46 protein-coding genes and 12 pseudogenes (2 of these 58 running past the window's edge) are annotated in these 57,671 nt (G+C 61.0%); 41 read left to right on the top strand and 17 right to left on the bottom strand.

Features of this window, described 5'->3' with window-relative positions:
* Positions 1-332: the final stretch of an FAD-dependent oxidoreductase gene (locus tag OMP40_RS31500; RefSeq protein WP_277537170.1), read on the top strand. Its footprint begins 1,918 nt before the window's first position; only the last 332 of its 2,250 coding nucleotides appear in the window; its start codon lies beyond the left edge, outside the window; its stop codon occupies positions 330-332.
* 166 nt (positions 333-498) lie between these two features.
* Here OMP40_RS31500 and OMP40_RS40740 read toward each other — a convergent pair whose 3' ends face one another.
* The 4 genes and pseudogenes from OMP40_RS40740 to OMP40_RS31485 all read right to left on the bottom strand — a co-directional run bounded on the left by OMP40_RS40740 (position 499) and on the right by OMP40_RS31485 (position 2,375).
* Positions 499-642, bottom strand: coding sequence for a hypothetical protein (locus OMP40_RS40740; protein ID WP_338131294.1), 144 nt, complete (start codon positions 640-642; stop codon positions 499-501).
* Positions 643-867: 225 nt separating this feature from the next.
* Positions 868-1,155 carry a hypothetical protein gene (locus OMP40_RS40735; protein WP_338131293.1) on the bottom strand — a complete coding sequence of 96 codons (288 nt, stop codon included), beginning with the start codon at positions 1,153-1,155 and terminating at the stop codon, positions 868-870.
* A complete protein-coding gene (locus OMP40_RS40730; RefSeq protein ID WP_338131292.1) occupies positions 1,155-1,526 on the bottom strand; it encodes an ABC-2 transporter permease in 372 nt (123 codons plus the stop codon). The genes OMP40_RS40735 and OMP40_RS40730 overlap by 1 nt, the downstream gene beginning before the upstream one ends.
* Positions 1,508-2,375: pseudogene (locus OMP40_RS31485) on the bottom strand (ABC transporter ATP-binding protein). Before OMP40_RS31485 ends, OMP40_RS40730 begins: the two are co-directional and overlap by 19 nt.
* Before the next feature lie 357 nt (positions 2,376-2,732).
* On the opposite strand from OMP40_RS31485, the gene OMP40_RS31480 reads away from it, so the two are divergent.
* Positions 2,733-4,202 (top strand): S-layer homology domain-containing protein, encoded by a 1,470-nt coding sequence (locus OMP40_RS31480; RefSeq protein ID WP_277537168.1) that lies wholly within the window; start codon positions 2,733-2,735, stop codon positions 4,200-4,202.
* Here OMP40_RS31480 and OMP40_RS31475 read toward each other — a convergent pair whose 3' ends face one another.
* Positions 4,203-4,835: a GntR family transcriptional regulator gene (locus OMP40_RS31475; protein WP_277537165.1), complete on the bottom strand. Its 633-nt coding sequence runs from the start codon at positions 4,833-4,835 to the stop codon at positions 4,203-4,205.
* Positions 4,832-5,635 (bottom strand): sugar phosphate isomerase/epimerase family protein, encoded by an 804-nt coding sequence (locus OMP40_RS31470; protein ID WP_277537163.1) that lies wholly within the window; start codon positions 5,633-5,635, stop codon positions 4,832-4,834. The genes OMP40_RS31475 and OMP40_RS31470 overlap by 4 nt, the downstream gene beginning before the upstream one ends.
* Positions 5,636-5,872: 237 nt before the next feature.
* Here OMP40_RS31470 and OMP40_RS31465 point away from each other — a divergent pair, with 237 nt between their 5' ends.
* The 3 genes from OMP40_RS31465 to OMP40_RS31455 are packed head-to-tail and all read left to right on the top strand — an operon-like array spanning position 5,873 to position 9,846.
* Positions 5,873-6,727 (top strand): phosphogluconate dehydrogenase C-terminal domain-containing protein, encoded by an 855-nt coding sequence (locus tag OMP40_RS31465; RefSeq protein ID WP_277537161.1) that lies wholly within the window; start codon positions 5,873-5,875, stop codon positions 6,725-6,727.
* 12 nt (positions 6,728-6,739) lie between these two features.
* Positions 6,740-8,569 carry an amidohydrolase family protein gene (locus OMP40_RS31460; protein ID WP_277537159.1) on the top strand — a complete coding sequence of 610 codons (1,830 nt, stop codon included), beginning with the start codon at positions 6,740-6,742 and terminating at the stop codon, positions 8,567-8,569.
* On the top strand, positions 8,566-9,846 hold the full coding sequence (locus tag OMP40_RS31455; protein WP_277537157.1) for an apiosidase-like domain-containing protein: 1,281 nt from the start codon (positions 8,566-8,568) through the stop codon (positions 9,844-9,846). The genes OMP40_RS31460 and OMP40_RS31455 overlap by 4 nt, the downstream gene beginning before the upstream one ends.
* Before the next feature lie 78 nt (positions 9,847-9,924).
* Here the strand turns inward: OMP40_RS31455 and OMP40_RS31450 are convergent.
* Positions 9,925-10,860 (bottom strand): annotated as a pseudogene (locus OMP40_RS31450) (TRM11 family SAM-dependent methyltransferase).
* 132 nt (positions 10,861-10,992) lie between these two features.
* Here OMP40_RS31450 and OMP40_RS31445 point away from each other — a divergent pair.
* Positions 10,993-11,742: a GNAT family N-acetyltransferase gene (locus OMP40_RS31445; protein WP_277537154.1), complete on the top strand. Its 750-nt coding sequence runs from the start codon at positions 10,993-10,995 to the stop codon at positions 11,740-11,742.
* 114 nt (positions 11,743-11,856) lie between these two features.
* Here OMP40_RS31445 and OMP40_RS31440 read toward each other — a convergent pair whose 3' ends face one another.
* On the bottom strand, positions 11,857-12,024 hold the full coding sequence (locus OMP40_RS31440; protein WP_277537152.1) for a hypothetical protein: 168 nt from the start codon (positions 12,022-12,024) through the stop codon (positions 11,857-11,859).
* Between the two features lie 257 nt (positions 12,025-12,281).
* On the opposite strand from OMP40_RS31440, the gene OMP40_RS31435 reads away from it, so the two are divergent.
* On the top strand, positions 12,282-14,552 hold the full coding sequence (locus tag OMP40_RS31435) for a fibronectin type III domain-containing protein (protein WP_277537150.1): 2,271 nt from the start codon (positions 12,282-12,284) through the stop codon (positions 14,550-14,552).
* 54 nt (positions 14,553-14,606) lie between these two features.
* Here the strand turns inward: OMP40_RS31435 and OMP40_RS31430 are convergent, their stop codons facing one another.
* Both OMP40_RS31430 and OMP40_RS31425 read right to left on the bottom strand, forming a co-directional pair.
* A complete protein-coding gene (locus tag OMP40_RS31430) occupies positions 14,607-15,341 on the bottom strand; it encodes a hypothetical protein (protein WP_277537148.1) in 735 nt (244 codons plus the stop codon).
* Between the two features lie 368 nt (positions 15,342-15,709).
* Positions 15,710-15,889 (bottom strand): hypothetical protein, encoded by a 180-nt coding sequence (locus OMP40_RS31425; protein WP_277537147.1) that lies wholly within the window; start codon positions 15,887-15,889, stop codon positions 15,710-15,712.
* A 281-nt stretch (positions 15,890-16,170) separates the two neighbouring features.
* Here OMP40_RS31425 and OMP40_RS31420 point away from each other — a divergent pair, with 281 nt between their 5' ends.
* From OMP40_RS31420 to OMP40_RS31400, 5 genes are all read left to right on the top strand, one after another.
* On the top strand, positions 16,171-17,937 hold the full coding sequence (locus tag OMP40_RS31420; protein ID WP_277537145.1) for an MGH1-like glycoside hydrolase domain-containing protein: 1,767 nt from the start codon (positions 16,171-16,173) through the stop codon (positions 17,935-17,937).
* Positions 17,938-18,104: 167 nt separating this feature from the next.
* The gene (locus tag OMP40_RS31415; RefSeq protein WP_277537143.1) at positions 18,105-19,019 is read left to right on the top strand and encodes an ABC transporter permease; all 915 of its coding nucleotides are present in this window, start codon (positions 18,105-18,107) and stop codon (positions 19,017-19,019) included.
* 15 nt (positions 19,020-19,034) lie between these two features.
* Positions 19,035-20,054 (top strand): carbohydrate ABC transporter permease, encoded by a 1,020-nt coding sequence (locus OMP40_RS31410; RefSeq protein ID WP_277537141.1) that lies wholly within the window; start codon positions 19,035-19,037, stop codon positions 20,052-20,054.
* Positions 20,055-20,082: 28 nt separating this feature from the next.
* Complete coding sequence (locus tag OMP40_RS31405) at positions 20,083-20,430, top strand: hypothetical protein (RefSeq protein ID WP_277537139.1); 348 nt, start codon at positions 20,083-20,085, stop codon at positions 20,428-20,430.
* Positions 20,375-21,622 carry an ABC transporter substrate-binding protein gene (locus tag OMP40_RS31400; RefSeq protein ID WP_277537136.1) on the top strand — a complete coding sequence of 416 codons (1,248 nt, stop codon included), beginning with the start codon at positions 20,375-20,377 and terminating at the stop codon, positions 21,620-21,622. The genes OMP40_RS31405 and OMP40_RS31400 overlap by 56 nt, the downstream gene beginning before the upstream one ends.
* 47 nt (positions 21,623-21,669) lie before the next feature.
* Here OMP40_RS31400 and OMP40_RS31395 read toward each other — a convergent pair whose 3' ends face one another.
* Positions 21,670-21,801, bottom strand: a complete 132-nt coding sequence (locus OMP40_RS31395) for a hypothetical protein (protein ID WP_277537135.1) — start codon at positions 21,799-21,801, stop codon at positions 21,670-21,672.
* 2,043 nt (positions 21,802-23,844) lie between these two features.
* Between OMP40_RS31395 and OMP40_RS42565 the strand changes: the two genes are divergently transcribed.
* From OMP40_RS42565 to OMP40_RS42550, 6 genes and pseudogenes are all read left to right on the top strand, one after another.
* Positions 23,845-24,018: a helix-turn-helix domain-containing protein gene (locus OMP40_RS42565; protein WP_420872098.1), complete on the top strand. Its 174-nt coding sequence runs from the start codon at positions 23,845-23,847 to the stop codon at positions 24,016-24,018.
* A gap of 117 nt (positions 24,019-24,135) precedes the next feature.
* Positions 24,136-25,131 carry an alginate lyase family protein gene (locus tag OMP40_RS31385; protein WP_277537131.1) on the top strand — a complete coding sequence of 332 codons (996 nt, stop codon included), beginning with the start codon at positions 24,136-24,138 and terminating at the stop codon, positions 25,129-25,131.
* A 719-nt stretch (positions 25,132-25,850) separates the two neighbouring features.
* Positions 25,851-27,372: pseudogene (locus tag OMP40_RS31380) on the top strand (malate:quinone oxidoreductase).
* A gap of 167 nt (positions 27,373-27,539) precedes the next feature.
* Positions 27,540-27,962, top strand: a pseudogene (locus OMP40_RS42560) (YheC/YheD family protein); the annotation flags it as partial.
* On the top strand, positions 27,958-28,335 hold the full coding sequence (locus OMP40_RS42555; RefSeq protein WP_420872097.1) for a YheC/YheD family protein: 378 nt from the start codon (positions 27,958-27,960) through the stop codon (positions 28,333-28,335). The pseudogene OMP40_RS42560 and the gene OMP40_RS42555, both read left to right, overlap by 5 nt.
* Before the next feature lie 192 nt (positions 28,336-28,527).
* A pseudogene (locus tag OMP40_RS42550) lies at positions 28,528-29,820 on the top strand (FAD-binding protein).
* Between the two features lie 2 nt (positions 29,821-29,822).
* Here OMP40_RS42550 and OMP40_RS31365 read toward each other — a convergent pair.
* The gene (locus tag OMP40_RS31365; RefSeq protein WP_277537127.1) at positions 29,823-30,587 is read right to left on the bottom strand and encodes a helix-turn-helix domain-containing protein; all 765 of its coding nucleotides are present in this window, start codon (positions 30,585-30,587) and stop codon (positions 29,823-29,825) included.
* 248 nt (positions 30,588-30,835) lie between these two features.
* Here OMP40_RS31365 and OMP40_RS31360 point away from each other — a divergent pair, with 248 nt between their 5' ends.
* On the top strand, positions 30,836-32,908 hold the full coding sequence (locus OMP40_RS31360; RefSeq protein ID WP_277537124.1) for a beta-galactosidase: 2,073 nt from the start codon (positions 30,836-30,838) through the stop codon (positions 32,906-32,908).
* Positions 32,909-33,027: 119 nt separating this feature from the next.
* On the opposite strand, the gene OMP40_RS31355 is transcribed toward OMP40_RS31360, so the two are convergent.
* Positions 33,028-33,729 (bottom strand): helix-turn-helix domain-containing protein, encoded by a 702-nt coding sequence (locus tag OMP40_RS31355; RefSeq protein ID WP_277537123.1) that lies wholly within the window; start codon positions 33,727-33,729, stop codon positions 33,028-33,030.
* Positions 33,730-34,033: 304 nt separating this feature from the next.
* Between OMP40_RS31355 and OMP40_RS31350 the strand changes: the two genes are divergently transcribed.
* The 3 genes from OMP40_RS31350 to OMP40_RS31340 are packed head-to-tail and all read left to right on the top strand — an operon-like array spanning position 34,034 to position 37,062.
* Positions 34,034-34,792, top strand: coding sequence for a sugar phosphate isomerase/epimerase family protein (locus tag OMP40_RS31350; RefSeq protein ID WP_277537122.1), 759 nt, complete (start codon positions 34,034-34,036; stop codon positions 34,790-34,792).
* Positions 34,793-34,822: 30 nt separating this feature from the next.
* Positions 34,823-35,986: a Gfo/Idh/MocA family protein gene (locus OMP40_RS31345; RefSeq protein WP_277537120.1), complete on the top strand. Its 1,164-nt coding sequence runs from the start codon at positions 34,823-34,825 to the stop codon at positions 35,984-35,986.
* Positions 35,983-37,062: a Gfo/Idh/MocA family protein gene (locus tag OMP40_RS31340; protein WP_277537119.1), complete on the top strand. Its 1,080-nt coding sequence runs from the start codon at positions 35,983-35,985 to the stop codon at positions 37,060-37,062. Before OMP40_RS31345 ends, OMP40_RS31340 begins: the two co-directional genes overlap by 4 nt.
* Before the next feature lie 68 nt (positions 37,063-37,130).
* Here OMP40_RS31340 and OMP40_RS31335 read toward each other — a convergent pair whose 3' ends face one another.
* Entirely contained in the window at positions 37,131-37,496 is a 366-nt protein-coding gene (locus tag OMP40_RS31335) for a hypothetical protein (protein WP_277537117.1), read from the bottom strand.
* 165 nt (positions 37,497-37,661) lie between these two features.
* Between OMP40_RS31335 and OMP40_RS31330 the strand changes: the two genes are divergently transcribed.
* From OMP40_RS31330 to OMP40_RS31270, 13 genes and pseudogenes are all read left to right on the top strand, one after another.
* Entirely contained in the window at positions 37,662-38,567 is a 906-nt protein-coding gene (locus tag OMP40_RS31330; protein WP_277537116.1) for a LysR family transcriptional regulator, read from the top strand.
* A 188-nt stretch (positions 38,568-38,755) separates the two neighbouring features.
* Positions 38,756-39,653: pseudogene (locus OMP40_RS42545) on the top strand (transporter substrate-binding domain-containing protein).
* 21 nt (positions 39,654-39,674) lie between these two features.
* On the top strand, positions 39,675-40,457 hold the full coding sequence (locus tag OMP40_RS31320; RefSeq protein ID WP_277537114.1) for an amino acid ABC transporter permease: 783 nt from the start codon (positions 39,675-39,677) through the stop codon (positions 40,455-40,457).
* Positions 40,454-41,155: pseudogene (locus OMP40_RS31315) on the top strand (amino acid ABC transporter permease); the annotation flags it as partial. The gene OMP40_RS31320 and the pseudogene OMP40_RS31315, both read left to right, overlap by 4 nt.
* 6 nt (positions 41,156-41,161) lie before the next feature.
* A pseudogene (locus tag OMP40_RS31310) lies at positions 41,162-41,915 on the top strand (amino acid ABC transporter ATP-binding protein).
* Between the two features lie 20 nt (positions 41,916-41,935).
* Positions 41,936-42,955: an LLM class flavin-dependent oxidoreductase gene (locus OMP40_RS31305; RefSeq protein WP_277537112.1), complete on the top strand. Its 1,020-nt coding sequence runs from the start codon at positions 41,936-41,938 to the stop codon at positions 42,953-42,955.
* Between the two features lie 70 nt (positions 42,956-43,025).
* Entirely contained in the window at positions 43,026-44,273 is a 1,248-nt protein-coding gene (locus OMP40_RS31300) for an amidohydrolase (protein WP_277537111.1), read from the top strand.
* Entirely contained in the window at positions 44,270-45,445 is a 1,176-nt protein-coding gene (gene solA, locus OMP40_RS31295) for an N-methyl-L-tryptophan oxidase (RefSeq protein ID WP_338131287.1), read from the top strand. The genes OMP40_RS31300 and solA overlap by 4 nt, the downstream gene beginning before the upstream one ends.
* A complete protein-coding gene (locus OMP40_RS31290) occupies positions 45,446-45,958 on the top strand; it encodes a DinB family protein (protein ID WP_277537110.1) in 513 nt (170 codons plus the stop codon). It begins immediately after the preceding gene.
* A 3-nt stretch (positions 45,959-45,961) separates the two neighbouring features.
* Positions 45,962-46,492 (top strand): GNAT family N-acetyltransferase, encoded by a 531-nt coding sequence (locus OMP40_RS31285; protein ID WP_277537108.1) that lies wholly within the window; start codon positions 45,962-45,964, stop codon positions 46,490-46,492.
* Between the two features lie 30 nt (positions 46,493-46,522).
* Positions 46,523-47,858, top strand: a pseudogene (locus OMP40_RS31280) (LLM class flavin-dependent oxidoreductase).
* 581 nt (positions 47,859-48,439) lie between these two features.
* Positions 48,440-49,492, top strand: a complete 1,053-nt coding sequence (locus tag OMP40_RS31275) for an FUSC family protein (RefSeq protein WP_277537107.1) — start codon at positions 48,440-48,442, stop codon at positions 49,490-49,492.
* 109 nt (positions 49,493-49,601) lie between these two features.
* The gene (locus OMP40_RS31270; protein WP_277537106.1) at positions 49,602-49,979 is read left to right on the top strand and encodes an IDEAL domain-containing protein; all 378 of its coding nucleotides are present in this window, start codon (positions 49,602-49,604) and stop codon (positions 49,977-49,979) included.
* A gap of 104 nt (positions 49,980-50,083) precedes the next feature.
* Here OMP40_RS31270 and OMP40_RS31265 read toward each other — a convergent pair.
* Together OMP40_RS31265 and OMP40_RS31260 are read right to left on the bottom strand one after the other, a co-directional pair.
* Positions 50,084-50,999 (bottom strand): annotated as a pseudogene (locus tag OMP40_RS31265) (L-lactate dehydrogenase).
* 24 nt (positions 51,000-51,023) lie between these two features.
* Positions 51,024-51,822 (bottom strand): annotated as a pseudogene (locus OMP40_RS31260) (formate/nitrite transporter family protein).
* Positions 51,823-52,046: 224 nt separating this feature from the next.
* On the opposite strand from OMP40_RS31260, the gene OMP40_RS31255 reads away from it, so the two are divergent.
* Positions 52,047-52,550, top strand: a complete 504-nt coding sequence (locus tag OMP40_RS31255) for a ferritin (RefSeq protein ID WP_277538150.1) — start codon at positions 52,047-52,049, stop codon at positions 52,548-52,550.
* Between the two features lie 106 nt (positions 52,551-52,656).
* Here the strand turns inward: OMP40_RS31255 and OMP40_RS31250 are convergent, their stop codons facing one another.
* Positions 52,657-53,544, bottom strand: a complete 888-nt coding sequence (locus OMP40_RS31250) for a metallophosphoesterase (protein ID WP_277537105.1) — start codon at positions 53,542-53,544, stop codon at positions 52,657-52,659.
* Positions 53,545-53,770: 226 nt separating this feature from the next.
* On the opposite strand from OMP40_RS31250, the pseudogene OMP40_RS31245 reads away from it, so the two are divergent.
* From OMP40_RS31245 to OMP40_RS40700, 5 genes and pseudogenes are all read left to right on the top strand, one after another.
* Positions 53,771-54,984: pseudogene (locus OMP40_RS31245) on the top strand (MFS transporter).
* A 106-nt stretch (positions 54,985-55,090) separates the two neighbouring features.
* Complete coding sequence (fabI, locus tag OMP40_RS31240) at positions 55,091-55,867, top strand: enoyl-ACP reductase FabI (protein WP_277537104.1); 777 nt, start codon at positions 55,091-55,093, stop codon at positions 55,865-55,867.
* Positions 55,868-56,021: 154 nt separating this feature from the next.
* On the top strand, positions 56,022-56,462 hold the full coding sequence (locus OMP40_RS31235) for a MarR family winged helix-turn-helix transcriptional regulator (protein ID WP_277537103.1): 441 nt from the start codon (positions 56,022-56,024) through the stop codon (positions 56,460-56,462).
* A gap of 162 nt (positions 56,463-56,624) precedes the next feature.
* Entirely contained in the window at positions 56,625-57,161 is a 537-nt protein-coding gene (locus tag OMP40_RS40705) for an MFS transporter (RefSeq protein ID WP_338131342.1), read from the top strand.
* 100 nt (positions 57,162-57,261) lie between these two features.
* On the top strand, positions 57,262-57,671 hold the 5' portion of the coding sequence (locus OMP40_RS40700) for an MFS transporter (RefSeq protein ID WP_338131286.1). The gene runs 133 nt beyond the window's last position; only the first 410 of its 543 coding nucleotides appear in the window; its start codon is at positions 57,262-57,264; its stop codon lies off the right edge, out of view.

Here is a 57,671-nt window from a genome sequence, read left to right as displayed (position 1 = left end):
GCCGCTCCGAATGGCTGGAGCTCGCATGGAACGAGCCGGCCCCGATTCGCGAGCTGCACCTCGTCTTCAACGACGACGTCAACGACGACTTGATCAATTTGCACCATCATATGACGCCGTACGAGGCGATGCCGACGCTCGTCAAGGACTACCGCGTCGAGGCCCTTAAGCACGACGAGTGGGTGACGGTCGCCGAAGGACGCGGCAATTACAAGCGCAAAAACGTCCATCGCCTCGAGGCGCCGTTGCAGTCCGATCGGCTGCGCATCGTCGTCGAAGCGACCAACGGCGCCGCGTATGCGGAGATCGTCGAAGTGCGCGTGTACGCCTAAATCGGTCTCTTCGAGCAGGGAGCCTCGCCTGCTAAACGCAAAGACGCGATACCGCTTCGCGAAGTTGGCGCTGCGGATCGCGTCTTTGCTTTATTTTCCCGGCTTACAGCAACTCGTTATTGCTTGTTCTCTTAAAAGAGGAATAAAATGGGGGGGAGCATGACGTTCATTCATAAACGTCCTTCATCAAAGCTACCACTTCCTCGAAGGCCAGGCCGAACGACTTGTAGTAGGCAACGTCGATCGCCATCTGCTTCGATACCATGTCGTTGCGCAGGCGGCGCATGTCCCCGGGCGTGAATTCGGCCACAAAACACCCTTTTCCCGTGACGGTATGAATCAAGCGGGAGCGTTCGAGCGCCTCCCAGGCTTTTTTTGACGGTGATGACGCTGATTTGCAATTCCAGCGCCGCCTGCCGTATCGGCGGCAAGCAATAGCCGCTCGGAAGCTCGCCTTTCAATATTTGAGCGCTGATCTGATCGAACAGCTGCTGGTAAATCGGTTTTTCGGATGCGCTCGAGATCGCTATGTTCATCATAGCTCCACTTTCCGGAAATGTCGGACCGATAATCGATAGGCCAGCGCCGTTAAAGCGGCGAAAATCGCGATCCCCGCGACCAAAATGAACGATTGCGCCGCGAGATGGCCGGTGCCGGTGTCGTTGATTACGCCAGACACGTCGGCGCTTGCGATTCCCGCCCATTGCGCGACTGCGGCAAAAAGCATCGCGGCCGCGATCGAAGCGATCGCCGCATTCCCGTGTTTGTACGCCGTTTTATAATAAATCGGAAAAAACAGGACATTAAAGATCGCCATCATCATCAGGCACAATCCCAAAAAAACCGATCGTCGGCGCGTAAAAGTAATAAATGAAATCGGGATACAAAAAAGCGATGAATGACGCCGAAAATGACCGCGAACGCGATATGGAGCAGCTCCAGACAGACGATGACGAGCATTCTCGCTTTGACCATATCCTTTTTGGCGACGGGCATCATGGACGTGAACAACAAATCGTTCTGCGCGCGAAAGCCGGCAAACATGTTGGGAATCGTAATCCAGCAAAAGTACAGCAGGACGAGGAAATAAATCCAGCCGGGAACGAGCATCAAAGCGCCTGTCAGCACGGGCATCGCCAAATACCACGGATTTACGCCCAGTTTGAAGTCCTTGATCAGCAGGTTATACAACATGCGCTTCCTCCTTTTTTGGCGTAATACACCATGATTTCCTCCAGGCTCGGCAAGGCGGACCGGATGCCCGTGTCGGGGTCGAAGTCGTCGGCGCGAATCAAGCCGGTAAAGCCGAAGGAAGTGATTCTGCAGGAGATGAGCTTGCTTCTGACTTGCTCGAGCTCGCTTTCCTTCCCGTTAAGCAAACGATAGGATGCCTTGAACGCCTCTTTGTCGGCGCTGTCGATAATTTGCCCGTCGTCGATGTACGTAATGAAGTCCGCGCACTTCTCCAGATCCGAGGTAATATGCGTGGAGAAAAGGATGCTGATCTCGCCGTCCGCCACGAGCGACTGGAAAATATCCAGCAGGTCGTCCCGCGCGACCGGATCGAGACCGCTGGTCGGTTCGTCGAGAATGAGCAGCTTCGCGCCATGCGAGAGTGCGAGGGCCAAGCTGTACTTCACCTTCATGCCGGTCGACAATTCGGCGATTTTTTTTGTTTTCGTCCAGTTTGAATCGTTTTAAGTAGGCATTGTAAGTCTTGTCGTCCCAGTTTTTGTAAAACTTCTTGAAGACGTCCGTCAACTTGCTTAACTTGCTCCGCGTGTAAAAATCGATGTCGCCGAACGCGCACCCGATGTCCTGCTTCAGCTCGAGCTCGTGATCCGCCATGCGCTTGCCAAAAATGCGCACGTCGCCGCTGTCCAGCCGGGCCAAGTTCAGGATCGATTTGATGGTCGTCGTTTTTCCGGCGCCGTTCGCGCCGATAAATCCCATGATATAGCCCTTTTCAAGCTGAAACGAGACATTCTTCAACTGAAAGCGGTCATATTTCTTATTTACGTTCCGGACATCCAACGCCAGCATAACAAGCCTCCCAGCTAAAATTGTGTATATCGTGTATGCACAATATATCATCCGCAAAACGCGCCGTCAAACGATAGCGCGCAAGGCTGACGCCGCTGCCATTATTTGAGGATAGGTAACCGATTGCCGATTGATTACGATAGAGACGGAAGTCTATCGACGATCGGAGCGCGTGATTCGTAATGTTGTGTAAAATAGTCGCTTCAGTCCGCAAAAAAGACTGCTGTCGCGGCGCTCGCCGCCGCGCTGGCAGGAGGGCCGGGCGCGCCCTGGTTAACGGCGTCCGCGGACGCCGCTTCGAGCACGCTCCCGTTTGACGACGTGCGCGACAATTTCGCCGCCCGGGCGATTGTGAACATGGCGGCGTTACATATTCTGACCGGCACGGGAGAGCGCCGCTTCGAGCCAGACAAGCCGGTAACCCGCGCGGAATTCATGACGATGCTGGACCGGCTGCTGCGCATCGAGCCCGTCGAGAGCGCGATTCCTTCTTTTTCGGACGTGCCGAAGTCGGCATGGTTTTATCGGTGGGTGCAGCCTGCGATTCAGTTAGGAATGGCCAAGGGGATGTCCGGCGCGTCGTTCGCGCCGTATCGCCCGGTGACGCGCGAAGAAGCGGCGGTCCTGATCGCGCGCGCTTTGAAACAGCCGGCGAACGCTGTACCGTCCGCGCAAATCTATCGGGATCAGACGCGAATCCGGGCCTGGTCGCTTGCGGCGGTGTACCGTCTGCGGCAGCTTGGCGTGATGGAGGGTGACGCCGACGGCACTTTTCGTCCCGGGGCTTCCATGACGAGGCAGGAGGCGGCCGTTCTGCTGGATCGGATATGGTCGTACCCGGGCTGGGCGGCGAAGATTGAGGCTACGCCCGACACGCCGATTCTGCTCGGCTGGCAATACGGGCAGTCGACCGCGCAGTATGAAAAGGAGGTGCTCGCTTCCGGCATCAATACGTTGTCGCCGCGTTCCTTTTTTCTCGACAAAACGGGCGGCGTCGCCGACAACGCGGACGCTTCGCTCGTCGCATGGGCGCACGGAAAAGGCAAGCGGGTGTGGGCGATGGTCGGCAACCGGTTCGACCAAGACGCGACTCATGCGATGCTGTCGGACGCGACGCGCCGAAGCGCGTTCGCACGGCAATTAGCCGCTTCGGTGCGGCGATACGGACTCGACGGGCTTAACGTCGACTTCGAAAACGTGGCGCCGGTCGATCGGAATTCTTTTACCGCATTCCTGACTGAATTGAACGACGAACTGGACAAGATTCCCGCCGTTCTGTCCGTCAACGTCTCGCCCGACTTCGGCACCGATTGGACGGAAGCGTTCGATTATGCCGCGCTGGGCAGAACGGCCGACTATGTCGTGCTGATGGGCTACGACGAGCACTGGGCCGGCGGCGAAGCGGGCTCGGTATCTTCGCTGCCTTGGCTGCGGCTAGGCTTGACCGCGCTGCTCGCGCAGGTGCCCGCAGGCAGGGTGGTGCTCGCGCTGCCGCTTTACAGCCGGGATTGGCGCACCGAAGCGGGCGCGTCCGGCTCCGAGGAGATCAGTCTGCTTCAGCAGAACGAACGGATGGCGGTTAAGCGCGCCAAGGTTAGCTGGGAGGAGAAGACCGGCCAATATTTCGCCTCTTACGGGGCGGCCGCGTCTTGGCATCGGATCTGGGCGGAGGACGGACGGTCGCTGTCGCTTAAAGCCGGACTCGGCCAATCGTACGGCATAGCCGGCTACGGCTTCTGGTATATGGGCGGGGGAGAGCCCGGACGTCTGGGCGAGCATGGCCAACGCCAGGCGGTTCGAATCGTATGCTTTTTAACCAACCATTGATTAATGGATCAGAATCCGCTTGCCGTATTCCAGATGGTCGGTCATGGCGGCTGCGGCTTCGTCGGGGCGTCCGGCGACGATCAGCTCGAAGATGCGGACGTGATCCTCGTAGGAAAAGCGGATGCGCGTCGTGTCCTTGCGCAGGACGCGAATCGCGATCCGGTACAGCTTGTCCTGCAAATTTTCCATCGATTGAATGATCTCGACGTTTTCGTGGCATTTCGCGAGCTGAAGGTGGAAGGCCGAATCGGCCGCCGTGAAGCCGGCATTGTCGTTCTGTTCCATGAAGGCCTTTTGCCGCGCAAGGTTGTCTCTGAACCATGCGCGTTCGTCCTCGCTCCAGGCGCGCGCGGACAGCTTGCGGACGACATGCGTCTCCAGCGCGACGCGGATGTCGTAGAAGTCGACCGCGCGCTGCACGGAAAAGTCGGCGACGAACAGCCCCTTGTTCGGGGTGTAGCGGACAAGCCCTTCGCTCTCCAGCCGCTCCAGCGCCGAACGGATCGGCGTCCGGCTCATCGAAAGCTTCTCTTCGAGCATGCGTTCGGTCATATAATCTCCGGGCTCGAATTCGCTGCCCAGGATCAGGTTTTTCAGCTCGGCATAGGCTTTTTCTTTAAGCGTCGTTTTCATGCTTTCCATTCTCCTCGAACAAAAGTTACGCTGGCTTCGAACCATTCCCGCTCCAGCTCGATCGTCCGTTCGACGCTGCCCGCGAACGGCGTCCATAGTTCAATGATCCAATTCGGCCGCCGGCGGCTTTTCTGCAGTTCCTCGCGCAGCAGGCTCCAATTCAGACGGCCTTGTCCGGTCGGCGTGCCCAGCACCGTGAAGCCCATCTGATGGTCGACTCTTTGAATGTCGAAGTCTTTGACATGCAGGCTTGCCGTATAGGGCGCCAGCGCGCGGATGACCGCATCCGGACTCTCGAGCGCGCCGAACGAATTGACGGTATCGAGGCAGCAGCCGAGGGAGGGCGAGTCGAAATGCGCGAACAGCGCGGCCAGCTGATCCGTCGTATGCAGCCCGTGATTTTCGATCGCGAGGACGATTCCCTTCGATTCATATATAGGCAGCGTAGCCTCGAGATCCCGGTAGGCCGACCGAATATCCGGTTCGGTAATCAAGGTGCGCACGAGCGGCGAACCGATCCGGAGCGCGAGGTCCGCATACAGCGTTAGCGACGCTGGCGCGGTGCCGCGAAGGCCGACCTCGAGCGCGATGCCCAACGCGCGCGCGCGCCGCACGAGCTCGTCAAGCTCCGCTTCGGGCAGCTCGTGCAGCGGCAGGTTGTCGGCGTATTGAACGACGCCGGCGCCTGCGTCTTTGGCTGCGGCCAGCAGTTCCCGTGCCGTAAGCGGACGCTTCGGCGGTTCGTATCCCGGCACGCCGATCGCCCAAGCGAGCGAATAACTGCCGATTCCCCATCCCATGCGCGATTCCTCCCCTTAGCTGCTGCAATAAAACTTCCAAATTCTTCGCGATTTGCTTTCAATTCATTGCGATCAATTTTCAGTTCTTTAGAAGTGTAACATGCCGGTTCGGCCCCTACAATACTTTCGGTATTTTTTTTGGTATACCAATTGTATTCAATGGTAAGGCGTGTTAATCTTAGCTTGAAATTGAAGCGGAAACTCGTCAATCGATCCGCGAACCGGGAGGGGTATCCAGTGACCAACATCGTCGCACTGATCGGCGCAGGCGGCAAAATGGGCTGCCGCATCACCGATAATTTAAAGGATTCGCTTTACGACATGAGGTATGTGGAAACGGGCGAGCGCGGCATCGCGCAGCTGGCGCAGCGGGGACTTGCGCCTTCGGCGCAGGAGGAAGCGGTGCCCGAAGCGGATATCGTCATTATGGCCGTGCCGGATGTCCGGATCGGAGCGGTGTCGGCGAACGTCGTGCCGCTTATGAAAAGCGGGGCGATGATGATTCTGCTGGACCCTGCCGCGGCGTATTTGAAGCAGCTGCCCGAGCGCGGCGATATCGTCTACTTCGTCTCTCACCCATGCCACCCGCCCGTGTTCAACGACGAGACGTCGCCGGAGGCGCGCCGCGATTACTTTGGGGGCGTCAAGGCGAAGCAGGCGATCGTCTGCGCGCTCGTGCAGGGGGACGATTCGCAGTATGCCCGCGGCGAAGAGACGGCCAAGGCGATGTTCGCGCCGGTGTTCCGTTCGCACCGGATCACGCTGGAGCAGATGGCGATCCTCGAGCCGACGATGGCGGAGACGGTGAGCTCGATGCTGGCGACGCTTATGCGCGAAGCGATGGACGAAGCCGTGAGCCGCGGCGTGCCCTACGAAGCCGCGCGCGACTTCATGCTCGGCCACGTCAACATTCAGCTCGCGATCGTGTTCGGCGAAGCGGGCAATCCGTTCTCCGACGCCTGCAAGATCGCGATCGAATACGGAAAGCGGTTCATGATCCAGCCGGACTGGCGAAGCCTGTTCGAGCCGTCCTCCGTCTACGAGCAGATCGACGCGATGCTGCATCCGGAAAAGCTGAATTCGGCGGGTTAGGAGCGTTTGAACATGCGAAAATGGAAGATCGGTCTCGTCGGAACGGGCTGGTGGTCCCAAAAGCATCTTGACGCCTGGGAGCGCATCGAGCGCGTAAGGATACAAGCGCTGTGCGACCGGGATCCGGGAAGACTGGCGGCGAAAGGCGATCGATACGGCGTACCCGAAGCGGAGCGCTACGCCGATCTTGGCTCCATGCTCGCGCATGCGGATCTCGATATCGTCGATATCGTGACCGGACCGGATACGCATGTCGAGCTGGTGCGGCAGGCGGCTGCGGCGGGCAAGCATATTTTGTGCCAGAAGCCGTTCGCGCGAAGCGAGGAGGAAGCCGGGGAGATGGTCGAACTGGCGCGCGCGGCGGGCGTCAGGCTCATGGTCACGGAAAATTGGCGCTGGCTCTCCCGTTTCCGGGAGATCAAACGGTTGCTGGATGAAGGGCGCTGCGGCAGACTTCATGCGATCCGCTACATTCATTCGGACTATTACACGCCGCGGATGCGGCCCGGCGTCCGGCTGCCGCAGCCCTTTTTTCGCGAGATGCCCCGCCTGCTTTTTTACGAGATGGGCGCGCATTGGTTCGATACCTGGCGCTTCCTTTTCGGTACGCCTTCCCGGCTCTACGCAGAGACGTCGACGGTCAGTCCCTACGTTCGCGGAGAGGACGCGGGCATCGTCACGCTCGGCTACGACGACGGCCGATACGGATACATGGACATGAGCTGGGCGACCAGGCAGAAGCTGGACGAGCCGCTCGGCGAGGCTGTCGGTCCGGTTCATCTGGAGCAGATGATCGTGGACGGGGAGGACGGGACGATCAAGCTGTACGCGGACGGCGCGATCGGGTTCGTGCAGCGGGACGGCGGCGGCGAATCGGCCGTGCTCGAGGCGCATCCGCTGGACCAAGAGGAGAGCCATCTTCGGCTTCAAACGCATTTTATCCAATGCCTGGCGGACGGACGGCCGTTCGAGACGAGCGGCGAAGACAATCTGACGACGCTTCGCATGATATTCGGCACGTACGAGAGCGCCGCCGGCCACGTGCCGGTCTACTTCAAGCGAGAGGAGCGGGGGAGCGATATGACGATCATCGACGTACACGCCCATCTCGGCGCGGACTGCGTATTCGACGAGACGTTCACGGAGGAGGAGCTGATTGACAAGCATAACGGGCACGGGATCGGCCTGTCGATCGTGCAGCCGGCTTCGTGTCACGATCTCGAGTCGGTGCGGGCGCAGCACGACGCCGTCTATGCGCTCGCCGGCCGGTATCCCGGACAATTCCTAGGCATGGCTAATCCGAATCCGCATCTTAAAGATGAAGCGTACGCGGAGGAGATTCGGCGCTGCGTCGAGGAGCTCGGCTTCGTCGGCATCAAGCTGCACACATCGGCGCATGCCGTCCATCCGGACAGTCGCGACGGGCGCAAGGTGTTCGAGCAGGGCCGCAAATGGAACGTTCCCGTCATGGTGCATACGGGAGCGGGCATCCCGTTCGCGAATCCGGCCAATCTGATGCCGGTCGCGGAGCGGTTCCCCGACGTGAACATCGTGATGGCTCACTGCGGCATGATGATCATGGCGGGCGAGACGGCGCTCGCGATGGAGCGGCACGACAATCTGTACGCGGACATCACGTGGACGGCGGGCTTCCAGATCCGGCGCTGGGCGGAGACGTTCGGCGCGCGACGCTTCCTGTTCGGATCGGATCACGCGGACAACGCCGGCGCAGAGATCGGCAAGCTGCGCACGTGCGGACTGTCGGCGGAGGATCAGGCATGGATTTTCGGCAAAAGCGCGGAAGCGCTGTATCGCATTCAAATCGGGAGGGACAACGCATGAGTCTGACGATCGACCCGTCGAAATCTTATTTTTTAAAGGACGGCAGCAAGTTTTTCTATCTGGCGGATACCGCATGGAGCGTCTTCTCCAACGCCACGACGGAGGAGTGGGCGTCGTATCTGGACTTCAGAGCGGGCCAAGGGTTCAACGCCGTACAGATCTCCATTCTGCCGATTATCCACGATCGGAGCGAATCCAGCCTTGGCCTGTATCCGTTTCATGTGCGGGAGGACGGGAGCTGGGATTTCTCGCGTTTCGACGAGCCGTTTTTCGAACGGGCCGGCCAGATGACGGCGCTCGCGCGCGCCAAGGGATTCCTGCCCGTGCTGGTCGTCCTCTGGGGCGACTATGCGCCCGGCAACTGGATGAGCCGGATCACGGAAAACCGGTACGTCATGCCGCGCGATTCGGTCGCGCCTTACGTCGAATACGTATCCCGTACGTTCGGCAAGTACGAGCCGATGTACTTCATCAGCGGCGATACGAACTTCGAGACCGGCGAGGCCGACGACTATTACGTGGAAGCGCTGCATGCGCTTAAACGGCTGGAGCCGGGCGCGCTGACGGCGATGCACTGCGGCGGAAGCGTGGTCGACCTGACCGCGCGCCTCGAACAGGATTCGGCGCTCGACTTTTACGCGTATCAATCGAGCCATAGCATCGACGGCCAGCACGAGACGTACGCCATGGCGCTGAAGCTGAACGCCAAGCCGGTCAAGCGGCCCGTCATGAACGTGGAGCCTTGCTACGAAGGTCACGGCTATGGCGGCAAGTACGGACGGTACGACGCGTTCATGATCCGCAGGGCGTTCTGGACGAGCGTGCTCTCCGGCGCGGCGACGGGCTTCGGCTACGGCGCGCACGGCGTCTGGTCCTGGCATCGCCGGGGTCAGGCGTTCAACAACGAAGGCTTCTCGATGACGCCGTACGACTGGCGCACGTCGCTCCGGTTCGAAGGCGCGCGGGACGCGGCTTTCGGCAAGTGGCTGTTCGAGCGCTACGATCTGTTCGGCTGGCAGTCGGCGCAGACGCTGCTCGCGATCGACGAGCCCGAGATTCGCGTCGCCGCTTCGGCGGATCGCGGCGGCGTCGCGATCTACGCGCCGTACGCCAGAAGCCTTCCGTTGCTGCTCGGCGAGGAGCGCTACGACTGGGAAGCGTTCGATCTGCGCGCCCGTTATCCGCTCGTGCCGAGCGTGCGCGTCGCCGGCGCGGCGACGGTGCTGGAGCTGCCCGAAGCGAACGCGGACGTGCTGTATATCGGGAAGCGAGCCTGATCGCTTCGCCATCGTATCTGTCTATTGATCCTTGATGAGATCCGCGAGATCCGCATGCTTAACGGCATGCGGATTTTTTCAATGACATAGCATCACGTACCGGCGAAAGGCCCCCTTTTTGACGAGGCCGCGATCCGCTATGGCGAACCCGGCAGCCTCCAGCATGCCGTCGATCGGTTCGATGGACACGACCGCGACGCGAGCCGCAATCCGGCGGGCGTGCCGGAGAATAGAGAGCTGCTCCCCCGGAGGTAATCCTCGAAACGTGATTGTACGGCAAATCCACGATGGCCGCATCGTAGCCTGCGCGCGCATCGGCGATCGGACCGAGGAAGACCTCGCCTTGCAGACCGAAAAAAGGCGAGGTTTTCGCGCGCGCCGGCCGCCAGCTGCGGATTGATCTCGCGGCCGACGATGTCGATGCCCATCGACAGCGCCTCGACGAGGACGGTTCCGATGCCGCAGCATGGATCGATGGCCGCGATGCCTTCAGGGCGCGGAACCGCGATATTCGCGACCGCTCTTGCGACTCGCGCGGGCAGCGCCATCGAGTATTGGCGCGGCTTGTCCATATGCTTCAGCCATTCGGCGCGATTTTTAACATAAGCTCCGAAATACCAGCGTCCGCCCAGCGTCACCACCCCAAAAAAGATGGTCCGGATGACGCATATCCGCTTTACCCTTGATTCGAAGTCCGATTTGACGCTCGATCCCGCGTTTACCTTCGTAATTTATTTTTTCGGCAGCCGTCAGATCGTTCGTCTTCACGAACAGCACCTTAAACGACGAATGAAGCGCGGGCATATTCGCCGCTTGAACCGAGATATCGTCGACGCAGTCGCCCTCGTACCATACTTCAATGCGTTCCCGGATAAACGGACTTCGGCTGGGGTCGATGGCGACGCTGCTTTTAAAAACCGGCCATTCCGGGTCGATGCCGAACAAAGCGCGCAGCTCCAGACGGCACAGCGAACGCTCGTCTTCATGCGCCGCGCAAGTGTAAAGGTATTGGATGGAATTCGGAGAAAGTGTCAAAGCCTAACCGCCTTTGGATGAAGTTCCTATCGCTTATTATACACGGAAGCAGGATAAGGGAGGCGCCGGATGGAATAAGATGGAGACGCTGAAAAAAAAGGGGGGTTGACTTTGGAACCGAACGACAGAAGCCTCTTCGCGCCATTCAAGGCGCTCACGGAAGCGGAGCAGCTTCAAATCACGTCCGCGCTATCGCTGCATTTCGGGGAACCGATCGCGGTGACCGAAGCCGATTTATCGAAGAGAAGCCATGACGAAGTCGAGATCATTAAAAACGTAATAAGCGGCTGGATCCTCACGAAGAACGCTCGACCGGATATTGCGGAAGCGCACGAAAGGCTTAAAGATACGAAGCTGCCGCATATCGTATCGTTCGGTCGCAGCGACGACGGTCAAGATCCGTTTCGTGTAGGGCTGGTACGAGCGGACATTCAGGATGCGCCCCTCATTCATGAAATGCAAGTAAGCGCTTTTACGCCTTTGCTGCGTAAATACGAGGACTTCGATACGAATCCGGCCAACGAAACGGTAGCGCGAATCGTCGAACGGCTTAATCAACCTTTTACCGAATACTACCTGATCGTACTCTCCACGCTACCGGTCGGGGCGATTCGGATCGTTAACGAACAAAATAAAACGTACCGTGTTAGTCCGATCTTTCTAATGCCCGAGTATCAAGGTCGGGGGATCGCGCAAATCGTATTCGCGTTGATCGAGCGACAATACGCGGATGCAGCGAAGTGGGCGCTGGCTACCATCCGGCAGGAGGCGGGCCTTTGCTACCTGTACGAAAAACTGGGGTACAGATTAACCGAGGGAAGCAAGGTTATTAACGACAAGATGAAGATCGTTTTTTTATGAAAAGCGGATGGATGGCGGGACGGACCGACAGCTTAGAGGATGATCGGCAAAGCATGGATTCGAATCGCGAAACGAGGACGATTTCTTGCGTTTAACGCCTATGAACCGTGCGGATCAAGGCTTTAATTGCCAGCACGCGCATGCGCGAGCCGCGCGTCCGACGCGGCGTCCAGGCAGGAGCGTCGTCATCCTGCCGTTCCTGTCCGCGGTCGAGAACAGCGTCAGCGTCTCGACGACCTCCTGCTTCCCGCGATCCCACCGAGTCTCCGCAGCATCCATCATCGGCATGGCCCCCTTTCGCATTTACGCGGATTGAACATAGCCATTCGCACGTTCACATCCTCAATTTTTAGCTATATCCTATCACATGGCATGTTAAATATTAGGAATCGGCTTGCGTTTGCAAGCGATTACAGTATTGTATAGTCGAAAATATCGCGAAAGACACGAATGTTCAAAATATATCGTATCGCGGGTAAGGCTCTGCGTGGAACAATGGGGGCGCACCACCATTCGAACCGCAGAGGAGGATTCAAGTAATGAGCAAGAGCGCAGCGTCAAGAAGCTTAGTATGGCTGTTGGTCGCGGTATTTATTGTCGGCATGGGCATGGTCTCGTACGTTCAGCGTTCGCACGCGGCGACGAACTACTACGTCAGTCCGTCGGGGAGCGACGCGACCGGTACGGGGACGTCGGCGAGCCCTTGGAAGACGATCGCCTATGCGGCGGCGCATGTGCCGGCCGGCGCGGGCAACACGATCGTGCTGTCGGCGGGAACGTTCACGGAGACGCAGCCGATCCAACTGCCGGTTGGCGTAAACGTCACGGGAGCCGGCGTCTCGCAGACGACGGTATCCGCCGGTTCGCTTCCGGCCGCCAGCGGACGCAACGAGCTGTTCCTGCTGATCTCGTCGTCGCACGCGAACGGCAATCAGACGCTGAGCGGATTCAAGATCGACGGCCAGTCGAAGGCGCTTGAGGCGGGCTTCCACGTCGAGGGACGCGACAACGTCGTCATCCACGACGTGAACGTGCAAAACACCAAGCATACGGCGATGCGGATCATCGCCAGCTGGAGCCCGACGGACACGGTGCCGCCGTCCTTCTATTTGACGGGCATCCAAGTTTACAATTGCGTGCTGACGAATGTGGCTCAGGATCTGGCCAACTGGACGTCCGGCGCCATCCTGATCGGCGGCGTCGACGGCGCGCTCCTTCATCACAACACGATCAACGAAACCGCCGGCTTCGGCATCAAGTTCGAGAGCAATGGCTGGTTCAAGGGGCTCAAGGTATACGACAACACGATCAATACGAACAGCTACGATACGAAATGGGGAGCGGACGCGTCTCTCGAATTTTGGAACATTTACGACGGCAGCGAGATTTACAACAATACGCTCAACAACTGGGTGTCGCTGGTCAACCGGTTCCTGGGTACGGGGACGACGTTGACCTTCCGCGACAACACCGTGATCAACACGCGCGACGATACGCCGGTGGCGGGCATCGAGCTGGCGGCGGGCAACGCCAAGGTGTACAACAACTACCTCGAGCAGTTCCGGTGGGGCGTCGGCATGTGGCAGGAGAAGTACGTTAGCAACAACGAGATCTATAACAACGTGTTTTATAATCGCGTACTGCCCGCAGACGCCTACAATTCCGGCATCTTTTTCGAAAATCTTAACGTCGGCTATGCCTATGACAACAACAAAATCTACAACAACTACTTCAACAATTTCGAGCAGGCCGTCTGGTACAAGATCGTCGGCAATTCGCCAATCACGAACACGAAGTTCCAGAACAATATCGTCGAAGACATGTCCTACGCGCTCATTCTGACGGCGTCGGACACGAATTATTTGTCCAATACGACGATGACCTACAATGTGCTGAACAACGTGCCGGCCGTATTGCGTCCGTTCGGCGCGGCGCCGTCCAACCTGGTAACGACGAACAATTTGACGGGAAATCCGGGGCTGAACAAATCCGGGGCGAAGCCTGATCCGTACTTCCGTCCTTCGTCGTCGTCGAGTCTCGTCGTCAACGCCGGCACGAACGTCGGACTGCCCTACAGCGGCGCCGCGCCCGATATCGGCCGGTACGAATGGACCGGGACCGGCGGCGGCACGGATACGACGGCGCCGACCGCGCCAACGGGACTCGCTTCGCCATCCAAGACGGACACGACGGTCAGCCTGACCTGGACGGCATCGACGGACAATGTCGGCGTGGCCGGCTATGACGTCTATCGCGGCACGACGAAGGTCAATTCGTCCCTGATCACGGGCACGAGCCACACGGTGACCGGTCTCGCCGCGTCTACCGCGTATACGTTCACGGTCAAGGCGAAGGATGCGGCCGGCAACGAATCGGCGGCAAGCGCAGCGCTGTCCGTGACCACCAACGCCGCCTCCTCGGGCGGTAGCGTCTACGAGTCCGAAGCGACCGCCAATACGCTGACCGGCGGCGCCTGGAGGGCGACCTGCTCGACGTGCTCGGGCGGCTATTCGGTGAACAACATCGGCAACAACGACGGCACGCTCCAGTTCAACGGCGTGGCCGCGTCTTCGGCGGGCAGCTATACGGCCAGGGTGTATTACAAAAACGGGGATGCCTCGGCAAGAACGGGGCTGATGAGCGTAAACGGAGGCACGGCGGTCACCGTGACCTTCGCACCGACGGGCAGCTGGACGACGGTCGGCTACGTCGACGTGACGGTGAGTCTGAACGCGGGCAGCAACACGATCAAGTTCTACCATAACGCAGGATCGTACGCGCCGGACTTCGACAAGCTGACGCGGCTGTAGGATGGATTAGCGATTCAAGCACGTGCGTCAAAGGGGGCCGCGAGGCCTCCTTTTTTACTTTCCAAAAGATGCTGACCGGAAACAAACGCCGCCTGTCGTTCTGCACAATGGGAGATAGCCCCGGATAGAAGCAAACAGCCACATGCCGAAGCCGCGATCAACGCGAAAGTCCCGGATAGAAACAAACAGCCACGCGCCGAAGCCGCGATCAACGCGAAAGTCCCGGATAGAAACAAACAGCCACATGCCGAAGCCGCGATCATCGCGAAAGTCCCGGATAGAAACAAACAGCCACATGCCGAAGCCTCGATCATCTCGAAAGTCCCGGTTAGAAACAAACGGCCACGCGCCGAAGCCGCGATCAACGCGAAAGTCCGGGATAGAAACAAACAGCCACGCGCCGAAGCCGCGATCAACGCGAAAGTCCCGGATAGAAACAAACAGCCACGCGCCGAAGCCGCGATCAACGCGAAAGTCCCGGATAGAAACAAACAGCCACATGCCGAAGCCGCGATCATCGCGAAAGTCCCGGATAGAAACAAACAGCCACATGCCGAAGCCTCGATCATCTCGAAAGTCCCGGTTAGAAACAAACGGCCACGCGCCGAAGCCGCGATCAACGCGAAAGTCCGGGATAGAAACAAACAGCCACATGCCGAAGCCGCGATCATCGCGAAACTCCCGGATAGAAACAAACAGCCACGCGCCGAAGCCTCGATCATCGCCAAAGTCCCGGATAGAAACAAACAGCCTTTCGACGCAGCCGCATTCCTCGGCACGGTTCTGCATCGAACCAAGTCAAGTGTCCGACCCTCCGATTTCCTTTTCGGCAGTCATGTACAAAACGTATAGTCGGCTGCCTCCGATACGGGTATCGACGTTCACTTCATACAGTAGCTCCCGGGCCCGCCGCGCCGCATACTGGCCCCAAGACGTCAGCTGCCGCAAGCGCGAGGCGGGCGAACGAACGCAAGCAAAGATTATCGGCGCCATACATTTTTAAGCAATCCGGAGGTGCACCATGCCAAACGCTCCAATCGCTGTCCGTAGATGGCGTCCCGCGGACGATGCGTCCGGCGAAGACCGCCCGGTCAAGCGGGAAAAGAAGAATGGCTGCTGCCCTGCGAAGGAGAGCCGCGTACGTACGAAGGAATCGTTCACCTGCCCGAAGCCGGCGTCCTCCTTCTCCAGTGGCGGTCGCCCAGGCCGCTTCGGCTGTGGCTTGAAGGCACGCTTGTCGTCGACGAGCCGCTGTACTGGCGCTCGTTCCAGCGGGAGATCCGCGGCGCGTTCGTCCTCCCGTGCCGAAAGGGCGAAGCCGTCCTCCGCGCGTTCACGGGCGAACGTCCTTCGTTCGCGCCTTACGCCGCGGCCAATTGCCCGTCGCGCAACCGGCAGAAGGTGCTCGACGCGGTGCAAGCCGCGCGGCCGGACATCATTCGCCTAAGCGGAACCGTCCACCCCGGCATTGCAGGCATACCGCCGGTCCACCTCCGTTTCGATCCGGTCCAGCACCAGGAAGGAGGCATCGTGTATCAGCGCGTCGAGGCGAAGCGGCTATCGGACCCGTTCGAGCCGCCGGGCACGGACGTACGCTCGACGGCCGAGCAGCCCCCCGATGCAGATCGCGCTGCGTTCGTCGGCCGTGCCGTACGAGACCAAGTACGCGCAGCCTGTTCACCCAAGCGCGTCTGCAAAGCAGGCTTCGACCGACCTCCTGATCGCGCACGTGCCGGTCGCCGACGCCGTCGATCCGCTGCCGCCAGCCCGCGGGGAAGAGAGCGAGACGCGCGCCGAGCCGCTGCTCGAGATCGTCCGCACGGACGCGCTCACGCTGTCTGGCGCGTCGGCCGCCCCGTCCGCGCCAGGCATCCGCGTGCCGCTGCCGGTGTTCGAGTCGCTCGGCCGGCTGGCGCCCGAGCGCGAATACCGACGGCTGCATTGGCCGTCGGCCCAAGCGCTGCTGGCCGCAGCGCCGGAGCCGGTGCTGCCGGCCGAATGGACGGGGCTCGGCGAGCTGTACGCCGACGCCTGGCGCATGCTGCTGCGGCTCGTCCGCGAGCCCGCGCCGGATAGCGGCTTGCCCGGGGGCTACATCTCCACCGGCTCCAACTTCCCCGTCAACCAGTTCCTGTGGGATACGGCATTCACGGCGATCGCAGCGAAGTACGGCGCGAGGGCGCTGCCTGTACATGCGTCGCTCGACGTCATCTACGGCACCCAGTTCGACGGGGGCTACATTCATCGCGAGCTGGACGTCAGGGACCGCCAGCCGGTGCTGTACGAGCCCGACTTCGGACCGAATCCGCCGATTCTGACGCTGGCAGAATGGGATCTGGCGATGCTGACCGGCGACGTCCTGCGGCTGAAGCGGGTGTACCCGGCGCTCAAGGCGTATCATCTGTGGATCGTTCGCAACCGCCTGCAGGCGAACGGGACGTTCTGGACGACCGGTCTGGCCAACGGGCTCGACAACTCGCCGTCCTACGGCAGCGGCTACCCGTGCCTGACCGCTCAGATGGCGCACGATGCGGAGCTGCTCGGCCGGATCGCCGGGCTGATCGGCCGCGGCGACGATGCCGCCCGGTGGGCGCGGGAGCGCGAGAAGACGCGGGAAGCGCTCAACCGCCATCTGTGGGACCCCGACGCGCGCATCTACGCCGCGTCGCTCGACGAAGGCGGGCACAATCCGGACAAGATCGTGACCGCGTTCTGGCCGCTGTTCGCGGGCGCCGTTCCCGAAGATCGCGTGCCCGACCTTGCGCGTCACTTGACCGACCCGCAGACCTTCTGGCGGCCGCATCCGATTCCGAGCGTCGCGGCCGATTCGCCGCATTACGTCCCCGAGGGCGACTATTGGCGCGGATCGGTATGGGCGCCGACGAACTACGCCGCGATTCGCGGCTTCCAGCGGGCGGGCCTGACGGCGCTCGCCCGGCGCACCGCCCTGAAGCATTTGAACGCAATGCACGCGGTCTATCGGGATACCGGCTTATTCTGGGAGAACTACGGCAGCGAGCTGCGCGGCGCCGGTAAGTTCGCCAAAGGCAGCGCCGCGGCGCCCGACTACAGTTGGTCCGCGCTCGGCCCGATCGCGCTGCTGCTCGAGACGGTCGTCGGACTCGAGCCCGACGCGATCGCAGGCGAGCTGACATGGAGTCCGCCCCCGCGCAAAGCCGTCGGCGCGAAGCGATACCCGCTCGGCCCGGCGACGATCGACCTGACGCTCGTCGAAGAGGAAGACGGCTGGCACCTCCACGTGCGCACCGACAAGCCGTTTACGCTGCGTCTTCGGCTCCCCGGGTTCGAGGCCGACTACGACTGCAGCCCCGGCCATCGGCGCTGGCCGATCGCCATGCCCGAGGCGGAGACCGCGCCGGATTAAGCATTGTCGTCCGCCGCGACGTGCATTTTTGCAAGCAATGTGCAGTTTATACAGTCCCGCCGGCCAATTATGTTCAGTTCCGGCAGTATCCGCAACGGCCGTCGCCTTCGCATACTCAGATCAAGCAGCGCAGCGATTTCGCACAACAAACCGAGGTGACCGCAGCCATGAAAAGAAGAGGGTCTTTCCTGCGAGGGAAGAACGGAGAGTTAAGCGTATTGTTTTTGCCGGGCTTTCTGTTTTTTCTCGTCATGTCTTACATTCCGATGGTCGGCATCGTCATCGCGTTCAAAGATTATAACCTGCGCAAGGGAATCTTCGGCAGCGAATGGGTCGGCTTCGACAACCTCAAATTTTTCTTTGCCAGCGACACCGCCTGGCGCGTGACCCGCAACACGATTTTGTACAGCTTCAGTTATATCGTTCTGACCCTGATCGTCTCCCTGGCCCTCGCGATTTTGTTGAACGAGCTGACGAGGCGCTGGATCAAGATCCACCAGACGATCATGTTTCTGCCTTACTTTCTGTCCTGGGTGCTCGTCTCGTATATCTCGAACGCGTTCCTCGATCATCAGAACGGCTTCCTCAACGCGCTGCTGAAGGGCGTAGGGATGCAGCCGGTCGAGTGGTACTTCGGGGCGCAATATTGGCCGATCATCCTGAATCTCGTGCACTTGTGGAAAGCGGTCGGCTTTAACGTGCTGCTGTATTACGCGGGCATCATGGGCATCGACCAGAGCTACTATGAGGCGGCGAGGATCGACGGCGCGAACAAGCTGCAGATGGCGCTTAAAATTACGATCCCGCTCCTTGCGCCGCTCGTCACGATCTTGCTCATTCTGTCCATCGGCGGGATGTTCCGCGGCGACTTCGGCCTGCACTATTTCATCCCGAACAACACGGGGCTCATCTATTCGACGACGGACATCATCGACACCTACGTCTTCCGCGCGCTCCGCACGATCGGCGACATCTCCATGTCGGCCGCAGTCGGCTTTTTCCAATCGGTCGTCGGCCTCGTGCTTGTCCTGGCGGCCAACATGGCCGTCCGCAAGCTGAACGAAGAAAATTCACTTTGGTAAACGGGAGGTGCCCGCATGTCCACGCTTCAAGCTTCCGCCGGCGCCGCGCCCGAAGTCGCCGTCCCGAGGTCCAGGGCGCTCGACTCCCGTCCGGTCTACCGGTGGCTGATCAACACGCTGTTCATCCTTGTATCCGCGTGCATTTTCGTGCCGTTTTTGCTCGTCGTCGTCTCCAGCTTCTCTTCCGAGGATTCGATCCTCAGTCACGGCTACCGGTTTATTCCGGAGCGCTGGTCGCTCGGCGCCTATCGCCTTGTCTTCCAATCGCCCAAGATCCTGCTCCGCGCCTACGGCGTCACGACCTTCGTCACGGTCGTCGGGACCGCGGCCGGTCTGCTGCTGACGGCGATGACGGGCTGGGTGCTGTCGCGTTCGGACTATCGGTTCAATCGACAGGCCACGTTTTACGTGTTTTTCACGATGCTGTTCGGCGGCGGACTCGTTCCTTTCTATATTCTGATGACGCAATATTTGCACCTGAAGGACAGTCTGCTCGCCGTCATTATCCCCGGATTGCTCAGTCCGTTCCACATCATGGTCATGAAAGGCTTCCTGTCGAAGATTCCGTTCGAGATGATCGAATCCGCCAAAGTCGACGGGTCGAGCGAGATGCGCATCTTCTTCACGATGGTGCTGCCGCTGTCGACGCCGGCGCTCACGACGCTGGGGCTGACGATCGCGTTCAATTACTGGAACGAATGGTTCAACGCGATGCTGTTCATCGACAAGCCGAATCTCGCGACGCTGCAGCTTGCTGCTCGTCCGGATGCTCAGCACGATCGAATATTTGACCGCCAACACCGAGTTCGTCAAGCAGCTCGGCATCGACGTCGGGCAGCTGCCGAAGTACAGCGTACGGATGGCGATGGCCATCCTGGCCGCGGGGCCGATGCTTTGCATCTTTCCGTTTTTCCAGCGTTACTTCGTCTCCGGCCTGACGCTCGGCTCGCTCAAAGGCTGACTTTTCGCAACGGGAATCCGCGGGGCGGGACAGGCCCAAAAAACGCTTGTTCTCGCCGCCGCCGTCCAACATAATAAAAAAGAACAGGGAGGTTGTTTGAAAATGAAAAGATGGCGTACGGGGTTGACCGCGGCATTGTCGCTCGGTCTGGTGCTAAGCGGCTGCGGCAATAACAACGGAGGGAACGAGGCGTCCTCGTCCGCGCCGGCTTCGCCGTCCGCATCCGCTGGCGCGTCGTCGTCGGCCTCGCCGTCCGGCTCGGAAGCCGCGGCGCTCGAGCCCGTCAAGCTCAAGTGGTACTACGTCCAGTTCGGCATTCCGCAGGACCAGCAGGCGGTATCCGACGCCTTCAACGAGATGACCAAAAAAGCTGATCAATACGACGGTAGAGCTCGTGCCGATCGACGGCGGCGACTACGAAAACAAGCTGAACACGATCGTGGCCGCTAGCGACGACTACGACCTCGTATGGACCTCCAGCTGGCTGTTCAAGTACGGTGATAACGTCAATAAGGGCGCTTTTATGGAAATTACCGACGAGATGCTGGACAAATACGCGCCGACGATCAAGGCGAGCTTCTCCCAGGTCGCCTGGAACGACGTGAAGGTCAAAGGAAAATTGTATGCGATTCCAAACTTCCAGACGTTCACGAAGACGCCGGGCTTCGTCATCCAGAAGCGCTTCGTCGACAAGTATAACTTCGATACGAGCAAGGTCAAGACGTATGCCGACCTCGAACCGCTGCTCGCGCAGATCAAGCAGAACGAGCCCGGCATCGTTCCGTTCGGGATGGGCAAAGACCAGACGAGACTGAGCGAAGCTTACGGCATGCAGTGGCTCGGCGGCGTCGACTATCGCCTGAGCGACCCGTTGACCGCGATCGACCTGCTCCAGACCGACGAATACAAGACGCACGTGAAGCTGATGAAGAGCTGGCACGATAAAGGGTACACGAATCCGGACGCCGCCACGGTCAGCGACCTGAAGCCGCTGCTCGCTTCGGGCAACGTCGCCGTCGTCCAGGACTTCACGCTCGCGCCGGGCAGCGAAGCCGGACGCAAGGCGGACTTCGGCGGCAACGAAGTCGTCTACGTGCCGATCGCCGAGCCGACGTTCACGGGCGTCACGCCGACGATGAACGCGATCAACTACAATTCGAAGCATGCGGACCGCGCGCTCATGCTGCTCGAGCTGCTCAACACCAACGCCGACCTGTTCAACCTGCTCACGTTCGGCATCGAGGGCAAGCACTACACGAAGGTCGGCGACAATACGATCAAGATCGACGACAAGGGCGGCTATGCCAACAATTCCGGCTGGATCTTCGGCAACGTGACCAACGGCTACCTGCTCGAGGGCCAGCCGGCGGATACGTGGGAGCGGGTCAAGAAGCTGAACGAGGAAGCGACCGTGCCCGCGCTGAGCGGCTTCAACTTCAACAGCGAAAACGTCAAGGCCGAGATGGCGAACATGGACGCGCTGTTTAAGGAGTACAGCCCGGGGCTTGAGACCGGCACGATCGATCCGGACAAATATTTGCCGGTATTCACCGAAAAGATGAAGAAGGTCGGCTCGGAAACGGTGCTGAAAGAAAAGCAGAAGCAAATCGACGAATGGGCCAAAGCGAACGGCAAAAAATAAGCGCCTTAACAGGACCGCTCCCGCCCGGGGGCGGTCCTTGAAGGCCATTAATCCACGATGCGGGTGAAGCTGATGTCCATGTTTCCGGCGATTCGATCCAGAAAGTACTTGCAGCGGATCTGGCTGTCCGTCACCCTGCTGACCGTCGTGCTTCTTCTGGCGGCGGCTTTTTCGATCATGTACACCTCCGAGCGGACCGTGCTGCGCGTGCAGCAGCGCGCCAACGCCAAGGTGCTCGCCCAGATTCGTTACAACGTCGCGCAAATGAACGAGATCGTCGCCGATACGGCGCAAACGCTGTACCAGAACAACGACGTGAAAATACTGCGCTACGCCAAGTCCGACGACGAATTCATGTACCAGCGGATCGCGACGCTCGATACGTTCGTCGGCACCTCGTCGTTCCTGCATTCCATTTTCGTCTACAACGGAAACATGAACCGGTTTTATATCGGCAACGGCAACGTTCGCGCGCTCAAAGCGCCATACGAAAAAAAATTCGCGGCGCTCTTGACCGACTCCCGGCAAACGCCCAAGCTGCGCCTGCTGCCGATCGATCTCGACGAGACCGGCGCCCGGCGCGGCCAAGTCGATTTTTTCAGCTATATTCTGTTCGATCCTAGCTCCCGGGAAGGACTCGACGACGCCTTGATTTTGAATGTAAAGTCGACATGGCTTTTCGATAATCTGTCGTTGATCGCGCAGGAGGACGGCGGACCTTCGGGCCAGGCGTACCTGATGGACGGCGCGGGCGTCGTACTCGGCGCGGGGGACGAACGCGAACCCGAAGTCGCCGGGCTGGCGGAGCGGCTCGGCCGGCAGGCGGCGGACGAAGCGACGAGCGGCTATCGCGTCATCAAGACGGACGGGCGCAAGCAGTTCGTCACGTATATGCAGGCGGGGCTGCAGGATTGGACGCTCATCTATGCCCAGCCTTATGCCGAAGTCGTGGGCCAGGTGCAGCGCCTCCGGTACACGACGCTCTTGCTCACGGTGCTGTTTCTCGTGCTGGCGCTGTGCGTCGCCGTCGTCGTTTCCAAGCGGCTGTACCGTCCGGTCGAGCAGCTGTTCCGTTCCGTCGTCTCGAATACCCCGGACGCGATCGTGCGCGAGGCGCCGATGCAGGACGAGATGACGTTTCTGTCCGGCTTGTACGGGCATATGGCGGACCGGGTGAAGCGCGCGGACTCGAATCTGACGGAGAACCGCTGGATTTTAAAAAAGGTTCACGCTGCGCCAGCTCGTCCAGGAGAGCGCGCTGCGAACGCCGGAGCAGTGGGCCAAAGAAGCGAAGGACAACGGCCTCGCGGTCGACGCCTCGGGCGGATACGCGATCTGCGTCGCGCGCGTAGACGACGCTTCGTCGCTCCTGCAGCGCGGACCCGACGATCTGCGTCTCTTCCATTACGCGATCTCGAACATCGCCGAGGAGATCGTCTCGCGCGAATTCGCGATCGAAGTCGTCGATTTGAAGCCCGATCATCTCGTTTTACTCGTCCAGCGCAGGGAGGCGGACTTCGATCGCCTGACGGCCCTGCTCGAGCAAGTGCAGCTGGTCGTCAAGCAGTATTACCGGTTGACGTTCTCGGTCGCCGTCGGCGAGCCCGCATGCGATTGCCGGGAGCTGTCGGCAGCGTACGCGAAGACGCTGAATCTTTCGCTTTACAAATGGTTTTACGGCAGGGGAGCGATTCTCGTGCCGGACATGGCGCGCAAGCCGGAGGGGGGCGACGCGACGATTCCCTCCGAATTGGAGCGCAAGCTGTCCGAAGCGATTCGGGCGGGGAATCCCGATGCCGCCGAGGCGGCGATCGAGCGGATCTTCGAGATCGTCGGCGCGGCGTCTTACGACGATTGCATTCATGCGCTGTCTTACTTAGCCATCGTCATCAAACGAACGGTATCCGAGGCGAACGCCAACAAGCTCAAGCCGATCTCCCACGATCTGTACCGGTTCCATGCGGCGGTGCTCGAACAGGAGACGCTCGAGGATGCCAAGCTCACGTTCCATCGTACGCTTCGCGAGCTGTGCACGTTCCGGCAGGAGGCGCTGGAGTCGGATTCGAACAGCTTCATGATCGAGACGATCAAGGAGATCGTCCGCGCGAATTACAAAGATTTGAATCTGAGCCTGCAAAGCGTGGCCGACCTGCTCAAGATGTCGTCGGTCTACGTCGGGCGGCTGTTCAAAAAAAGCCGAGGGTCTCTCGCTCGCCGACTATATTATCGAAGTTCGGCTCGAACAGACGATGCAGCTGCTCGAGAAAGGCAACTTCACGGTCAACGAGATCATGGAGCGGACCGGCTTCAGCAACCAGAGCCACTTTTTTCGTTCGTTCAAAAAGAAGTTCGGCACGACGCCCCGCGAATACCGCTTGAAGAAGAGCTTGTCTTAACGCTTCGCAAGCGGCGTGAAATAAAGGATATGCAAAAAATATATCGTGCATGTTCTTCGGAATACGGGGACGCTATGATGCAACAAAGAGGTGTGGAGGAAAGGAAGTTCGATCGTCATGAAAATGTCTCCCGAGCCGGCGCTCGATGCGCTGCTCCGCGAAGCGGAGGCCAGCCTTGCGACGGCGTGCAGCGCGGTTCCCGTCTGGTCGATTCCCGGCTTCTATTACGATCGCGAGGGCCACTTGAGCGAAAAGCGGCGTATGGAGCCCGATGCGCAAGCCGCTTATACGTGCGCGCTGGCTTACCGGGTCGCCGGCGCGCGCGAATATGCGCGCAAGGCGGCCGAGTTGCTGGACGGCTGGGCGACCGTGAACCGGGAGATCGGCGGCCACGACGGGCCGCTCGTGTCGGCCTACCTCGGCGTCGGCTTCATTCGCGCGGCGATCTGGCTCGAGCCGTTCGAGGCATGGAGCCGCGAAGCGAGGGAGCGCTTCGCCGGCTGGCTGACCAGGGTATGCCTTCCCGCCTGGGAAGGGATCGAAGGGCGCAACAACTGGTGGGACTGGAGCCTTTACGCACGCCTCGCGCTCCATCGGTTCACGGGGGACGACGCGGCGTTCGGCGCCGCTGCCGAGGCGTTGAAGTCGCATATCGAACACGCGGTTGCGGAGGACGGCTTCCTGCCGGAGGAAGCGGCCAGAGGGGCGAACGCCATGTGGTATCATTATTTCGCCCTGGCGCCGATGACGGCCGCCGCGAAGCTGGTGCTGGACGCGACCGGCGAGGACCTGTTCCGCTGGACTTCGCCCGGCGGCAAAGGCATCAAACGCGCGCTCGATACGTTCCTTCATTATGCGGACGGTCGCGCAGCCGACTGGCCCTTCGGAGAAAAGCAGAACGTTCCGGCTCCGCTTGGCGCGGATACGTGGCCGGTCGACCTGTTCGAGGCGATGGCGATCGTCTATCGGGACGAAGACTACGCGCGCTTCGCCGCGCCTTACCGGCCGGTGAAGGGACACCGCAATGCGAGCAGCGGCTTTTTTCAATCGTATGCCTGGAATTACCCTTCGCTTTGGCTTGAAGACCCGCATGAACGGGGGCAGTGTCGCTAGCGAGGCGGCGCACTTGCTTCGCAGATGCACAAATCTTGTGCATCAGGGCGCTTGTCCGGCCGCAAGGCGGCGCACTTGCTTCGCAGATGCACAAATCTTGTGCATCAGGGCGCTTGTCCGGCCGAGAAGCGGCGCAGTTGCTTCGCAGATGCACAAAAATTGTGCATCAGAGCGCTTGTCCGGCCGAGAGGCGGCGCACTTGCTTCGCAGATGCACAAATCTTGTGCATCAGAGCGCTTGTCCGGCCGGGAGGCGGCGCACTTGCTTCGCAGATGCACAAATCTTGTGCATCAGAGCGCTTGTCCGGCCGGGAGGCGACGCACTTGCTTCGCAGATGCACAAATCTTGTGCATTAGAGCGCTTGTCCGGCCGCAAGGCGGCGCACTTGCTTCGCAGATGCACAAATCTTGTGCATCAGAGCGCTTGTCCGGCCGAGAGGCGACGCTCCCATTCCATGGCTCTTCGAATTAACGCAAGATAACCGTTCTTTAGTCAAATGGAAGTATCTCATCCCATTTGCGAAGAGTACGGTTTTTTTGCACAACCAAAAAGCATTCACCTATTTTGCTTGCCATGGCTTGCGGCAGTGAAATAACTTATATCGATCATCTCTATAGTAAATATTTATTAAAGTCGGGTGGCAATAGTGTTAAAATAGATAAGGTTAATCGGACCCGGACAATAATTCGAGCAAATTTTACAATATAAGGATGGTCATAATGAGCAACGGACAAACAAGTTCAGACGTAATCTTGATCGGTGCGGGCATCATGAGCGCGACGCTCGGCGCCATGCTGAAGGAGCTCCAGCCGAACTGGAAAATCACCGTTCTTGAGAAGCTGGCCAGCGCGGGCGAAGAGAGTTCCAATGAGTGGAACAACGCCGGTACGGGACATGCGGCGCTGTGCGAGCTTAACTACACCGTCGAAAAGCCGGACGGCTCGATCGATATCAGCAAGGCGATCAGCATCAACGAGCAGTTCCAGGATTCCATGCAGTTCTGGTCCTACCTGGTCGAGCGCAAGCTGATCCGCAATCCGCAGGAATTTATTATGCCGCTTCCGCATATGAGTCTCGTGCACGGCCAAAAAAGACGTGACTTTCTTGAAAAAACGGTACGAAGCGTTGTCCGTCAATCCGTTGTTCCACGGCATGGAATACACGGAGGACCACGCCAAGCTCAAAGACTGGATTCCGCTCATCATGAAAAACCGGAGCGGAAGCGAGCAGATCGCGGCGACCAAGTTCGAAGCCGGCACCGACGTCAACTTCGGCGCGTTGACGCGCATGCTGTTCGAGCATCTCAAGAAAAATGGCGTCGAGATCAAATACAAGCATAAAGTGGACGATATCCGGCGTACCCGGGACGGCGACTGGGAGCTGAAGGTGCGCGCCGAAGGCGGCGGCGTCGAGCGCCACGCCGCGAAGTTCGTCTTCATCGGCGGCGGCGGCGGCAGCCTGCACCTGCTGCAAAAGACGGGCATTCCCGAAGGCAAGCATATCGGCGGATTCCCGGTCAGCGGCCTGTTCATGTCTTGCAACAATCCGGACGTCGTCGCGAAGCATCATGCGAAGGTGTACGGCAAGGCCAAGGTCGGCGCGCCTCCGATGTCGGTGCCGCATCTGGATACCCGCTTCATCGACAACAAGAAGTCGCTCCTGTTCGGACCGTTCGCCGGCTTCTCTCCAAAGTTCCTGAAGACGGGCTCGATGTTCGATCTGATCACGTCGGTCAAGCCGCACAATCTCGTCACGATGATGGCTGCCGGCGCCAAGAACATGTCGCTCACGAAGTACCTGATCCAGCAGGTCATGCTGTCGAAGGAACAGCGCATGGAGGAGCTCCGCGAGTTCGTGCCGGATGCGAAGAGCGAGGATTGGGATCTGGTCGTAGCCGGCCAGCGCGTGCAGGTCATCAAGGATACGGCCGCCGGCGGCAAAGGCACGCTGCAGTTCGGCACCGAGGTCGTGACGGCCGCGGACGGCTCCGTCGCCGCGCTGCTTGGCGCATCTCCCGGCGCTTCCACCGCCGTCTCGGTCATGCTGAACGTCATCAATAAGTGTTTTCCGATGCAAATACAGGCTTGGGAGCCGAAACTAAAAGAAATGATTCCGTCCTACGGCGTTTCTTTGCTTAAAAATCCGGCGATGCTGCGCGAGATTCAGGCATCGACCGCGCACTCGCTCGGATTAAGCGCCGTCAAGCCTTATCAAAAAGCGGCAGGACAGCCCGTTTCTTAATATAGCCATTTTACCGCTTGTTAACGGCAGCGCGCGTTCGGGATTCCGTCCCGGATGCGCGTTGCCGTTTTTGTTTCTGAAGAAGCGATCGGATATTCGCCGGGAATTACACCGTCATTCGCATAGGTGAACCGGCCTGCCCCCGCATATACAGGAAAGGGGGTAAAATGCGTAAAAGACGGGGGACGATCATGCACGGGAACAACAAGATGGGCAAATACAGGCTGATGCGCAAGGATCGGGTGGCGGCCCGTCATCTGCCACCGACCGCGATCGCCTCCCTGAACGCCGTTCGGGACATGCTGCGTCGCTATGCCGCCGTTTATATCAAACCGAGTCACGGCACCGGCGGCTACGGTATCTTTAAGCTCGCCAGAATCAAGGGCGGTTACCAGCTCAGGCACGGCACGCGAAGCCGCGTTTACCCGAAGCTGGAGCAAGCTTACGCCGCCTTCGTCAAGGCTCGGGCGAACAGGATATACCTGGTGCAAATGGGGATTCCGCTGCTTCATTACAAGCGCCGTCCGTTCGATCTCAGGATCATGGTTCAGCGAAACCCGAAGGGCAACTGGGAGGCGACGGGCATTGTCGGAAGGCTTGCCATGCCGAACAAGATCGTTACCAACTATCATAACGGGGGGCAAGCCTTTGCCCGCGGATACGCTGCTCTCGCCTGCCGTCCATGCGGGCAAACGCGCGGGTTACAAAAGACGGCTCGAAGGGCTCGCGCTGCGGGTCAGCCGTCATTTAAGCGCCTATTTTCCTCGATTCCGCGCCTATGGCATCGACATCGGCATCGACCGGTCGCTGAAGCCTTGGATCATCGAGGTCAATTCCCGTCCGGACCGATCCATCTTTAATACGCTGTCCGACAAACGCATGTATCGCAAGATCATGGCGTACAGCCGGCTGCCGAAGGCGAAGGCGCATCAAGCCCGCAGAGCCGGCCGCAGACCGTCTTAGTCGATCGCGCCTGCGGGAACCCGTACGCCCGGGAGTACCGGCTTGGATCGAGAAAAGACGCTTGAACCGGCTTTTTCCGCGTCAAGCGTCTTTTTTGCGCTGGTATCAAGCCGAGCGTGGAGCGCTTCATTCGTGTTATGTTAGGTGTGAAAGCGCGTTATTCGCATTTTTATCGAAGGGTGGAAGCCATGCATGCAAAACGAGCCGGCATACGAACGCAACTGGGCGGGCAATTATCGGTATCGGGCCTCGGAGCTCGTCATTCCGTCCTCCGTCGAGGAGATTCAGGAACGGGCGGCGGGCAGCCGCCGCGTAAAAGCGATCGGCTCGCGCCATTCGTTCAACGGGATCGCGGATACCGAAGGCACGATGCTGTCGCTGGAAAGACTGAACCGTGTCGTCGGGCTCGACCGCGCGAACGGCAAGGTGACGGTCGAGGGGGGCATCCGGTACGGCGAATTGTGCGCTTACCTCGACGAGCGGGGCTATGCGCTGCCCAACTTGGCTTCGCTGCCGCATATTACGGTGGCCGGCGCCTGCGCGACCGCGACGCATGGCTCCGGCGATCGCATCGGCAATCTGGCGACGGCGGTGCACGCGCTGGATATCGTGACGGCCGGCGGGGAGATACTCGCGATCTCGCGCGACGACGGAGACGGTTTGCTGGACGGCGCTGTCGTCGGACTCGGCTGCCTCGGGATCGTAACCGCGCTCACGCTTGACGTCATACCTGCGTTTCGCATGAGCCAGACAGTCTATGAAAACCTGCCACTCGCGGCGCTGGAGGACCATGTCGAGGCGATATTTTCGGCGGGGTACAGCGTCAGCTTGTTTACGGATTGGCGCCAGGCGTCGTTTAATCAGGTTTGGATAAAACGAACGGAAGCGGACGCGGCCCAAGCGCCGTGGGAGCCGTCGTTCTACGGCGCGACCCGCGCGACCGAACGGAAGCATCCGGTGCCGGGGCTGCCGGCGGACCCTTGCAGCGAGCAGCTCGGCATCGTCGGCTAATGGTACGAGCGCCTGCCGCATTTTCGCATGAACTTTACGCCGAGCGCGGGCGATGAGCTGCAAAGCGAATATTTCGTCTCTCGCGCGAACGCGTACGAGGCGCTGCGCGCGATCGAACGGCTGCGCACGCAGATCGCGCCGCTGCTTTTTATATCCGAGATTCGCACGGTCGCAGCGGACGAGCTGTGGATGAGTCCCAGCCAGGGCAGGGATTCCGTCGGCATTCATTTTACGTGGAAGCCCGACCAGGCGGCCGTATTCAAGGTGCTGTCCCTGATCGAGGAGGCGCTCGAGCCCTATCGGGCCCGTCCGCACTGGGCCAAGCTGTTCGTGATGCCGGCGGCGCGGCTGCGTTCCCGCTACGAGAAGCTGGATGATTTCGAGCGGCTGATCGCGAGGCTCGATCCGTCGGGCAAGTTCCGCAATGAATATACGGAACGTTTTTTGACGGGCAATGGTCGCGAAGATGCCTGAAGCTAATGCTTTTTATTTTTTCGATACTGGCCGGGAGGCACGCCGTAGGCTTGCTTGAACGAGCGGATAAAAAAGTTGGGATCCATGCCGATCTTGCCGGCCAGCTCCGACACCGAGGCGCGCGGATTCTCCTCCAGCCATACCGCGGCCTGATGGAGCCGGATGCGCCGAAGATACGCCAGCGGCGGCTGTCCGTACGCTTCGCGGAACAGGCGCTGGAAATGCTGCACCGAATAGCCGACGGCGCTTGCGACGTTGGACATGACGAGCGGCTCGGCAAAGTGCTCGTGCAGGTAATGGACGGCGCGTTCGAGCGCGGCGTCGGATTGGCGCGCGCGCGGAGGCGCCGCAGGAGCCGCAGGGCCGGCGGCGAGGGACCCGAGCAGCAGCAGCAGCTCGTAAAGACGCGCCGACAGCAATGTTGCGGCCTCCGGATCGGCGCGCTCCGCGAGCTGCCATAGCGCTCGGATGCTTGTCGCGGGCGAAGCGGTTTGTTTGAGCGAAAACGCCTTCCTCAGAGGCAGTCCGCAGGCTTGGACGATGTCCGCCGCGCAAGGCCCTTCGAAGCCGACAAAGCCGAGCAGCCAGGGCTGTTCGGGAATCGGCTCGTAGCGATGTCCTTCGTCGGCGGGGATCAGCAGCGCCTGGCCCGCTTCGACCGACAGCCGGTTCCCGTCGGAAAATTCAAAGCGGCCGCGGCCCCCCGAACGAGACGAAGCACTGCATGACCGGAAAGCCGGCCGGTCGGGCGACCGGATGCTGGGCATGCGCGCCTACGCAGTACAGGCTCACCGGGAGCCGATCGCGGTGAACGGACGGGGACAGGCGGAACGGGAGCTGCATGCTTGATCGCCTCTTTCTTCATTTTGTGCTTATTTTAACGTGCATTGTGCTAGCGATTAAACCTGCTGCGCGACTACAATCAGACTATAGTTTAGTTTTAAAGCGTTAGCAATAAGCGTGCAAGCACAATCACAATCACAATCACAACCACAAGCGCGAAGGAGAAAAGGCGATGGCAAAGCGATATGCGCCGGTAAGCGGCAAAATTAAAGGATTCATGCACGGGGCCGACTACAATCCGGACCAATGGCAGCACGACGAGCAAGTGCTGGAAGAGGACATTCGGCTTATGAAGCTGGCCGGCTGCAACGTGATGGCGGTCGGCATCTTCGCCTGGGCGGCGATCGAGCCGGAAGAGGGCCGGTTCGAATTCGGCTGGCTGGACCGCGTGCTGGAGCGGTTCGAGGCCAACGGCATCTATGCCTGGCTCGCGACGCCGAGCGGCGCCCGTCCGGCATGGATGTCCGAGCGCTATCCGGAGGTGCTGCGCGTCGGCGCCCAGCGCATGCGCAACCTGCACGGACTTCGGCACAACCATTGCTACAGCTCTCCCGTCTACCGGGAGAAGACGGCGATCATGAACGGCAAGCTGGCGGAGCGGTACGCCACCCATCCGGCGGTCGTCGGCTGGCATATCTCCAACGAGTACGGCGGCGATTGCCACTGCGATTATTGCCAGGAAGCGTTTCGCGATTGGCTGCGGGCCGAATACGGCACGCTTGACGCGCTGAACGCCGCCTGGTGGACGTCTTTCTGGGCGCATACGTATACGAGCTGGTCGCAGGTCGAGTCGCCGTCGCCGCGCGGCGAAAATATGGTCCACGGTCAAAATCTCGACTGGAAGCGCTTCGTCACCGCGCGGACCGTCGACTTCTGCAAGCACGAGATCGCGGCGGTGCGTCCGTACAATCCGGAGCTGCCCGTTACGACCAACCTGATGGAGGGCTACGAAGGGCTCGACTACCGCAAGTTCGCCGACATCCTCGACGTCGTATCCTGGGACGCTTATCCGAAGTGGCACGGCGCGCGGGACGACATCGAAGTCGCGGCTTGGTTCGCGTACAATCACGATCTGTACCGCTCGCTTAAGGACAAGCCTTTCCTGCTCATGGAGAGCACGCCGAGCATGACCAACTGGCAGCCGATCAGCAAGCTGAAGAAGCCCGGCATGCACAAGCTGGCTTCCCTGCAGGCCGTCGCACACGGCTCCGATTCGGTGCAATACTTCCAGTGGCGCAAAAGCCGGGGCTCGAGCGAAAAGCTGCACGGCGCGGTCGTCGACCATGCCGGTCACGAGCATACGCGCGTTTTCTCCGACGTGGCGGAGCTGGGCGAGACGCTGAAGCGCATCGCGGGCGCGGCGGGTACCGCCGTGAACGCGCGAGCCGCGCTTCTGACCGATTGGGACAACCGGTGGGCGGTCAAAGACTCGCAGGGCCCGCGCAATGCCGGCGTTCATTACGAGGATACGTTGATGGAGCACTACCGGGCGCTGTGGTCGCTCGGCATCCAGGTCGACATCATCGGCTCCGAGGAGGATCGGGATCTGTCCCGCTACGATCTGATCGCGGCGCCGATGATGTACCTGTGCCGCGCCGCAACGGGCGAACGTCTGGAGCGCTTCGTCGCGGGCGGCGGCACGCTCGTCGCCACCTATTGGAGCGGCGTCGTCGACGAGCACGACCTGTGCCATCTCGGCGGATTCCCCGGGCCGCTGCGCAGGACGCTCGGCATCTGGGCGGAGGAGATCGACGCGCTGTACGACGACGAGCGCAACGCGCTCGTGCCTGTGCCCGGCAACGCGCTCGGTCTCGCGCAGACGTACGAGTCGCGCGAGCTGTGCGAGCTCGTGCACCTGGAGGGCGCGACGGCGCTGGCGACGTACCGCGACGACTTCTACGCCGGACGCCCGGCGCTTACGGTCAACGCGCTCGGCCGGGGCCGCGCCTATTATCTGGCGACGCGGGCGGACGCCGCGCTTCTTGACGAGCTGTACGCCAAGCTTGCGAGCGCGTTGGCGCTGCCTAGAGCGCTCGCGGCGGATCTGCCGCGCGGGGTGACGGCGCATGTCCGCACAGACGGCGAATCCGATTACGTGTTCGTGCAAAATTACAGCGGCGAGTCCCGAAGCGTCAAGCTGGACGGACGGGCCTACCTGGACGCAGAGACCGGAGAATCGGTGACTGGCGACGCGCTGAGCCTGGCGCAAAACGGCGTGCGCGTGCTGATCCGGAAGTCCGAATAAGAGAAGAGCCGCGATCGCTTCCCGATTATCGGGGAGCGGTCGCGGCTCTTCTTTGCGAACGGATAGGGTCCTCGGCCGTTCTAACGATATCCCCTTCGAACAGGCAGCGCCCGGTCTGCTTAGCGGAAACGCCGGTTAACCCGTTCGCCGTCCATCGGCATCGTTTCGCGTTCGGTCGGGGCATGGCCGTATATATTGCGATAAGCCCGAAAGAAGGAAGAATAATGGCCGAAGCCCGCGCTCAAAGAAGCGGCGCTCGCGGTCTCGCCTTGCATCATAAGCTGCCTGGCGAGCGCGACGCGTTTATGGATGACGTAGTTGCCCACGGTCGTACCCGTCGCTTTGCGGAATATTTTGTTCAAATGGTGCTTGCTGACGAAGAAAAGGGCGGACAGTTCGTCGAGGGACACGTCCTCGGCGATATGGGCGTTCAGGTAGCCGATGATTCGTTCGACGGTCTGCCTCGGCCGCTCCTCCCCTTCCGCGCGGTGGATCGTCCGGCGCATATGGAGCAGCTGCGACAGCAGCGCGCCGAGCCGGATCCGCAGCGATAAGTCCCGGAGGTCGTCGCTCATCCCGGCGCAGGCGACGAGCTGCTCGACGTAGTTCCTGAGGCCGAACCGGTCGGCATCGGTAAAATAAATGTCCTCGGGGCCGGCGGCGTCGTGGAACGGCGACAGCAGCAAGTCGCGTTCTTCGGGCCGCAAAATGGCAGCCTCGAAGTGGACCGCGAACCGCTCGTAGGGACGGTCGCTCTCCACCTTGGCGCCGTGAAAAACATTGGGAGAAATCAACAGCAGACTGTTCGGCTTGCGGCACATAGTTGACGCCTTCGACGAGGTAGCTCGCCTCCCCTTCGACAAAGTAATAGAGCTCGTAATGGGGATGGCAATGCAGCGCGTAAGCGTCGGTTTTGCGTCTGTCCAGGCCGTGATGGAAATGCATAAATTGCGTGTGCAGCTGCGTTAAATTTCCCATGTTGCGCTCCGTCCTTTTCGAAAGGGATTCCAAAACCGCTATATTCGCAATCTCAGTCGTGCTTTTCACAATAGCTGCCGGGCATCGATTCACTATACTTAAAGGTAGCACAAATCCGGCGGGAATGACGAGGAGGAAGTCGAAACCATGAAGTTGGGCGCGCAGCTCTACACCGTAAGATCCTATCTCCAGACGGAGGCCGACATTCGCAGATCGCTTGAGCGGATTGCGAAAATCGGGTATACGTCGATCCAGGTGTCGGCGATGGGCAGCATCGCTCCGGAGACGTTGAGAAGCGTTTGCGACGAACTCGGCCTGACGATCGCGCTGACGCATGTAAGCGCTGACCGTCTGCTGAACGACACCGAGGCGCTCATTCGGGAGCACGATATTCTGGGTTGCAAATATATCGGTCTCGGCGCGCTCGCGGAAAAATACCGGACGGCGGAGTGGTACGAATACTTTGCCCGGGACTTCCGCGAGGCCGCGGCCGCGATCGCCGACGCCGGCAAGCTGTTCATGTATCACAATCACAACTTCGAATGGCAAAAGATCGGCTGCAAGCGGCTGATCGAGCGGCTGGTCGAAGACTTCTCGCCGCAGGAAATGGGCATCACGCTCGATACGTATTGGGTGCAAGCCGCCGGCGCCGATGTCTGCGAGTGGATCGCTAAGCTCGCCGACCGCATCCATTGCGTCCATCTCAAGGACATGGACGTGCGCGGCATGGAGCCCGTCATGGCGCCGGTCATGGCCGGCAACATGAATTTTCCCGCCATCCTTGAAGCGATCGAAAAGGCGGGCACGACCGAATATTTGCTGGTCGAGCAGGATACGTGCGAGGGCAGTCCGTTCGATTGCCTGGACACCAGCTACCGCAACCTCGCGGCACACGGCTATCGCTGACGGACTATACCGGATAAGGGAGCGTTCAAGATGAAGCAACTGAAGCTCGGCATCATCGGCATGGGGAACATGGGATCCTCGCATGCGAAAAAAATAGCGGCGGGCGACGTGCCCGAAGTGCGGCTGACCGCGGTGGCCGAACGCGAACCGGATCGGCTCGCCCGGACCAAGGCGTACCTGCCGGCGCACACGGCGCTGTTCGATACCCCGGAGGCGCTGATGGATAGCGGACTATGCGACGCCGTACTGATCGCGACGCCGCACTACGAGCATCCGTCGCTCGCGATCAAGGCGTTCGAACGCGGCCTGCACGTGCTGTGCGAAAAGCCGGCGGGCGTATACGCCAAGCAGGTGCGGGAGATGAACGAGCGGGCTGCGTCGAGCGGCGTCGTGTTCGCGATGATGTTCAACCAGCGGACGAACCCCGTTTACCGCAAAATGCACGAATTGGTAAACGGCGGCGAACTCGGCGCGATCAAACGCGTCAACTGGATCATTACGGACTGGTACCGGACGCAGGTGTATTACGATTCGGGGAGCTGGCGGGCGACCTGGGCCGGCGAAGGAGGCGGGGTGCTGCTCAACCAGTGTCCGCACAACCTGGATCTGCTGCAGTGGATTTGCGGCATGCCGAGCCGCGTGCGCGCCTTCTGCCATAACGGCAAATGGCACGATATCGAGGTGGAGGACGACGTGACCGCCTATCTCGAATTCGATAACGGCGCGACCGGCGTATTCGTGACGAGCACGGCGGATTGCCCGGGGACGAACCGGCTCGAGATTACGCTCGAATGGGGCAAGCTCGTCTGCGAGCACGACAAGCTTACGCTCTACAAGCTCGACCGCAACGAGCGCGAGTTCTGCTTCGACAAAAATGTCGGCGGCTTTGAACGGCCGTCCTGGGCGGCGCACGAGATTGAGACGGAAGGGGAAGACCCTAAGCATCTCGGCGTCATTGCCGCCTTTGCGGGCCGCATCCTCAACGGCACGCCGCTCACGGCGGAAGGTGCGGAGGGCATTCGCAGCCTCGAGCTGTCCAACGCGATGCATCTGTCCAGCTGGCTCGAGCGCACGGTCGACATGCCGCCGGACGAGGAGCTGTTCCTCGCGGAGCTGAACAAGCGCGCGGCCGCATCGCGGCATAAGACGGGGACCGGCGCGGTCTTCAGAACGGAAGGGAGCTACGGGGCATGAGCGAGACGCAAAAGAGCGACGGCATGAATTATGCGCCGAAGGGAAAGCCGAGCCCCGTCGTCTCGCCGGGCGAATTCGCGTTCGCGGCGATGGCGCTCGATCACGGCCACATTTACGGCATGGCGAACGGACTGACGGAGGCCGGCGCGACGCTGAAGTGGGTATACGACCGCGATCCCGAAAGGGCCGAAAGCTTCGCGAAGGCGTTCCCCGGCGTCCGGATCGCGGCGAGCGAATCCGACATTTTGGACGATCCCGAGATCCGGCTCGTCGCTGCGGCGGCGGTGCCTTCCGAGCGTTGCGCGCTGGGCCTTCGCGTCATGGACGCCGGCAAGGACTACTTCACGGACAAGACACCGTTCACGACGCTCGAGCAGCTGGCGTCCGCCCGGCAAAAGGCGGCCGAAACCGGCCGCAAGTACATGGTCTATTACAGCGAACGCATCCACTCGGAAGCGGGCGTCTACGCGGGACAGCTCGTGCGGGAAGGCGCGATCGGACGCGTCGTCCAGGTCATCGGCCTCGGTCCGCATCGGCTGAACGCGCCGACCCGGCCGGAATGGTTTTTCCAAAAGGAAAAGTACGGCGGTATCCTCTGCGACATCGGCAGCCATCAGATCGAGCAGTTTTTGCACTATACCGGCTGCGCCGACGCGAAGGTGCTGCAGAGCAAGGTGTCGAATTACGCGAATCCGGCATACCCGGAGCTGGAGGATTTCGGCGACGCGACGCTCGTCGGGGATAACGGGGCCACGCAGTATTTCCGCGTCGACTGGCTGACGCCGGACGGACTCGGCACCTGGGGAGACGGCCGGACGACGATTCTCGGCACCGAGGGCTACATCGAGCTGCGCAAATACGTCGACGTCGCGCGCGACCGGTCAGGCGACCATGTGTACCTGGTCAACCGGGAAGGCGAATATCACGAAGCGGTGGGGGGAAAAGTCGGTTTTCCGTTTTTCGGCGAGCTGATCCTCGATTGCATCCATCGTACCGAACGGGCCATGACGCAGGCGCACGCCTTCAAGGCGGCGGAGCTCTGTCTGCTCGCTCAGCATCAGGCGATTCGCGTTTAATAAACCGAAGAAGCGGTCCGCCCCCCTCGCAGGGGGGGCGGACCGCTTTTCGATTTGGGCTGTCTTTGTCAGACGACCCAGAAGCCCTTCGGCAAGCAGCCCGTGCGGCCGATCAATCTAATCTGCCAAGGCTTCAGACAGTAGCTGGAGATAATCAGCGAGCCCGGTCCGCGTCCGTCGAACAAGGCTTGCAGGTCCGGGATGTTCGTCGTTCCGCGGTAAACGCGGATGCGCCCCTTGAAGTTCGCGCGGCTGAAGAGCACAAGCGTCGCTTCCCGGCTCGGAGAATAAAAGCGAAGGCTGCCGAGATGGCTGTACATGCGTTTCAGATCGCGAAGCGCCCGATTGCCGCGCCATACATACCGGCAACCCTCGTAGTTTTTACGGCTGTATAGCGTCAGCTTCGGGAAAATCCGAGACTGCGTTGCGAGCATGAACGTTACACCTCCTTCCATCCCTTTACAATATGACGGAACCGGACAGGCCGACTGGGGATAAGCGAGACGCCGAAAGTCTATTTTCGAAGAAGGAGGCTTGACAGCCGACAGTAAATCAAACTAATATTACCTGCAAACACGGAATATAAGGAGGGAAATGAATTGAATATCGAAAACATCGAAGCGTTCGTGCACGTCCTTCACTACGGCAGCTTTAACAAAGCGGCGGAAGCGCTTTTTCTGTCCCAGCCTTCCGTCACGGCGCGGATCCAATCGCTCGAGCGCGAGCTCGATTGCCAGCTGTTCGACCGCGTCGGCAAGCAGGTGCTGCTGACGAACAAAGGCAAGCTGTTCAGACCCTACGCCGAGCAGCTGCTCGATACGTACCGCAAAGGGAAGCAGCAGGTGCGTCAGACGCAAGCAGCCAAGGAAGAGGTGCGGATCGGCTGTACCGTCTCAGCCGCCCAATATTTGCTGCCGCTCGTTCTTCCCGCATTCAGGAGGCGCCACCCTTCACTCCGGCTGAAGCTGACGACGGCGACGTCAGAAGAGATCGGCGCACGCGTGCTGGCCAAGGAGCTCGACATCGGTTTTGTTCGCAAATTTAATCATCCCGGCCTGCATTCCGTCCTCCTCTATGAGGATCCGATCCGGCTGTACGTCCACAGCGCGCATGCGCTCGCGACCAACCCGCAGCCTCGGATCGAGGATCTGTCGCGGGAGCCGCTCCTTTTTTTCGAATGCGGCGCGCTCGACTGGCTCCGCATCCATCGCGTGTTCGAGAGTCAGGGCCTGCTGCCCAATCTCATCCTGCAGACGGACAACGCCGAGACGGCCAAGCGGCTGCTGCTTCGGCAGGAAGGCGTCTGCTTCCTGCCGGGCATGAGCGTCCGCCGCGAAGAAAGCGAAGGAACGCTAGTCCCGATCGATTTTCCGGAGACGGCGGGCATCGGCCTTATGACGAGTCTCATCAACGGGCAAGGGGAAAACGAAGCGTTCGCGCGCTCGCTGAAGGAGATCGCGGGACAGGCGCTATCGAGCTCGGACCCGGCATATCGGATTGTGTGATTTAACCATAGAACTTATCTATTAGAAACCGTATTGACGCGCTTCAAGCAAGCGTGTAGATTATTGAACATATAATCCTTACTAAACGAGTAAGAATTATAAACTATTAACGAACGGACGAATCGACCTGACATCCGGAGATCGTCGTAGCTTACGGCAGAACACGAGAAAAGGGTGGAGGATTCGATATGAAAAACAGATTTTGGACGGGCGCGGCAAGTCTGGTATTGACGGCAACGGTAGCGGTGACGGCGGGCTGCGGCAATAAAAACGACAACGGCGCATCGGCGACTTCGAAAGCATCGGCGTCCGCTTCGGCCCCGGCGCCCGCTTCGTCTTCCGCAAGCGCGGCGCCGGACGGCGAAGTCAAGAAGATCGTCGTCGGCACGGGTACGCAGTTCCCGAAGGTGGCGTTTCTGGACGACAAAGGGAAGCTGACCGGCTTCGACGTCGAACTCGTAAAAAAAGATCGACGAACGTCTGCCCGGCTATGAATTCGAGCTTCAGACGATGGACTTCAGCAATCTGCTGTTGAGCCTAGAAACGAAAAAAAATCGACTTCGTCGCCCACGAAATGGAAAAAAAATCCGGAGCGCGAACAAAAATACCTGTTCAACAAAGAGGCTTACGCGCACTGGCGCAACAAGATCATCGTGGCCAAGAACAACGATTCGATCAAATCCCTGGACGATCTTGTCGGTAAAAAAGGTGCTTACGGGCGCGACCAGCGCCGAAGCGCAAATCCTCGAAAATTATAACCGCGACCACGACAAGAAGATCAATATCGTCTATCAGAGCGGCGCGGCGAACGATACCGTCAGCCAAGTGGCGACAGGCCGCGTAGACGCGATTATAGGCGCCGACTTCACGCTCTCCCTCATCGATCCCGAAGGCAAGCTGAAGGCGGTCGGAGACGATCTCAGCGAAGCCGACATCCTGTTCGTCTTCCGCAAAAACGAACCGGCGTCGCAGCAGCTCGCCGACGACATCGACGGCGCGATCAAGGAACTCAAGGCGGACGGCACGCTCGGCAGTCTCAGCAAAGAATGGCTGGGTCAGGACTTTACGGCCAATCTCTCCAAGTAGCGTATGAAAGGGTGAAAGCCGATGGGAACATCCGTCGATGTCTCCTACGTATTCGAGTATTTTGTCCGGCTGCTGCCTTCCGTGGGGATCACGCTGAAAATCGTGGTTCTCTCGCTCCTGATCGGTTCGGCGGTCGGCATGCTCGTCGCCCTTCCCCGGCTTTACCGGATCCCCGTGCTGCAGCGGCTGTCGCAGGTTTACGTCTCCTTTTTTCGAGGCACGCCGCTGCTGATCCAGCTTTTCCTGATCTATTACGGCCTGCCCGAGCTGCTCAAGCTGGCCGCGGTAGACGTTTCCCGGACGCCGGTGCTCGTCTTCGTCGTTACCGCTTATGCCCTCCATAGCGGGGCTTTCATCTCGGAAGCGATCCGGGCGGCCGTGGGCGCCGTGGATCGCGGTCAGGTCGAGGCCGGCTACGCGGTCGGCATGACCGGCTTCCAAGCATTCCGGCGCGTCGTGCTGCCGCAGGCGATATCCGTGGGAATGCCCGTGTTCGGCAATCTCGTCATCGCGAATCTGAAGGACACGTCGCTTGCATTTTCGCTCGGCATCATGGAGCTGACGGGCAAGGCGCAGACGCTGCCGACGATGTCCCAGCGCTTTTTCGAATCGTATCTGGCGCTGGCGCTGCTGTACTTCATCCTGAGCTTTGTCCTGGAAAAGCTGTTGTACCGCCTGGAGCGGCGACTGCTCCGGCATGAAGCGCCGAACGGCGCAGCTGCGTCCGGAATGCGCCGCCGCCGCGTCAAAGGCAGCGATGCCGCCGGCAGGCTGAATCTCGCCGAAGAGGGGGCGCTTCGATGAAGCTCGATCCGGCGTTTATCTGGGAAGCCTTCGTCAAGCTGCTCGCCGCGATCCCGACGACGCTTGAGATCACCGCCGTGTCGGTCGGCTTCGGCTTTCTTATCGGCGTCGTTACCGCGCTGGCCCGCATTTACCGGGTGCCCGTCCTCCGGGAGATCTCCTCCGCGTACGTCACGTTCATTCGCGGCACGCCGATGCTGACGCATCTGCTGATGGTCATGTTCGGCTTGCCCATCGCCATCGACGCGCTATCCGGCGCGCTCGGACTCTCCTTCAGCTCCGTCCAAGTGCCGATGATCGGATTCGCTTATGTCGCTTTTTCGCTCACGGCCGGCGCTTACATGTCGGAGGTCGTGCGCTCGGGACTGCTCGCCGTGAACCGCGGCCAGCTCGAAGCCGCCTATACGATCGGCATGACGACCTGGCAGGCGTTGCGCCGGATCGTGTTTCCGCAGGCGTTCGCCGCCGCTTTGCCCAACCTGTCGAATTCGTTGATCGGGATGCTGCACGGCTCGACGCTCGCGTTTACCGCTTCGGTCGTCGAGATCAACGCCAAGGCGCAGATCGTCGCGTCGACCAACTGGAAGTTTTTCGAATCTTATATCGCGGCCGCGTTGATTTTCTGGGGGCTTACGATCGTCATCGAACGGTTGACGGCGCTGCTCGAGAAGCGGGTCGCCCGCTATGACAGAGGAGGGGGTCGCATGATTGCGTTAAAGGAGATCCGCAAGTCGTTCGGCCGTCACGAGGTGCTGAAGGGCATCGATCTGAAGGTCGAAAAGGGCGAGGTCGTCGCTATCCTTGGTCCGAGCGGCTCCGGCAAGACGACGCTGCTGCGCTGCATCAACTACCTGGAGCGTCCGGGAGGCGGACGCATCGAGATCGGCGACGTCGCGGTCGATTGCGGCCACCCGTCCAAAAAAAGACATTCACCGTCTTCGGGGCCGTTCGGCCATGGTGTTTCAGCAATATCATCTATTCCGCCACAAGACGGCGCTGCAGAACGTCATGGAAGGACTCGTCGTCGTGCAAGGCGTGCCGAAGGATGAGGCAAGGAAGCGTAGCGCGGAGCTGCTGGAGAAGGTCGGCCTCGGCGCCAAGCTGGACGCCTATCCGAGCCAGCTGTCCGGCGGCCAACAGCAGCGGGTCGGCATCGCCCGGGCGCTCGCGCTTAATCCGGACGTCATCCTGTTCGACGAGCCGACGTCCGCGCTCGATCCCGAGCTGGTCGGCGAGGTGCTCGCCGTCATCCGGAAGATCGCCCGGGAGGGCATCACGATGATCATCGTCACGCACGAGATGGCGTTCGCGCAGGAGGTGGCGAGCCGCATCGTGTTCATGGACGACGGCGCCGTCATCGAAGAGAGCCCGGCGTCCGAATTTTTCAGATCGCCGCGGGAGGAGCGCACGAGACAATTTTTGCGCCGTATGACGCCCGAGGCCGTGTATAACATTTAACGCGAACGGAGCTGGGACCTATGGCCTTATCCCTTGGCATTTTGGACCAAAGCATTGTTTTCCCCGGACGCACGCCGTCCGAAGCGCTTCAAGGCACGATCCGGCTGGCGCAGCTCGCCGAGGCGCTCGGCTACGACCGGTTCTGGGTCGCCGAGCATCACGATTCGCCCACGGTGGCGGGCTCGTCGCCGGAAGTGCTGATCTCCCACCTGCTCGCCCGCACCTCGCGCATCCGCGTCGGCTCCGGCGGCGTCATGCTGCAGCATTACAGCCCGTACAAGGTCGCCGAGAACTTCAACGTGCTCGCGACGCTCGCTCCGGGCCGGGTAGAGCTGGGCATCGGCCGAGCGCCGGGCGGCCTCCCGCGGTCGACGCGCGCGCTGCAAGGCGAAGTCGGGCAAACCGCGGACCTGGAGAGCAAGCTCGGCGAGCTCGATCAATACCTGATCGGACCTGCGGGCGAAGCCCATCCGCTCGCCGGGGTCCAGGCGACCCCGCTCCCGGAAGCGCCGGCCGCGATCCATCTGCTCGGCACGAGCGTCGCGAGCGCCGAGCTGGCGGCTAAGCGCGGTTATCCGTACGCGTTCGCGCTATTTATCAACAACGATCCGGCCACGGCCGCTCTTGCCTTCGAGACGTACCGCGCGAACTTCGATTACGGCACGGGCCGCCGGCCCAGGGCCATTCTCGCCTTGTCGGTCATCGCTTCCGACACGGAAGCCGAAGCGGCTGAGCTGGCCGGCGAATTCAAGAACGTGCGCGTCACGCTGGCGAGCGGCAAGACCGTCAACGTCGGCACCCTCGAGCAGGCCGAGGAGTTCGCCCGGCAGGCCGGCGAGACGTTCACCGCGGAGGTGCGCGACGCGGACATCACCCGCGGCACGAAGGAGCAGGTGCGCGAGCGCCTGCTGGAGCTGGCCGGGACGTACGGCGTGAACGAGCTGCTGTTCACGACGATCTTGGCGGACTTCGAGAAGCGCGAGCGCTCGATTCGATTGATCAAGGAAGCGTTCGAGGAACTGCCGGTCGGCGTCGACTGAGCGCGGGAGGCAAATGCGCTAACGCCTATCGCACTTATGCAAGATCGCAGGAGCGAAGGAGGGACATGAGATGAGCCTAAAAGAAGAGGAACCGCTCGCACGGCGGTTGATCGATATCCGGCGCCATTTGCACGCCAATCCGGAGCTGTCCGGCGAAGAATACGAGACGACCGCGGCGATTCGCGAATGGCTTGGGCAGGAAGGCGTCCGGATTGCGGATTATCCGCTCAAGACCGGTCTCGTCGCCGAGATCGGCGGCTCGCGGGGCGGTCCGGTCGTCGCGCTGCGCGCGGAGATCGATGCGCTGCCGATCCGCGAGGAGACGGGACTGTCCTTCGCCTCGCGGCGGCCGGGCGTCATGCATGCCTGCGGCCATGATTTTCATACGGCGGCGTTAATCGGCGCGGCCGCGCTGCTGAAGCGGCGGGAAGCCGAACTGCCGGGCACGGTGCGGCTGCTGTTCCAGCCGGCCGAGGAAAAGGCGAAGGGCTCCGCGCAGGTGATTGAAAGCGGCGCGTTGGCCGGCGTCGCCGCGGTGTTCGGCCTGCACAACAAGCCGGACCTGCCCGTCGGGACGATCGGCATCCGGTCCGGCCCGATCATGGCGGCCGCGGACGGCTTCGCGGTCGAGGTCGACGGAAAGGGGACGCATGCCGCGGTGCCGGAGGCCGGGCTTGATCCGCTCATTACGGCCGCGCACATGCTGACGGCGCTGCAGAGCATCGTCAGCCGCAACGTCAGCTCGCTCGACAGCGCGGTCGTCAGCGTCACCCGGCTCAGCGCAGGCACATCCTGGAACGTCATACCGGAAAAAGCGATCTTCGACGGGACGATCCGTACCTTCGACGAAGGCGTCCGCGCCGAGGTGCAAAGGCGCTTCGAGCTGGTGGTGGACGGCGTGGCGGCCGCCTTCGGCACGACCGCCCGTACGCGCTGGATCGGCGGCCCCCCGCCGGTCGTCAACGATGCCCGGTGGGCGCGATCGGCGGCCAAGGCGGCCGAGCGGGCGGGACTTTCGGTCGTTGAGCCCAAGCCATCGCCTGCGGGCGAGGACTTCGCGCTGTATCTGAAGGAAGCGCCCGGGGCGTTCGTCTTCCTCGGCACGAACGGTCCGCGAGAGTGGCATCATCCTGCCTTCGACGTCGACGAGTCCGCGCTCCCGCTTGCCGCCGGCTATCTGGCATCCGTGGCGGTCGAGGCACTTACGGAGCTGTCGGAGCAGTCGAAGCAGTCTGAGCTGTCGGCCAAAATGACAGCAGAAAGAACGGCCGGCCCCGCGCCGGATATCGCGCCTGCCGAAGCGGGTGCGCGCGCATGAGCGGCGCGAGCTTATACGACGTCATCGTCGTCGGCGCCGGTTCGATCGGGATGAGCGCAGGCTATCATCTGGCCGCCCGCGGACTGCGCACGCTCCTGATCGACGCGTTCGATCCGCCGCATACGGGCGGGAGCCATCATGGAGAGCCCAGGCTGATTCGACACGTTTATGATGGCGGCGCGCATTACGTCAGGCTTGCGCTTCGGGCCGACGCGCTTTGGCGGGAGCTGGAGGACCGGACGGGCGAAAAGCTGCTCGAGCGGTCGGGCGTCCTGAACGTGAGCGATCCGGACGTGCATTCGTTCGACGGCAGGTTCGCCTACGCCGCTCAAGAAGGCGTACGTTACGAAACGTTGGACGCGAAGGAGATCTCGCGGCGGTGGTCGGGATGGACGGTGCCTGATCACTTCAGCGGCTTATACGAGCCTGATGCGGGATATTTGTTCAGCGAACGCTGCGTCGCCGCGTATCGGCGAGAAGCGCTAGCGGCGGGAGCGGAGCTGCTCACGGATACGGCAGTCCTCGGCATCGAGGCGCGTAAGGGCGGACTTGCGGTGAAGACGAGCCGCGGCGAATTCGCGGCCGGCAAGGTCATCGTCAGCGCCGGCGCCTGGTTCAAATCGCTGGAGCCTAGCGTGAAGCTGCCGATTCGGGCGGTCCGCAAGGTCGTCGGCTGGTTCGAGGCCGACGAACGTCTCTACGGCGCGGGTCATCTGCCTGGCTTCACGTTCGGCGGCCCGTCGGGCGGGTACTACGGGTTCCCCAGCATCGGCGGCGCGGGGGTCAAGATCGGCCGGCACGACGGCGGCCGTCCCTGGCAGCCCGGCGAGCGCTTCGAGCCCTTCGGCGCTTATCCGGAGGACGAAGCCGACCTGCGGGCGGCGCTTCGCGAATTTCTTCCCGGCGCCGAAGGCCGCCTGCTCCACGGCGCGGCATGCAAATACGAGCTGTCCCCCGACGATCAGTTCATCATCGACGCGCATCCGGAGCTCCCTGGCGTGCTGCTCGCGGGAGGCTTCTCGGGTCACGGCTTCAAGTTCGCCAGCGCGATCGGCGAGGCGCTCTCCGAGTGGACCCAATCCGGCATTCCCCCCGCAAGACCTTTTGCCGTTCTCGCTCTCCCGTTTCCCGTCGGCTACCGCAGCTTCAACCCCATAAGGAGGTCGTTTTGAATGAGCAATCATAACGCCGATATCGAAGCGTTTACGGGCACTTACGACGGGCTGACGGACGCCGTTCGCGGGATGGACGTCGCCGCGCTGACCTGGAAGCCAGGTCCGGGCAAATGGAGCGCGACCGAAGTGCTTGTGCATCTTGCCGATCACCTGATCGTCGTGTCGTTCCGCATTCGCGAGATTTTGTCCGGCTCGCAGGCGCGATTGCCCGCGTTCAGCCAAGATACGTGGGTGGAAGGCCAGTACGGAAACGAGGCGGAGGCCGCCGACGTGCTGGAGGGTTTCCGCGCGCTGGTCGCGTACAATGCTCGCCTGCTGCGCCGGCTGTCGTCCGCGGATTGGGAAAAGGAGGCGATTAACGCCAAGGGCGACCGTGTGACGCTCGCCGACGTCGTGCGCGGCTTCGCGGCGCATGCGAAGCATCATCTGGGCCAGATCGACCGGATCAAAGCGGCCGAATCGGCGGCAAACGGTCGCCGGCCGACGGCTTCCGCGCGAGAGGGGATCTGACCGATGGCGCAATCGCACATCTTGATCCGGGACGCCGAGGACCGGGACCGCGAAGCGATCCGGGAGGTGCTGCTCGCGGCATACGGCCAATACGAGGGAACGATGCCCGAGGAACGTTGGATCGAATACAAAAACAATATCGCCGCTTCGGTCGACGCGCCCGGACCGTTCGCCCGTCTGGTGGCCGAATGGGAAGGCAGGCTCGTCGGAAGCGCGGCGCTATTCGACTCCTCGATCGTCGCCTACGGTCGTGATCTCGGCATCGAATCTCCGATCGTCCGCCTGATCGCCGTGAGCCCCGAAGCCCGCGGCCAAGGCGTCGCCACCGCGCTGCTCCGCGAATCCGCGATTCGCGCCAAGGCGCACGGCGGCGACACGCTGCATTTGCATACCTCCGATCTCATGGCATCCGCCGTTCGCCTCTACGAGCGCCTCGGATTCGAGCGCGCCTTCGACAAAGACATTTACAACGGCGACATCCTCGTCAAGAGCTACCGGCTCCATCTGAACGACGCCGCGCTGCTCAAGATCTGAACGAACCCCCCAATTAAAGGAGGCAACACAATGAGCGCACGCAAAAAGCTGAAGTTCGGCGCCCTCGTCCACGGCGTCGGCGGCAACATCTCGGCCTGGAGACATCCGCAAATCCCGTCCGACGCGAGCGTCAGCCTTCCGTTCTACGTGCAGGCCGCGCAAAAGGCGGAAGAAGGCCTGTTCGATCTCGTTTTTATCGCAGACGGTCTCTATATCAACGAAAAGTCGATTCCGCATTTTCTGAACCGCTTCGAGCCGATCACCATTTTGTCCGCGCTCGCGGCCGTCACGAAAAAGATCGGACTTGTCGGCACGCTGTCTTCCTCGTACAGCGAGCCTTTTACGGTAGCGCGCCAGTTCGGCTCGCTCGACCAAATCAGCGGCGGACGCGCAGGCTGGAACGTCGTCACTTCCCCCGCTCGAAGGCTCCGCCCGCAACTACGGTAAGACGGAACATCCGAGCCACGACGAGCGCTACCAAATCGCCGAGGAGTACCTGGCCGTGACGAAGGGACTATGGGATTCGTGGGAGGACGACGCCTTTGTGCGCGACAAGGCTTCCGGCGTGTTTTTCGATCCTTCTAAAATGCACAAGCTGAACCATAAGGGCAAGTACTTCTCCGTCGAGGGGCCGCTTAACGTCGGCCGCTCCAGGCAGGGGCAGCCGGTTATCTTCCAGGCAGGCTCCTCGGAGAGCGGCAAAAACCTGGCGGCGAAGGAAGCCGACGCGGTCTTCACCGGCCAGGAAAATCTGCAGGAGGCGAAGGCGTTTTACAAGGACGTCAAAGACCGGGCGGTCGCCTTCGGCCGTTCGCGCGACGATATCGTGATCCTGCCCGGCATCGGGCCGATTATCGGACGCACGCAGGAGGAGGCGGAGCGCAAGTACGAAGAGATCGCGAATCTCGTCTCGATCGACAAAGCGCTCGACTACCTCGGCCGGTTTTTCGAGCACCACGACTTCGCCCAATATCCGCTCGACGAGCCGTTCCCGGACATCGGCGACCTCGGCAGCAACAGCTTCCGCAGCGGCACGGACAAGATCAAGAAGGACGCGCGCGAGCAAGGGCTGACGCTGCGCCAGGTGGCGCTTCGCGCTGCGACGCCTCGCGGCCAGTTCATCGGCACGCCGGAGCGGATCGCGGACCAGATCCAGCAGTGGCACGAGGAAGAGGCCGCCGACGGCTTCATCATCCACTCGACATTACCGAGCGGCTTGAACGACTTTGTCGAGCTGGTGGTGCCCATCCTGCAAGAGCGCGGCATCTACCGCACGGAATACGAGGCCGACACGCTTCGCGGCAATTTGGGCGTGCAGATTCCGGCGAACCGGTATACATTGGCGAAGGCGTCTGTAGAGGCGTAACGAGATATAAAGTAGGATGAAACGACACGAGAGATCGTGCTGCTTCGTCCTTTTTTCGTTTTGCATCGATTGCATACCATACGGCGATGATCGGCGGGAAGGTAAGCGGGCTGGTGTAAATGAAAATAGCGGGTAGCAGTTAAGGACAGGGCAGGCTGCGCAGAGGGGACAGCGGGCAAGGTACAGCGCTGATCGGACTCAGGGGACGCTATTTTGTATAAAACGGTTCAAATGAGGATCGTTTCGGACCGGAGGGACGTTATGAATCCGGATCATGACTAAAAGTGACTGACAATCTCGCAATAACGGCGCCTGGGTCCGCAAGTAGGCCGCAAATGGCGATAGGAACAAAAATAACGGCAGCTCAGTCCGATCGCTTAGCGCTAGCGCGAAAAAAGGTCGCGGGCGGCTATTTTACGCGTCGTCGGCTAAAAGCGAAGCGCGGAACCCGCGCCCGTGCAACTAGCGATCCCCGCGATCCGGCAGACGGATTAAAATCGAGGGAGCCCTTCATAGATGTTTCCGATCGATGCCGCTTGCTTGTTATAATAGAGGCAATGAGGGTAAGGGAAGTGAACGGGATGATTCGCAACGCGTTCCTGTCGCTGCGCAAACTGGGCATCGATTTGCAAACGATCAAAACGGCGTTGGCTTGCGGGTTGTCGTGGGTGCTGGCCGAAGCCGTCATGCCGCATTCCTATCCGTACTTCGCGCCGATCGCCGCCATACTGACGCTGCAGGTGACGGTGGCCGACTCCATCCAGAAGGGGCTGTACCGCATCGTCGGCATCGTCGTCGGCATCGGGATCAGCCTGCTGGCCGGCCAGTGGCTGAGCGTTAACGCATGGACGGTAGCCTTGGTCGTGCTGGCGGGGCTCGCGATAGCGAACGGGATGCGCCTGAACGCCCAGATCGGCGCGCAGATCGGCGTGTCGGCGCTGCTCGTGCTGGCCTTCGGCAACGCGAACGGCTACGCCGCCTACCGGATCCTGGAGACGCTGCTCGGCTCGGCGGTCGCCGTCGCCGTTAATATCGCGCTCGTGCCGCGCGATACGACGCGCGAGGCGCTGTACGCGGCATCGGGCCTCGGCAAGCGGATTGCGGCCGTGCTCCGCGATTATGACGAGGCGGTCCGCGGGAATCGGCGCCTCGCGCAGGTGCTCGAGGAGGCGCGCGGACTGCTGCTTCTTATCCAGCGGGGCAACGAAGCGACGGCGCTCGCCCGGCAGAGCCTGAAGTTCGTGCCGCTCGGACGCAAGCGCCGCGAGCGCGTGGCGCGCGTCTCTGCGGCGATGGAACGGCTGGAGCATCTGTCCGTGCAGGCGCGGGGAATCGCGCGAAGTCTGATCGAGCTGGACGAAGCCGCGATGCGGGCGCCGGGGCTCGTCCCGGCGCTCCTGGCGACGGCGGAATGCGTGGACCGGTTCGCGGACACGGTGACAGATCCTTCGCCCCAAGCGTACGATAGACTGCGGGAGGCGACCGAAGGCGCGCGCGGCGTTCAGCTCGAGAGCTTCGGACGGAGCATGGCCGGCGCGGATCCGGATCGACTCAAGCTGATCGGCAGCGTCTATGCGGATCTTGGGCGCATGCTGACGGAAGTGGTTAGGACGGAGGAAAGTGGGAACGCTTGACGAATTTAACTGTAATCATTATAATAACAGTATAGCCGGAGCCGATACGCAAAAGCGTGATGCAGCGTTCGGCTTGAAGGCTCATAACTAAGAACAGGCGGTGATTTGCATGCGATTTGAAATGGGAGAATGGGTGGCCGGCAGGACCAGTCAAGGTGAACTGATACAAGGCTTCGTCAATTCGATTCTGTCGATGCAAGGCGCCGCAGGCATATACGTCACCGCATCGGATCGCGTCGAAGCGATCGGCACGGAGATCGCGGTGCCTGTCGGCTCGCTGCGGTCGCTGCCGCAGGCGACGAAGTTCAACGAGGAGCAGCTTCGCAACCTGATCGACGTGTCGCTCGCGATTCGCGATACGGCATGGTTCGGCGAGCTGACGGGCGAGCTCGCGAGCTTGCAGTCGGCTGCTGGAGAACGCAGATTCTCCGAAACGGACGTTCCGGTCGCATGGCGCAACCGGCTCGGCCTGATCGCGCAAGAGTAAGCGCGCGATGCGCGCGTTATTGGAACAGCCCCCCCCTGATCGTCCGAGAGGACGTCGTGGGGGGCTGTTGTCATGCCGTCGGTCGACTGACGGAGCTCCGCCTCTTATACGCCGATGCTTGCGATCAAATTGCGCAGCTTGTCCGCCGAACGGTGGAGCAGCTCGCGCTCGAAGCCGGATATTTTGATATCGATGATCTCGCGCACGCCCTGGCGATCGACGACGCAGGGCACGCCGAGGAATACGTCCGATACCCCGTGATAATCGCGAAGGAGCGTGGAAACGTTCAGCACCGCGCCTTCGTCGCGCAGGATCGCGGTACAGATCCGGTCGAGCGCCAGCGCGATCGCATAATAGGTCGCCCCCCTTGGCGCTGATGATCTGGTAGGCGGCGTCGCGCGTGTTCGCGAATACCTCTTCTTTGTCCGCGTCGCTCAAAGACAGCTCGGCGCCGGCCACGTTGGCAAGGCTCCAGAGCGGCAGCTCGGAGTCGCCATGCTCGCCGACGATGTGGCCGTGCACGCTGCGCGGATCGATCTTGAGCTTTTCGCCGATCAGGTAGCGGAAGCGCGCGCTGTCCAGCAGCGTCCCCGAGCCGATGATCCGCTCGACGGGCCAGCCCGACTTTTTCCACGTAATATAGCTCATAATGTCGACCGGATTCGAGGCGATGAGCAGGATGCCTGTCGTATTGTGCTTCAGCACCTCTCCGACGATGCTGTCGATGATGACGGCGTTGCGCTTCAGGAGGTCGACCCGCGATTCTCCCTCGCGCTGCGCGGCGCCGGCCGTGATGACGATGATGTCCGCGTCCTTGCAGTCCTCGTAGCCGCCCGCCCACAGATCGCCGCCGCCGAGGAAGGGCATGCCGTGGTTCATGTCGAGCGCGTCGCCGACGGCTTTCTTGTGATTGGCGTCGATGAGCACCAGTTCGTCCACCCGGTTGCGCAGCATGAGCGTGTAGGCGGTCGTAGAGCCGACGGCTCCCGCGCCGATGACGACGATTCTCGATTTTTTCATCCGAATCCTCTCCTTGTATCGCGTTTAATGTTCGTCTTGCGACGGATCGTCCATGAACGGCTTATTGACATAATAATACATGTACGCCATGAGCGCGCCGCCTCCGATCAGATTGCCGAGCGTGACCGGAATCAGGTTGTGGAGGACGCCGCCTAGCGAGATCGTGCCCGGGTGGTGCAGCACGAGCGCGATGGCGAACGTGCACATGTTGGCGATGCTATGCTCGTAGCCCGAGATGAAGAAGCAGAACACGAACAGCATCATCGCGAACATTTTGGCGCCGTTCTCCTTCATCGACATCGGGACGAAAAAAGCGAGGCAGACGAGCCAGTTGCACAGGATGCCCCGGAAGAACAGTTCGACGGCCGGCGTATTCATTTTTTTGTCCACGACGCTGAGGAGGAAGCCGTTGACGCTCGCGTCCTTGAACAGGGCGGTGGCGAAAATCATGAACGCGAACAGGCAGGCGCCGATGATGTTGCCGGCATAGCTCCAGCACCACAGCTTGATCGTGTCGGACCAGCGGATTTTTTTGCGGAGAGCCGAGTAGGAGTAGTAAAACGTGTTGCCGGTAAACAGGTCGCCGCCCCCCGTAGACGATCAGAATGATCGCCGCCCCGAACGTAATCGCCGCCATCGGGTACGTCAGCGGAGAGTGCTCCAGGTAAAAATAGTTGCCGGTCTTGAAGGCGACGATGACGCCGAAGCCGATGAACATGCTGGCGAGCGCCGACCGTGCGAGATAGCGGAGCTTGCTTTGCTTGAAAATTTTCATCTTTTTTTCGGCCAGCTGTTCGACCTGGCGCAGAGATTCCGTTTCCATTCGTTCACCTCGCTTTATGCCTTTCCATACATAACCAGTGCCTGAAACGATTATGCCACGGCATCGGCGCCCGGTCCATGATTTCTTGCCCGATTCGACAGACCGCCGTAGCGCTAAATGCGAGCGAGGACGGCGGGATTGTCGGATGGCGCATGGGCGAGCGAGGCAAAATGTGGTAAACTGATTAGCGTCTAAAAACAATCGATGGAGGTGCGCTTCACATGATGAACGATACGCTGCACGACGCGCTGAACGAGCAGCTTAACTTTGAACTGCATTCCGCGCACGTCTACCTGGCGATGGCCGGCTACTGCTCCGCGGAGAGCCTGGACGGCTTCGCGAACTTTTTCGTCATCCAGGCCGAAGAGGAGCGCTTCCACGCGTCCAAGATCTATAAGTATTTGAACGACCGCGGCAAAAAGGTGAAGCTGAAGGGCATCCCAGATCCGCAAAACGACTACGGTTCCATCCTCGAAGTATTCGAGCATGCCTACGAGCACGAGCAGGAAGTCACGCGCCGCATCTATCATCTGTCCGATCTCGCGCTGAACGATCGCGAGCATGCCACCATTCAGTTCCTGAAGTGGTTCATCGACGAGCAGGTGGAAGAAGAGGCATTGTTCGACAGCATCATCTCCAAGCTGAAGCGCATCGCCGACGACAGCAACGCCTTTTTCATGATGGACGCCGAGTTCGCGAAGCGTTCCTTCACGCCGGCCGCCGAATAATCGGGCCGGTCGGAACAGGGTAAAGCGATAGAAACGGAGACCTCGGGAGCGCTTGCTGCCGAGGTCGTTTTTTTTATGAATGCCGTCGTTGCCGCAAGTTAGCGAGTTAGACGTCCTGCGCGATTTGACGCCGGAGCGTAAACACGCACAGCTCGGGCACGCTGCCGAGCCGAACCCGGAGGCGCGTCGTGCCGATGCCCCGGTTGACGTACAGCAGGTAAGGCTTGCGCGGCCGCCTCCCGCCTGCGACGACGTGCAGGCCGGACAAATATCGCTTGCCGAGCTGCGTGCGGACGAGCGCGCCGACGAACGGCAGCTTGACTTGACCGCCGTGGCTGTGGCCGGACAGCTGCAAATCGATCGGATAGCGGACAAGAAAAGACGCGACGTCGGGCTCGTGGACGAGCAGCAGGTTAAACCCGTCCGGACGAAGCTTCGCAAGCGTGCGAGTCGGATCCGGCTTGCCGAGCACATAGTCGTCGAGCCCCGTTACCGACAGCTGCTCGCCGCTTTGCAGCCGTATTTTTTTCGTTTCGTTCAACAGCAATTCGAAGCCCGCATGCGCCAGCGTCGGGTTCGTGCTGCGCCTGTTCCGCTCGTAGCCGAAGTCATGGTTCCCGTAGACGGCGAACTTGCCGAGCGGCGCCTCGATGCGCGACAGCAAGTGCGACAGGTCCCGGTCCCGCTCCGGATTGCGCTTTCTGGCATCGAACAGATCGCCCGTGAACGCGACGATATCGGGTTTTTCCGCGGCGATGACCGAGATCAGCCGTTCGAGCCGCTTCACGGAAAAATCCGGTCCGATATGCGTATCGCTGAACTGGACGAGCTTGATGCCGTCGAAGCCCGCCGGAAGCCAAGCGGACGCGATCTCGCGTCGGGTCAAGGCGAGCCTGAACGGTTCGACGAAAAAAACGTAGATGACGCCTGCCAAGAAGAAGGCAATCAGCGCAGCCGCTACGCCGATCAACCATACCCAATCCGTGTAAGCCATCGCGTTTCCTCCTTCTCCCATTTTCTAAATGTATCAAAAAAAAGGACCGGCAAACAAAATAGCGGCCGAAATCGGGTAAGACTAGGAGAAACGCGATTCCACGGATAGGGGAGGCGACCTCGCATGAAAAAAGCGATAGCAAACGGCGCGGCAAGACGTACGCCCGGACCGGCGGAACGATCCGGACCCCCCGGATCCGGCGGAGCGGACGGGACAGCGCAAGCTGATGGTCAGCGCAGGTCTGAGCTGGCTGTTCGACGCCATGGACGTCGGACTGATCTCGTTCGTGGCGGCCGCGCTGGCCGCCGATTGGGATCTCGGCAAGCAGCAGCTTGGATTTTTGGCCGCGATCGGCTCGGTCGGGATGGCGGTCGGCGCAGCCGTGGCCGGTTCGATGGCGGACCGGTACGGCAGACGCGCCGTGCTGCTGGCGACGCTGCTCGTGTTCAGCGTCGCCAGCGGCTTGTCGGCGTTGGCCGCCGGCTTCGCGGTGCTCTGCCTGCTGAGGTTCGCGGCAGGCTTCGGGCTCGGCGGGGAGCTGCCCGTGGCGTCGACGCTTGTATCCGAGTCGGTGCGGGCGGAGGATCGTGGCCGCGCCGTCGTGCTGCTCGAGAGCTTCTGGGCGGTCGGCTGGATCGCCGCCGCGCTCATCGGCTACTTCGTCATTCCGGACTACGGCTGGCGCGCCGCATTTGTTATCGGCGCGCTGCCTTGCCTGTACGCGATTTATTTGCGCCGCGCCGTACAGGACCCGCCGAGGTTCAAGGCGCAGCGGCGATCCCGCGAGCGGATCAAGCTTCGCGACCGGTTCGCGTTGCTGTGGGCCCCGCGTTACCGGACGTCGACCATCGCCCTGTGGGTGCTTTGGTTCACGGTCGTCTTCTCCTATTACGGCATGTTCCTGTGGCTGCCGCAGGTGATGGTGCTCAAGGGCTTCAGCCTGGTCAAAAGCTTCGAATACGTCTTGTTCATGACGCTCGCCCAACTGCCCGGCTATTTCAGCGCGGCATGGCTTATCGAGAAGCTGGGACGCAAGCGCGTACTGACGATATATTTGATCGGAACGGCGATCTGCGCGTGGTGGTTCGGCTGGGCGACGAGCGACGCCATGCTCATGACCGCCGGCGCATGCCTGTCGTTCTTTAATCTAGGCGCCTGGGGGGGCGATGTATGCCTATACGCCCGAGCTGTATCCGACGCGCATCCGGTCGACCGGCGCGGGCATGGCCGCTTCGTTCGGCCGCATCGGCGGCGTGATCGGCCCTTATCTCGTCGGTTATTTGCTGGAACGGGGGGACGGGCATCACCGGCGTCTTCCTGATCTTCTGCGCCGCGATCGTCGTCGGGGTCGTCGTGCTCCTCGCATGGGGCAGGGAGACGCGCGGCGTCGATCCGGACGATGCGGACGCATCGTCCGGTCCGGCCGCCGGCGCCGTATAATGCGGAGATCGAAATGCGCCCCTCGCGGCCGTGGCTGTCCTTCGCCGACGCATTAGGCTATAATGAAGCATCCTTAAATGAATCGCGCAAGCGGAGGTAGATGGAAGTGTCTGGATTGCTTAACGGTCAAAACGTCGTCGTCATGGGAATCGCCAACGAACGGAGCATCGGCTGGGGCATCGCCAAGTCGCTGCACGCGCAGGGCGCGCGCCTGATTTTCACGTACCGCAAGGAGAGATCGTACGAAAAGCTCGCGAAGCTGCTTGCCGAGAGCGGCATCGAACCGCTGCTTACGGTTCAATGCGACGTGTCCGACGACGCGTCGATCGAGGCGGCGTTCGGGAGGATCGGCGCCGAAGCGGGCGTCGTCCACGGCGTCGTGCACTCGCTCGCGTTTGCGGACAAGGACGAGCTGGGCGGCGAGTACGTCGATACGTCGCGCGAGGGCTACCTGCTCGCGCAGGAATCGAGCGCGTTTTCCCTCGTCGCCGTGGCGAAGGCCGCCAAGCCTCTGATGACGGAGGGCGGCAGCATCGTTACCCAGACGTATCTGGGCGCCGAACGCGTCATGCGCAATTACAACGTCATGGGCGTCGCCAAGGCCGCGCTCGAGGCGAGCGTCCGCTATTTGGCCGAGGATCTGGGCAAGTACGGCATCCGCGTCAACGCGGTGTCCGCCGGTCCGATTCGCACGCTTGCCGCCAAGGGCGTCTCGGGCTTCAACGACATCCTGAATACGGTCGAGGAAAAGGCGCCGCTGCGCCGCAACGTCGACCAGTCGGAAGTGGGAGACGCCACGATGTTCCTGATCAGCGGACTGTCGCGCGGCATCACGGGCGAAGTGCTTCACGTGGATGCCGGCTTCCATATTATCGCCGGGTAAGTATCGGGCCGTTCTCTCGCCGTTCGCGTGGAGAACGGCTCGATTTATAAGGCCATCCTTGCTATTTTTGCGCTGATGCGCGGCAGCAACAAATTCGTTGACGAAACAGCGATAAACGTATATAGTTGTCATGACAACTATTTGAGGTGATCTTATGGCCAGGGAAGGTTTGGAAGGTTCGCTCGGCTTCACGACGGGTCTCGTCTACCGGCGCATGTCCAATCGGCTGATGCAGCGGCTCAGAGCTTACGATATCACGCCCGAACAATGGTCGGTGCTTTTCTACGCTTCGCAGTCCGCCGGGCTGATCCAGCGCGAGCTTGGCGAGCGGGCCGGCAAGGACAAGCCGACGACGACGCGTATCGTCGATCATCTCGTCCGCAAGGGCTGGGTCGTCAGACGGCAGGACCATGCGGACAGAAGGGCGATCTATATCAAGGCGACGGACGCCGGACGTCAGTTGATCGAAGAGACGAAGCCGATCGAAGAGGCGGTGCTCGCCGAAGTGACCTCCTGCCTGACGGACGAGGAGCATGAGACGCTGCTCGTATTGCTGCACCGACTGGGCAAGCATTTGGACCGGTTAAACGACTAACGAACACTTGCGTGCATGCGGCAGTCGCCAGGCGCTCGTCCAAGACCATGCAACGAAGGAGTTAACGCACCATGAACGAGATCGAAAAAACCGCCCCGCTATGGACGAAGGCATTTGTCGGCCTGACGCTGGGCTTCTTTTTTATTGTTTCTCAATTTGCAAATGTTATTGTCCTCGCTTCCGGTTTATGTGAAAGGAGAGCTGGGCGGCGGAGATTTGACCGTCAGCCTCGTGACGGCGACGTTCGCGCTGGCCGCGATCGCGAGCCGCTTCGCGACGGCGGCGCTCATGCCGAGGATGGGCCGCGCCGCATTGCTTTACGCAGGGCTCGCGCTTGCCGTGATCATGACGTTTCTGTGCGCTTACGCATACACGGTCGGTTCCCTGATCGTCTTTCGCGTGCTGTACGGCGTCGGGTTCGGCACGGCGAGCACGATCGTGCCTACGCTCGTGGCGCGGATCATCCCGCAGGACCGTATCGGCGAAGGCATCGGCTATTTCGGGCTGTCCACGAGTCTTGCGATGTCGTTCGGACCGATGATCGGCATGAATTTGATGAAAGGACTCGGATTTCCCGCTCTGACGCTGTCGGGCGCCGCGGCGGCGGCCTTGTCCGCGGGCGTCCTCGTGCTGTCCGGGGCCGTTCGCGGCGAAAAAAGAAATCGCCGGCAGACGGTAACGGGCCCGGGCAGCCGCTAAATTCGATACCGCGGCCGGAAAGCGTCCGGCGTCCGCCGGTTCGGCTGCGGCCGCGTCCAGCAACGGAATCGCGCCGCTATTTTTTCCGGCGCTATTGAATATGCTGCTGTCCGTTACGTACAGCGGCCTGCTCAGCTTCATCGCTTTGTTCGGGGAGAGCGTCCATATCGCGCAGGTCGGATTGTTTTTCCTGTTTAACGCCATCACCGTTATCCTCGTTCGGCCGATCGCGGGACGCATCTTCGACCGCAGGGGACATGCGGCCGTCTTGATTCCGGCCGCCGCCTGCGTGCTGGCCAGCATGCTCGTGCTGTCGGGCGCGACCGGCATGCCGCAGCTCGTCGCCGCGGCGCTGCTGTACGGGCTCGGCTTCGGCGCGATCCAGCCGACGCTGCAGGCCTGGATGCTGCGCAGCACGCCGCGGGAACGGCATGGCTTCGCCAATAGCATGTTCTACAATTCGACCGACCTCGGCGTCGCGCTGGGGGCGGTTCTGCTCGGCGCGATCGC

This window comes from Cohnella rhizosphaerae, from assembly GCF_029525575.1.
GTDB lineage: Bacteria > Bacillota > Bacilli > Paenibacillales > Paenibacillaceae > Cohnella > Cohnella rhizosphaerae.
Note: the sequence above shows the minus strand (reverse complement) of the source record. Positions and strands in the feature narration are given on the sequence as shown.

What these genes read in the sequence shown, in the direction of transcription:
- OMP40_RS40735 (WP_338131293.1), bottom strand. Translation starts at nt 1,155, where the DNA reads ATGATGATGGCGATCTTTAATGTCCTGTTTTTTCCGATTTATTATAAA.
- OMP40_RS40730 (WP_338131292.1), bottom strand. Translation starts at nt 1,526, where the DNA reads ATGTTGTATAACCTGCTGATCAAGGACTTCAAACTGGGCGTAAATCCG.
- OMP40_RS31480 (WP_277537168.1), top strand. Translation starts at nt 2,733, where the DNA reads ATGGCGGCGTTACATATTCTGACCGGCACGGGAGAGCGCCGCTTCGAG.
- OMP40_RS31475 (WP_277537165.1), bottom strand. Translation starts at nt 4,835, where the DNA reads ATGAAAACGACGCTTAAAGAAAAAGCCTATGCCGAGCTGAAAAACCTG.
- OMP40_RS31470 (WP_277537163.1), bottom strand. Translation starts at nt 5,635, where the DNA reads ATGGGATGGGGAATCGGCAGTTATTCGCTCGCTTGGGCGATCGGCGTG.
- OMP40_RS31460 (WP_277537159.1), top strand. Translation starts at nt 6,740, where the DNA reads ATGCGAAAATGGAAGATCGGTCTCGTCGGAACGGGCTGGTGGTCCCAA.
- OMP40_RS31455 (WP_277537157.1), top strand. Translation starts at nt 8,566, where the DNA reads ATGAGTCTGACGATCGACCCGTCGAAATCTTATTTTTTAAAGGACGGC.
- OMP40_RS31440 (WP_277537152.1), bottom strand. Translation starts at nt 12,024, where the DNA reads ATGATGGATGCTGCGGAGACTCGGTGGGATCGCGGGAAGCAGGAGGTC.
- OMP40_RS31435 (WP_277537150.1), top strand. Translation starts at nt 12,282, where the DNA reads ATGAGCAAGAGCGCAGCGTCAAGAAGCTTAGTATGGCTGTTGGTCGCG.
- OMP40_RS31430 (WP_277537148.1), bottom strand. Translation starts at nt 15,341, where the DNA reads ATGCAGAACCGTGCCGAGGAATGCGGCTGCGTCGAAAGGCTGTTTGTT.
- OMP40_RS31420 (WP_277537145.1), top strand. Translation starts at nt 16,171, where the DNA reads ATGCAGATCGCGCTGCGTTCGTCGGCCGTGCCGTACGAGACCAAGTAC.
- OMP40_RS31415 (WP_277537143.1), top strand. Translation starts at nt 18,105, where the DNA reads ATGAAAAGAAGAGGGTCTTTCCTGCGAGGGAAGAACGGAGAGTTAAGC.
- OMP40_RS31410 (WP_277537141.1), top strand. Translation starts at nt 19,035, where the DNA reads ATGTCCACGCTTCAAGCTTCCGCCGGCGCCGCGCCCGAAGTCGCCGTC.
- OMP40_RS31405 (WP_277537139.1), top strand. Translation starts at nt 20,083, where the DNA reads ATGAAAAGATGGCGTACGGGGTTGACCGCGGCATTGTCGCTCGGTCTG.
- OMP40_RS31395 (WP_277537135.1), bottom strand. Translation starts at nt 21,801, where the DNA reads ATGATCGAAAAAGCCGCCGCCAGAAGAAGCACGACGGTCAGCAGGGTG.
- OMP40_RS31385 (WP_277537131.1), top strand. Translation starts at nt 24,136, where the DNA reads ATGAAAATGTCTCCCGAGCCGGCGCTCGATGCGCTGCTCCGCGAAGCG.
- OMP40_RS31365 (WP_277537127.1), bottom strand. Translation starts at nt 30,587, where the DNA reads ATGCCCAGCATCCGGTCGCCCGACCGGCCGGCTTTCCGGTCATGCAGT.
- OMP40_RS31360 (WP_277537124.1), top strand. Translation starts at nt 30,836, where the DNA reads ATGGCAAAGCGATATGCGCCGGTAAGCGGCAAAATTAAAGGATTCATG.
- OMP40_RS31355 (WP_277537123.1), bottom strand. Translation starts at nt 33,729, where the DNA reads ATGTGCCGCAAGCCGAACAGTCTGCTGTTGATTTCTCCCAATGTTTTT.
- OMP40_RS31350 (WP_277537122.1), top strand. Translation starts at nt 34,034, where the DNA reads ATGAAGTTGGGCGCGCAGCTCTACACCGTAAGATCCTATCTCCAGACG.
- OMP40_RS31345 (WP_277537120.1), top strand. Translation starts at nt 34,823, where the DNA reads ATGAAGCAACTGAAGCTCGGCATCATCGGCATGGGGAACATGGGATCC.
- OMP40_RS31340 (WP_277537119.1), top strand. Translation starts at nt 35,983, where the DNA reads ATGAGCGAGACGCAAAAGAGCGACGGCATGAATTATGCGCCGAAGGGA.
- OMP40_RS31335 (WP_277537117.1), bottom strand. Translation starts at nt 37,496, where the DNA reads ATGCTCGCAACGCAGTCTCGGATTTTCCCGAAGCTGACGCTATACAGC.
- OMP40_RS31320 (WP_277537114.1), top strand. Translation starts at nt 39,675, where the DNA reads ATGGGAACATCCGTCGATGTCTCCTACGTATTCGAGTATTTTGTCCGG.
- OMP40_RS31305 (WP_277537112.1), top strand. Translation starts at nt 41,936, where the DNA reads ATGGCCTTATCCCTTGGCATTTTGGACCAAAGCATTGTTTTCCCCGGA.
- OMP40_RS31300 (WP_277537111.1), top strand. Translation starts at nt 43,026, where the DNA reads ATGAGCCTAAAAGAAGAGGAACCGCTCGCACGGCGGTTGATCGATATC.
- solA (WP_338131287.1), top strand. Translation starts at nt 44,270, where the DNA reads ATGAGCGGCGCGAGCTTATACGACGTCATCGTCGTCGGCGCCGGTTCG.
- OMP40_RS31290 (WP_277537110.1), top strand. Translation starts at nt 45,446, where the DNA reads ATGAGCAATCATAACGCCGATATCGAAGCGTTTACGGGCACTTACGAC.
- OMP40_RS31285 (WP_277537108.1), top strand. Translation starts at nt 45,962, where the DNA reads ATGGCGCAATCGCACATCTTGATCCGGGACGCCGAGGACCGGGACCGC.
- OMP40_RS31275 (WP_277537107.1), top strand. Translation starts at nt 48,440, where the DNA reads ATGATTCGCAACGCGTTCCTGTCGCTGCGCAAACTGGGCATCGATTTG.
- OMP40_RS31270 (WP_277537106.1), top strand. Translation starts at nt 49,602, where the DNA reads ATGCGATTTGAAATGGGAGAATGGGTGGCCGGCAGGACCAGTCAAGGT.
- OMP40_RS31255 (WP_277538150.1), top strand. Translation starts at nt 52,047, where the DNA reads ATGAACGATACGCTGCACGACGCGCTGAACGAGCAGCTTAACTTTGAA.
- OMP40_RS31250 (WP_277537105.1), bottom strand. Translation starts at nt 53,544, where the DNA reads ATGGCTTACACGGATTGGGTATGGTTGATCGGCGTAGCGGCTGCGCTG.
- OMP40_RS31235 (WP_277537103.1), top strand. Translation starts at nt 56,022, where the DNA reads ATGGCCAGGGAAGGTTTGGAAGGTTCGCTCGGCTTCACGACGGGTCTC.
- OMP40_RS40705 (WP_338131342.1), top strand. Translation starts at nt 56,625, where the DNA reads ATGTTATTGTCCTCGCTTCCGGTTTATGTGAAAGGAGAGCTGGGCGGC.